At 48.1% G+C, this 48,445-nt stretch carries 34 protein-coding genes (1 of these 34 cut by a window edge); 6 read left to right on the top strand and 28 right to left on the bottom strand.

What is annotated here, in order from left to right; all coding sequences use genetic code 11:
* On the bottom strand, nt 1-2,515 hold a 2,515-nt coding region (locus tag B5F22_RS02820; RefSeq protein WP_143482168.1), incomplete at its 3' end, for a family 20 glycosylhydrolase.
* A 488-nt stretch (nt 2,516-3,003) separates the two neighbouring features.
* On the opposite strand from B5F22_RS02820, the gene B5F22_RS02815 reads away from it, so the two are divergent.
* Complete coding sequence (locus B5F22_RS02815) at nt 3,004-3,381, top strand: TnpV protein (protein WP_087390613.1); 378 nt, start codon at nt 3,004-3,006, stop codon at nt 3,379-3,381.
* A gap of 196 nt (nt 3,382-3,577) precedes the next feature.
* Complete coding sequence (locus tag B5F22_RS02810; protein ID WP_087390610.1) at nt 3,578-4,300, top strand: hypothetical protein; 723 nt, start codon at nt 3,578-3,580, stop codon at nt 4,298-4,300.
* Nucleotides 4,301-4,378: 78 nt separating this feature from the next.
* Here B5F22_RS02810 and B5F22_RS02805 read toward each other — a convergent pair whose 3' ends face one another.
* Nucleotides 4,379-5,227 (bottom strand): hypothetical protein, encoded by an 849-nt coding sequence (locus B5F22_RS02805; RefSeq protein ID WP_343223919.1) that lies wholly within the window; start codon nt 5,225-5,227, stop codon nt 4,379-4,381.
* Between B5F22_RS02805 and B5F22_RS02800 the strand changes: the two genes are divergently transcribed.
* Nucleotides 5,208-5,501, top strand: coding sequence for a carbohydrate-binding domain-containing protein (locus B5F22_RS02800; protein WP_158096595.1), 294 nt, complete (start codon nt 5,208-5,210; stop codon nt 5,499-5,501). The genes B5F22_RS02805 and B5F22_RS02800 overlap by 20 nt on opposite strands.
* Nucleotides 5,502-5,723: 222 nt before the next feature.
* On the opposite strand, the gene B5F22_RS02795 is transcribed toward B5F22_RS02800, so the two are convergent.
* The 11 genes from B5F22_RS02795 to B5F22_RS02750 form a co-directional block, all read right to left on the bottom strand.
* Complete coding sequence (locus tag B5F22_RS02795) at nt 5,724-6,581, bottom strand: immunoglobulin-like domain-containing protein (protein ID WP_087390607.1); 858 nt, start codon at nt 6,579-6,581, stop codon at nt 5,724-5,726.
* An 11-nt stretch (nt 6,582-6,592) separates the two neighbouring features.
* Nucleotides 6,593-8,005, bottom strand: coding sequence for a polysaccharide biosynthesis tyrosine autokinase (locus B5F22_RS02790; protein ID WP_158096594.1), 1,413 nt, complete (start codon nt 8,003-8,005; stop codon nt 6,593-6,595).
* Entirely contained in the window at nt 7,989-9,428 is a 1,440-nt protein-coding gene (locus tag B5F22_RS02785; RefSeq protein ID WP_158096593.1) for a CpsD/CapB family tyrosine-protein kinase, read from the bottom strand. The genes B5F22_RS02790 and B5F22_RS02785 overlap by 17 nt, the downstream gene beginning before the upstream one ends.
* An 11-nt stretch (nt 9,429-9,439) precedes the next feature.
* A complete protein-coding gene (locus tag B5F22_RS02780) occupies nt 9,440-10,225 on the bottom strand; it encodes a hypothetical protein (protein ID WP_087390598.1) in 786 nt (261 codons plus the stop codon).
* Nucleotides 10,226-10,732: 507 nt separating this feature from the next.
* A complete protein-coding gene (locus B5F22_RS02775; RefSeq protein ID WP_087390595.1) occupies nt 10,733-12,475 on the bottom strand; it encodes an ABC transporter ATP-binding protein in 1,743 nt (580 codons plus the stop codon).
* 10 nt (nt 12,476-12,485) lie between these two features.
* The gene (locus B5F22_RS02770) at nt 12,486-13,604 is read right to left on the bottom strand and encodes a radical SAM protein (protein WP_158096592.1); all 1,119 of its coding nucleotides are present in this window, start codon (nt 13,602-13,604) and stop codon (nt 12,486-12,488) included.
* The gene (locus B5F22_RS02765) at nt 13,597-14,487 is read right to left on the bottom strand and encodes a hypothetical protein (protein ID WP_143482167.1); all 891 of its coding nucleotides are present in this window, start codon (nt 14,485-14,487) and stop codon (nt 13,597-13,599) included. Before B5F22_RS02765 ends, B5F22_RS02770 begins: the two co-directional genes overlap by 8 nt.
* Complete coding sequence (locus tag B5F22_RS11950) at nt 14,484-14,732, bottom strand: hypothetical protein (RefSeq protein WP_143482166.1); 249 nt, start codon at nt 14,730-14,732, stop codon at nt 14,484-14,486. The genes B5F22_RS02765 and B5F22_RS11950 overlap by 4 nt, the downstream gene beginning before the upstream one ends.
* Nucleotides 14,733-14,805: 73 nt before the next feature.
* Nucleotides 14,806-15,072, bottom strand: a complete 267-nt coding sequence (locus B5F22_RS02760; RefSeq protein WP_087390586.1) for a PqqD family protein — start codon at nt 15,070-15,072, stop codon at nt 14,806-14,808.
* A gap of 11 nt (nt 15,073-15,083) precedes the next feature.
* Nucleotides 15,084-15,797 carry a hypothetical protein gene (locus tag B5F22_RS02755; RefSeq protein WP_087390583.1) on the bottom strand — a complete coding sequence of 238 codons (714 nt, stop codon included), beginning with the start codon at nt 15,795-15,797 and terminating at the stop codon, nt 15,084-15,086.
* 66 nt (nt 15,798-15,863) lie between these two features.
* Nucleotides 15,864-26,060, bottom strand: a complete 10,197-nt coding sequence (locus tag B5F22_RS02750; RefSeq protein WP_143482165.1) for a MucBP domain-containing protein — start codon at nt 26,058-26,060, stop codon at nt 15,864-15,866.
* Between the two features lie 379 nt (nt 26,061-26,439).
* Here B5F22_RS02750 and B5F22_RS02745 point away from each other — a divergent pair, with 379 nt between their 5' ends.
* From B5F22_RS02745 to galE, 3 genes are read left to right on the top strand one after another with little or no spacing between them, the layout of a single operon-like run.
* Entirely contained in the window at nt 26,440-27,102 is a 663-nt protein-coding gene (locus tag B5F22_RS02745; RefSeq protein WP_087390577.1) for a UDP-N-acetylglucosamine pyrophosphorylase, read from the top strand.
* Between the two features lie 32 nt (nt 27,103-27,134).
* A complete protein-coding gene (glmM, locus tag B5F22_RS02740; RefSeq protein ID WP_087390574.1) occupies nt 27,135-28,499 on the top strand; it encodes a phosphoglucosamine mutase in 1,365 nt (454 codons plus the stop codon).
* Nucleotides 28,500-28,539: 40 nt separating this feature from the next.
* A complete protein-coding gene (gene galE, locus B5F22_RS02735; RefSeq protein WP_087390571.1) occupies nt 28,540-29,559 on the top strand; it encodes a UDP-glucose 4-epimerase GalE in 1,020 nt (339 codons plus the stop codon).
* A gap of 88 nt (nt 29,560-29,647) precedes the next feature.
* Here the strand turns inward: galE and B5F22_RS02730 are convergent, their stop codons facing one another.
* The 15 genes from B5F22_RS02730 to B5F22_RS02660 all read right to left on the bottom strand — a co-directional run.
* The gene (locus B5F22_RS02730) at nt 29,648-33,577 is read right to left on the bottom strand and encodes a LamG-like jellyroll fold domain-containing protein (RefSeq protein ID WP_087390569.1); all 3,930 of its coding nucleotides are present in this window, start codon (nt 33,575-33,577) and stop codon (nt 29,648-29,650) included.
* Nucleotides 33,578-33,752: 175 nt separating this feature from the next.
* Nucleotides 33,753-34,253: a VanZ family protein gene (locus B5F22_RS02725; RefSeq protein WP_087390564.1), complete on the bottom strand. Its 501-nt coding sequence runs from the start codon at nt 34,251-34,253 to the stop codon at nt 33,753-33,755.
* Nucleotides 34,228-35,940: a nucleoside-diphosphate sugar epimerase/dehydratase gene (locus tag B5F22_RS02720; protein WP_343223918.1), complete on the bottom strand. Its 1,713-nt coding sequence runs from the start codon at nt 35,938-35,940 to the stop codon at nt 34,228-34,230. Before B5F22_RS02720 ends, B5F22_RS02725 begins: the two co-directional genes overlap by 26 nt.
* A 315-nt stretch (nt 35,941-36,255) precedes the next feature.
* Complete coding sequence (locus tag B5F22_RS02715; protein ID WP_143482164.1) at nt 36,256-37,347, bottom strand: hypothetical protein; 1,092 nt, start codon at nt 37,345-37,347, stop codon at nt 36,256-36,258.
* A gap of 52 nt (nt 37,348-37,399) precedes the next feature.
* Complete coding sequence (locus B5F22_RS02710; protein ID WP_087390558.1) at nt 37,400-38,101, bottom strand: CpsD/CapB family tyrosine-protein kinase; 702 nt, start codon at nt 38,099-38,101, stop codon at nt 37,400-37,402.
* Between the two features lie 12 nt (nt 38,102-38,113).
* Nucleotides 38,114-38,869: a Wzz/FepE/Etk N-terminal domain-containing protein gene (locus tag B5F22_RS02705; RefSeq protein ID WP_087390554.1), complete on the bottom strand. Its 756-nt coding sequence runs from the start codon at nt 38,867-38,869 to the stop codon at nt 38,114-38,116.
* Nucleotides 38,870-38,884: 15 nt separating this feature from the next.
* Nucleotides 38,885-39,889: an LCP family protein gene (locus B5F22_RS02700; RefSeq protein ID WP_087390551.1), complete on the bottom strand. Its 1,005-nt coding sequence runs from the start codon at nt 39,887-39,889 to the stop codon at nt 38,885-38,887.
* A 17-nt stretch (nt 39,890-39,906) separates the two neighbouring features.
* On the bottom strand, nt 39,907-40,647 hold the full coding sequence (locus B5F22_RS02695; protein WP_087390548.1) for a CpsB/CapC family capsule biosynthesis tyrosine phosphatase: 741 nt from the start codon (nt 40,645-40,647) through the stop codon (nt 39,907-39,909).
* A 627-nt stretch (nt 40,648-41,274) separates the two neighbouring features.
* A complete protein-coding gene (locus tag B5F22_RS02690) occupies nt 41,275-42,762 on the bottom strand; it encodes a sugar translocase (RefSeq protein WP_204210498.1) in 1,488 nt (495 codons plus the stop codon).
* A gap of 266 nt (nt 42,763-43,028) precedes the next feature.
* On the bottom strand, nt 43,029-44,072 hold the full coding sequence (locus tag B5F22_RS02685) for a polysaccharide pyruvyl transferase family protein (RefSeq protein ID WP_087390540.1): 1,044 nt from the start codon (nt 44,070-44,072) through the stop codon (nt 43,029-43,031).
* The gene (locus B5F22_RS02680; RefSeq protein ID WP_087390537.1) at nt 44,073-45,101 is read right to left on the bottom strand and encodes a glycosyltransferase; all 1,029 of its coding nucleotides are present in this window, start codon (nt 45,099-45,101) and stop codon (nt 44,073-44,075) included.
* 82 nt (nt 45,102-45,183) lie between these two features.
* Nucleotides 45,184-46,293, bottom strand: a complete 1,110-nt coding sequence (locus B5F22_RS02675) for a glycosyltransferase (protein ID WP_087390533.1) — start codon at nt 46,291-46,293, stop codon at nt 45,184-45,186.
* A 2-nt stretch (nt 46,294-46,295) separates the two neighbouring features.
* Nucleotides 46,296-47,489, bottom strand: a complete 1,194-nt coding sequence (locus tag B5F22_RS02670; protein ID WP_087390530.1) for an EpsG family protein — start codon at nt 47,487-47,489, stop codon at nt 46,296-46,298.
* Nucleotides 47,444-48,337 carry a glycosyltransferase family 2 protein gene (locus B5F22_RS02665; protein WP_087390527.1) on the bottom strand — a complete coding sequence of 298 codons (894 nt, stop codon included), beginning with the start codon at nt 48,335-48,337 and terminating at the stop codon, nt 47,444-47,446. Before B5F22_RS02665 ends, B5F22_RS02670 begins: the two co-directional genes overlap by 46 nt.
* On the bottom strand, nt 48,334-48,445 hold the final stretch of the coding sequence (locus B5F22_RS02660; protein WP_242955041.1) for a glycosyltransferase family 1 protein. It continues 956 nt past the right edge of the window; 112 of the gene's 1,068 nt are visible here — the last part of the coding sequence; the start codon falls outside the window, past its right edge — the gene reads right to left on this strand; the stop codon is at nt 48,334-48,336. The genes B5F22_RS02665 and B5F22_RS02660 overlap by 4 nt, the downstream gene beginning before the upstream one ends.

The following is a 48,445-nucleotide window of genomic DNA, read 5'->3' as shown; positions in this document are numbered from 1 at the left end:
TCATGGCATCGCTGAGGGCAGCCACAGCGGCATCCACGGTAGCCTGATCGTCCTCGGAGAGGCTGTTGTCAGCCATCACAGCCTGGGCATTGGCCAGGGCGGTGCGGAAGGCAGCCACGGACTCGGCAGTGTAGCCGTCCAGGTTGATGCCCTCGGCCTGGTTAATGAGGTCCTCCAGGATGGACTTATCGGCCTTGAAGCGCTGGGCCAGAATGGCGTCCAGCAGGGCGGCGGCGGCTTCGTCTACCTTGGCCTGGTCATCCTCGGAAAGAGTCTGATCAGCCATGATTGCCTGAGCCCACGTCAGAGCGTCCAACAGCTCCTGCCAGTGAGTCTCCACATACTTATCGGCATTCTCAACCATCTGGGTGGCACGGTTGACGAGTTCTTCCAGGACGGATTTGTCCGCCTTGAAGCGCTGGGCCAGGATGGCATTGAGCAGGGCCTGAGCCACAGGCTGGATGTCCTCGTCCATGGCGTCGCCGTCAGCGGCAACTTCCTTGGCCTTGGCCAGGGCGTCCACCAGCTCCTGCCAGTAGGTCTCCACATACTTGTCGACGTTGTCCATCATCTCGTCGGCCCTGGCAATCAGCTCTTCCAGCGCGGTCTTGTCGCCCTGGGTCAGGCCCAGGCCCCAGATGCCAGTGAGCAGGTTATCCCAAGCGGCGTTGACCTCGTCCTGGGTGGCGTTGTCGTCAGCAAGAACGGCCTCGGCGTTGGCCAGAGCCTTCTCAAAGGCGGCCTTGGCGGAGTCGGTGACGCCCTCGGTGGACAGGGTCACGGCATAGTCATAGGTCTCTTGCAGCAGGGTCTTGTCCACCTTAGAGGGGGCGGCGGGAGTTACAGCAGAAGCCTCGGGCAACACGGTAGCGTCCATATCGCCAGTGGAAACGGAAATTCCAGCAGGGGCATCCAGCAGAGTAGCCTCCCAATCAGACAGACTGGCAGTGGCACCGTCCTGATTCCAGGTGCGCTCAGCCACGGCATAGATCTTCTGTCTCACGGAGTAATCAGAACGCTGATAGGCACAGCTGGTGCCCTTGATGACGTCGGCGCCGGTCTTACCATAATTGTAGCCGTAGTCAGACCAAATGGCGAAGTTTCCGCCCAGCACCTTACCGACGCTGTCGGGATATGCATATCCATTGTCCCCCAGCTCAGCATTTGCGCTGTCGCCGAAGATACCGGGATTCCAACCATATACCTTGCTCAGGTCTGCATTCCAATAGCTAGAAGCGCCGTATGCATAGTAGACATAGGTATAGACGAAGTTCACCACATCGTAGCCAGCAGCCAGCAGGGCCTGAGCATTGGGAGAAGCGGGCACCCAGTACAGAATGATGATATCCTTGCTGACACCGGAATCCACGCTCTTGACGGCATCGTTGAACATCCGAGTGGTCATACCCTTGCTGACGATGTAGTCGTTGAGGTCATTGACATAGTTGACAAACCGAGGGTCGGTGCTGTTCATGTGGGTACCATCTGCATAAGAGGCCTCGTCTGCGGCAATGTTGAAGCTGGTGCAGCCCTTGGAAGCAAAGTAGTCCACATACTTGGCCACCAGTGCCTGACCAAAGGCATAGGCGTCCTCGTTGGACAGGTCCAGAGTGATCTTACCAACCTTGGCATCATAGTCGGTGGCACTGGCACGATAGAACCAGCTATTATTGATGCTATACACGCCACCGATGTGTCCGGGGCTGTCCAGAGTAGGAATGACCTGAACGCCGTACTGCTCAGCCTCGGCCAGGATTTCATTCATATCCGCCTCAGTCCAATAGCCATTGTCAGGCTTGCAGGTGGAAACATCATAGTCGGTGCCAGCCACAGTCACGTTCATGTCGTCCAGGAAGAAGCGAGTGGCGTTGTTGTTGGAGAAATCCAGGTACAGCACATTCATCTTATTCCAAGACAGAGTGTGGATGAAGGACTTCATCATGTCAACGCTGTAAAATACGCGTCCAGCATCCAGGTACAAAGAGCGCTCGGGAACGTCAGGATAGTCGCTGACGGTGCCAGCCATCACAGTGGTGCCGTTGGCAATCATGCTCTGAAGCACGGTATGCAGTCCGTACAGCACACCGATGGCAGAATTGGCAGTCACGGTGATGTTGTCAGAGGTGATGTCCAGCGTATAACTCTGGCTGTCCGTCACAGCATTCCCATCCACCTTTACGACGATATCGCCGCTCTTGGCCATGGACTCATCGCCATAGACGATGGGCAGCACGGAATCACCAGGAATGCCCCGAGCGGCAAACTCAGAGTTGGCCGTCTGAACATAGGTAGCCAAATCCGTCCCAGTGGGATCGCTGTCTGCAACGATGAAGAAGCGAGCCTCACTGGTCAGAGTAAAGCTGCCTTCTCCAGCCGTTGCGGACTGCACAGTAGGAACACTGGCGATGCCAGGCGCACTGTCCGTATCAGCAGCCGAACCATGGAGCGGCGAAATGCCTACCACCATAGCGGCTGTCAGAACCAGTGCAAGGCCTTTTTTGATCCAATTTCTCATAATAAAGTACCTCCCTGCAATAAGTTGTTTGCTAATATATACACATGTCCTTGGACATGAGAAAGCACAGTCCACGCAGCTGTGATGCGTCTACAAGCGCCCCTGAGCGTATCCCGACGCCCTCTTTCCAGATCCCATGACATTCCAGTTCGAGTTTATCTTACGACCACACCCTGTTTGTGTCAACACTTTTGTGCAATATCCTCAATTTTTTCAATTCAAATTTCAATTTGAATATCAGTAAATTATGACCTTTCAACAGAGGTTACAGTGTTTTAATAAAATCCTCCAAAAGCCTTGAAAATAAAGGATTTATCGCAATGTGTTCGCCTTATCGCTTTATATGGTTACACACAAGTTTACTCTTTCCCTCCTTGCTCATAAGGGCAAATGCAAGGGCAAGAAAATCTCATAACAAGATATAACAAAATGTGGCAATCGGAGAACTGTGATGTATGTGCGAATATATTATAACGGAGGATTTTTCAATGGACAAGTATATTTACGATGATAAAAATGGTCTGTGGTATGAACTGCAAGGAGATTATTATATTCCTTGTCTTATCTTACCAACCGAAAAAGAACAACCTATCGGTTTGTGGGGACAGCGACACTTACGGTATCTGAAAGAATATCGCAGAAGCACCTACACAACGCTACTTACAAGCGGCAGACTGCACACTTACCTTGCCGATATAGATAAACAGGCACAGGAGCGTATGGAAAGGCTTACAGAGCAAATGAAACGGGCGCAGGGTATCACGGAGCAGTTAAAGGCGGAAAATGCTTTGGAATGGACACAGCGAATGAATAACATACGGGCGTGTGCGAAGGAGATTGTAGAAAAGGAAATCATCTACGCATAAGTAGAGAGCGGTGGGGAGAAATCCCTGCCGCTGATATTATCTATTGCGTCTATTTTTGATTTAGATGAAAAATCCAATATTTTCTGATGTTCAGATAAATGTCTGCGATCACTAAGATTGAATATGGTTAGGTTTTATCGTATAATAACAATAGGTAAACCGTACCGAAGTTCCATGATTTGAGGGGGGATATGTTTTGAAAAAAATAGGAATGATTTTGATGATCCTATTATTATGTACGGCTTTTTCCGGCTGTTCTGAAATAGGTAAATTAGTGCGGGATGTTAATAATCCTGATAATCCTTTAAGCGGAAAAAATACAGATGAACGCATTATAATGTGTCTCGAGGAAGAATATCCAGAACATGATTTTGTGATTGTGGAATCGTATAATAAAGAAAATGATTCAGGAAAATTTCAAGACGAAAATGGAATAGAATTTACAGTACATGGTCTGGTCTATGATAATACATATCATTTTGGATGTAGAAATGACTATTTAAAAGTTCTGTTGGAAAGCCAGGATTATCTAAAAGAGGTAAGTGATATTGCTGAAGAATATGGGTTTAGTGTTGATTATTCAGAGGAAACCATAGGGATTGAAGGCAATGAAAACGAGGATAACTCTGATTCAATAGATAGAATTTTTGAAATGGTACAAAAAATTCTAAACAGCGTTGATACTCCGCAAATTATGTACCCTAAAGAGGCTGGAAGTTTCTCTACTGGTAAAATCAACTACTACAGCATCCCATGTTGGGGACAATTAACTTGTCTATATCATATACAAGGTCATGCAGCGGTAATGACATTTCGTTTTGGAGATGAAAACATAAATGAAGAAACAATTAGAAAAAACATCACAGACGCATTGAAACAAGTTGAAAGCAATATAGAAAATGATAAATCGGATGAATAAAAAACTTAGTAGCAACATTCTTTCAAAAGTGTTTATATGTACGACACCGCCAGCAGTCACACGCTGACGGTGTTTCCTTTATCGGCTGTCTCTGTCAAAGGATTTCTTTCTCTGTCTCGGCTGGTTTCTCTGCTTGCCCTCTATCTGAAGCTGGCGCAGGCGTTTCAATACGCTCTCCCGTTCAGGCGGCTTTGCCTGCTCTTTTTGGGCGGGTTTCTGTTTTTCCCTGACCTGCCGCTCCCATGCGGCAAGGTCACGATTGTACTGCTCCACGACAGCCTCCGCCTTGCGGTAGGTTGCCATGAACGCCTGCACATCGGGATAACCGTCCTCTTTCAGAACATCGGGCAGTTTATCCAGCTTTTCAGCGATTTCCTTTTCTGTCCGCTGTATCTGCTCTGTGAGCGCCTTGCGCTCCTTACCCTTGAAAATCCCTTTTGTGTCGGCAAGTTGCTGTTTCAGTTTCGGAAGTACCGTATCCTGCAAATGCCGGATTTCTTTCGCCTTATCCTGCGCCTTTATCATCAGCTTTTGCATGGTACGGAACTCTGCCATATCTATTTCAAGGACAGGCTTCGGCGGCATATCGTGTTCACGGATTAAGTTTTGCAGAAAGTCCTTTGCCTTGCTGACGATACTGCGGAACAGACCCGGCAGCCAGCCCTTGCTTTTGATAGACTGGCTCGCCTTTTCGTGTATCTCTGTCTGCTTGACTTCTAAAATCTTTGCTTCGGAGATACCTGATAATAACGCCATATCCGCTGTACTGTTCCATTCCTGCCTTGCGGCATTGTCGGCGTTGATTTCGTCCTCTTTGGGATTGTTCTTGCCGATTTTCTTGGTCGGCAGATAGACGCTGTTTTTATCAAATACCCTTAAGTGCTGCTCAGGATCAGAGATATGGCGGTTGATAAGTTCCGTATACATTGCCAACGGTACCTTCACCCTCCAAACCGGGAAGGACGGCATTCAAAGCGACAATGAGGAAGACGCCGAAAAGGGCTTTGTCTATCTGGGCGATGGAAATTACACCATCACCGCCGACGGAGATGGTGTAAGTGCCAGCAGTTGGATGCAGATAGATGATGGAACCTACACCATCACCACTGGCGGCGGCAGCGCCAACGGGGAAGCTCACACCGACAACATGCAGCCCGGCCAGATGGGGGGCATGGGTGGCATGGGCGGACGCCGTCCGTAAGGCAGTATAAGTATCATATATTTGCATATAAAAAGGCATGGTTTGCAAATCTCTGGTCGAATGAAGTTGTAACACATCATTCGAAAAGGGATAGCAAACCATGCCTGATAAGCTTGTACGGTTTAATGAGTCTGCGTCAAAAGGTAAATCCGAAAATTGGTACATGGTAGTATCGAGGATATGCTCAACAAACTGCTGACGCCACTCTTGGGTATTCTGGCCTTATGCGCTCTCGTTGACCTTTACGCTTAGGTTTCTTGTTGCACATTGTCTTCCGTCCAAGGATGTTAACCGGTATGTAATCGTATAGTTCCCCGGTACAGAAGAATTGACCGTTCCTTCCACCTCTACTCCATCGATCAGGTTTTCTCCATTGGCATCTTCCGCTTCAAGGACCCAGTCAAGGGGTACAAACGGTTCATTCTGAGAAATGGATATTTGTTCCTGTCGCAAGGTTAGCACAATATCATCTTTCACACCATCTATATATGCTCTGCACTGTGCAGTTGCTACATCGCCAAATTCATTTGACACCGTGAAAAAAATACTATACTCTCCCTCTGCAGTTTTCTCCCGATACCATGATACTTGACCCGTTATCTCCTTACCGTATCCATTATCCGCTTCCAGCTGCTTCCGCTCAGCCAACACCCCTGGTAAATTCCCCAATTGAGTTACTGTCAACTGTACTTCCGAATCCACCTGTATGGTTGGACCAGTGTAGTTTTCCAAAAGCAGCATCCGTCCCTGGTCTGTTAATTTCTCGCTATATCCGTTCAATGAGTAATAAATCATTTTTTGGTTCAGCTGCTCTGTGTTCTGGAGTACTGCACGGGCATCAGAGGTACGATCATTTCCGTCCTCATCTGTAACAAGCACTCCTTGCATTAAATCTAGCTCACTCGTTCCATCGTACACCAGTATCTCCGGACTCCACTGGATCTGGCATTTCTGTGTTTTCTGGGACAGAGCTGAATTTACTTGCTCCGGCCGCTGCTGTACGGCATACATCAGTAGGACTCCCAGTAGGATGGCAGCTAAAACTCCCAGCGCATGCAGAAAAAACAGTTTCCTTTTCATGCTTTCTCTCCTCACCTATTTCCATATCTACCGTAGCTATAGCCGTATTTGCCATATCCATACCCATATCCGTAACCATACCGGCTATGTGAGTGAGGCTGACCGTTATATACAAAGCCAAGGATTTTAGTGTGTACTTCCGCTAGCTGATCCAAGGTTTCCATGATTTGATTTCTTCGTATCCAATCATGTCTTACTACATAGAGTACTCCATCGGCATACCCAGACAATACAGCTGCATCTTCAAACAGTTGCATGGGCGGGCTATCAATTATTATATAATCCATAGTCCCCCTTAACGTCTCAAGCCACTCGCTCAATTTACCTGAGTTCAAAATTTCAGCAACGGCGGGGACAGGAGCATTTCCTCCCACAAAGGAGATCCCGGATTTCTCACACACCTCCAACGTTCTCTGTTGACCTTCTTGCTCTAACACTACATCCATCAGGCCGTATTTACCACTTCCTCCTACCTTTGTCCACATATCCTGCTTACGCAAGTCTCCATCAATCAGAGTAACCCGTTTCCCTTGTTTGGCCAATGCATAAGCCAGATTTTCTGCAACCATGGATTTTCCTTCTGTAGCCACTGTGCTGGTTACAACTACGACCTTTCCCTGTATCTCATCCAACTCTCTCCGCACTGATAACGTAAGGCTGTCTATTTCATCTACAAATCCTAAGCTCATCTCTTCTTCCAAAATAGAAGGATGGCGCCACTTTCTCTTTCTGAGTGCGGATATTTTACCCAGACACACAATGTTGCTCACAGGTTTGAGTTCATCGGGACTATGGATTCTCTTATGGAGCAATGCGACCAAAAATAGAACAGCTACTCCCACCACTGCCCCCAAGACAGCTCCTTGCACCACCGCTTTGGGATAGTTAGGAAAATTACATGGCTCATTGGGCACAGCTGGCGTATCAATCAGATGGAACTCGATATCGCCTATTACCACACGAGCTACGTTAGGATATACTCGTAACAGCGCCTGTAAAATTCTTTCTGCCTCCACAGGATTGGGGCTAGTCACAGACATGGTCAACATATTGGAGCCTTCCACCAGGGAAACCGCCAAGTTCCCCTGAATCACCTCCGAACCTAGTTCTGCCTTCAACTCATCAAGTAAAATAGGACTACTCAAAATATAAGGGAAGGTGTTTGCCAACTGATTGGCTGCACTACTATCATAATAAAACCCATAGCTATCTCCCCGTGGATTGGTTGCCACCATAACAGTTGCAGAAACCTTGCTGCAGTACATGGGAACATAGGTTTTATATGTATAGCCATAATTGAAAGCACCAAAAACCAAGGCAAGCACCACAGGACACCACCAGTGTCGCCACAGGAGTTTTACCAAGCTTTCTATCAGAAACAATAGATCAATTTCATGTTCTGAACGCTCAATTTTCTCGCTCATGTTCTGCCTCCAGTTTCTTTTTCCCGCGCGTTCTTCGACCGTATCCGTAATACCGATCCCGACTTCTGCTACCAAACCCAAATGGATGCACTGCATTGAGCACGATACCTTGGATTCGCACATTATTTTGCCGAAGAATCTCGAGCTTATCGTTAATGGCATCCACCCCGCACCAATCCTGTCGCACAACAAACAACACGCTTTCCACTGCTTGTAGCAGATATTCCGTATCACTTGTCACAGCCATCGGTGCCGAATCTACAATTATGTAGTCCATCGTTTCTGATAGAGCTTGGATTAGTTGGCATATCTTTGTTGCATTCCCCCGTACTCCATCATTCACACGCTGATCACCGGATTGGACTACGTGTAGACCGCTGTCTTCATCATAATAGACAGTATTCGTTCCCTCGCACCGATCGTTGAGATAGTCATTTATGCACACAGCATCCTCTTTGGGCAATTGTAGCACCTTATGAATGGCAGGCTTTCGCAGGTCACCATCCAATAGCAGAACCCTCCGCCCCTTTTCCTTCAACGCCAGGGCAATGTTGGTTGCCACCGATGATTTGCCCTCATTCTCTCCTACACTTGTCACCAACAGAATCTTGTGCCCACTGTGTTTCATCCGAAGCTCCAGGCGAGTTGCAATTTTTCTGATGGATGCAGAAAATCCCATACTAACCCCTGGGTCATTCAACAGAATGGATTTCTTTCTTCGGCGTATGATGTCTTTTGTACTTTTCCACTTCCGCTCAAACGGTACATCACCCAAGACACTTCCATTTAGATTCCGCTGTGCCCCTTGCATGGTCTGAACGGTTGGACGTAACGCAGTAAACAACACACATCCTGCCGCCACCAAGATTGCCGCTCCAACACTTGCTATTTTCTGAATGTGTCGGATGTTTGGGGTATTTGAAGGTGTTTTGGGTACGGACGGTGGTTGAAGCATCATTAAATCAGCATTGGTAAACAAATAGTTTGAAACTTCGTCATAATGATTTATAGCTGACCACAAACCTTGATGGGCCTGCTTGGCAGTAGGTGCCGTGACCTGAACTGTGAGCATATTGGTCTCTGGTATTACCTCTGCTTTAATTTCCCCATCAAACTCTGTTACGGCTAACTCCTCAACAACTTTCTCGCGTAGAACATTGCTGGCAAACACCTCTCCAATCACCTCTGCCATTTGAGTTGTGGCTGTGAGGTTGGAGTAAATGCTAATATCGCTTCCCTTTGCGGTAACCGCCATTATGGCATAGGACGTATACGCCGGAACATATCGAAGCTGTACAACACTGTCTACTCCCATCCACACCGTCAAACCAGCCAAAACCACAACCCATAGATTGATAACCAGATCACGGAGTACCGAATACCAGCTCAACTCATCCCAATGAAACAATTCTCTTTCTTCCATCATTTCTCACCCTATTCGTATACTACAACCGTCATCCATGTGTGTTGTTTTCCAGCCCAGTAGTGCACCTGATACACTCCGGGGGTTGATGCATCCACCCCATCCTCTATCTGGAGCTTCTCTTCTCCCTGTCCCGAAATGGCCCACACATAGTCGTAGGCATTCCACGACTCGCCGCAGGCCAAATACAACAAAGGGCATTGATTCTCCAAGGCCACTTCCCCCTGCTCGAGCACATGTACTGGCAAACTCAGTTCCGACAAATCTCCCATCGAGTTGGCAACCTGAACTTGAATCATGTATTCCCCTGGTTGCCCCATGTCCAGATCATTCTCTAGCGAAGTTATCGAATCTGTAATCTCTCCCTCCAGCATATCAAACGCTCGTATGTAAGATATCGGATCTTCTTTTCCACCCTGTTCAAACACCAATGCAGAGATCAGCTGAAATTGAGGGGAGTGATAATCTTCCATCACAACTTTTCGTCGTAGGGTTGCGGAATGATTCGCTCGATCAAATACAGTATAGCTTACATAACAACTTCCATCACTACTCAGCGACGAGAGTCCTCCCAAAATGACTTGCTCTGTCAAGTCTCCTTCCTCTTCATCCCAGGCTTGCACGCCTTCCATCAGACCGGTTTTCATCTCATCCACCGACAAATTTAGCACCTCGGGCTGTGCTGTGATGATCGGTGCATGAACATCTTGTCGTTTCCATTCCTGATATCTCACCAACGTCCATAATCCAAGAGACAGCACAAACAGCCCCACCACAAGCCAACGAATTACTCTCATACACTCCCACCTCATCCTTTCCTACCGGCTACAAGTACACTCAATCGCCGAGCACCACCAAACCAATATCTACGGATGGGAAATGCCCAACGCCATAAAACACCGAATATAAATCCTTTCCTTCTCCAAAGCGCAACCCATTTCCCTCGTCGATACACATGCGAAACCCATCCCACTACCTGCGAGATATGGATAGGGCCTTCTAGTATGCACTGTCCGTCCCCAGCCAAAAAGACGCTTTCATTTTTACACTTGATAATTCTGTGCAGAACATATGCTCCACTCTCACGCCTAAAAAGTACAATCATTCCTGGACGACACCGCACAGTATCCATGGGCCTCAATCCAACATAGTCACAATTGGGGGTTAAAAACGGGTACATACTTATTCCAGATACCGGAATAGATGCCGAATGGTTCTCATGAAGCATCTTTTCTATCTCTTGCAGATATATCCTGGTTTGGACCGTGCAACATGTTTCACCCGATCTCTTCCAACATTTGCCTTCACTGTTGTGCATATGACCGTGTATCCTCCGTCAAATGTCCATTTCTCATGTAAAAAAAGCGATTGCAGACCTCCAGCACAGAAGTACGATGGGTGACAATCAGACAGGTACAATATGTCATATGTTGCTTAATATTGCGCAAAATCTGACACCCCGTCTCTTGGTCTAGTGCCGACGTAGCCTCATCAAACAGTATCACGGGCGCTTTTTTTAGTACCGCTCTTGCAATCGCAATACGTTGAGCTTGTCCCTCAGACAGACCAATTCCTTTTTCTCCTACTATGCCCTGTAGGCCTCCTGGCAGTTTGCTAACAAATTCCCACGCACATGCCACCTGGAGTGCCTCTATCATTTCTTGCTCCGTGGCTGTTGGAACCACCACTCGCAAATTTTCCGCAATCGATCCGGAAAAAATGGTATTTCCCTGAGGAACATAGGCAATCCACTCTCGTGTCCCTGCCCCCAATGGCTCAGAGACCCCGTCCACTGCCGCGACGGCAGCCTTTCCTTCATCTGGCTGAATCATCCCCAATACCATACGAAGCAAAGTAGTCTTCCCACAGCCAGATCGTCCCATTATTGCAGCGTAATCACCAGGATTCAGCTCTAAGCTACACCTTTTCAACACAACCTCTCCCCGCTTGTAAGAGAAGCTAACCTCCTGCAACCGGATGGACAAACCATACTGTTTCTGATCTTCAATGTGCTGAATGTTGACTGAATTTCCCACAGTCTCTTTGGGCAATTCAGTGACTTCTATGATTCGCCCGGCCGAAGTAAGCGCTGAGATAGCGCTGGGTACCATTCGAATTATACCAGATAAGTCTCTGCTCAAGGAGCGCGCCAGCTGCAAGAACAACGTCATCGTACCATAGGTGATATATCCGTTCCACAGTCGAAATACTCCCCAGGCCATACATAACACGGATACCATCAAACTCAGCACAGACATAAAGGAGGCGGCTTGTACTGAAAATTGGTTGTACTCTTCCGCCTCTGTCATATATTTATTTTGCACTGCTTTGAGTCTATTTTCAAATATATCCGTAAGGTGCAGCGCTTTGATGGTGTGTACATGTTGAAATGACTCGTCTGTAAAGCCCATCAGCTCACTGCCCACCTGTCGCATCTTCTTGTTGTGATCCCTCATGCGTACCAACAATACCCGAGATAGCAACAACGAAACAGGTGCACTGAGCAACGCAATCACGGTCATGGTCTTGTCATAATACAGCATAATCGCCAAACTGCCCAAACCATGCACACCAGTGGTAACAAATGAAGGAAACCAGCTCAGCACATTGGCAGATACTGTGTTGACATCGCTATTCAAACGACTGAGCAAATCACCACTATGGTATTTACTCATACTCTGCCAGCGAGTACAAAAAATATCATGATAAACCTGTGCCAACAACTCATTTTGCACCTTTAAGCTTACCCTTCGCAGATAAATCCCGCTCCACGCATCTAACCCAACTTTAGCTAGGCCAGTCAAAATCAGCAACAAGAGCATTGCAAGCAGCAAATTCAAATTCTGAAACATGACTCCGTCAATCAGATACTTGGAACTAATACTGCCTGCCAATCCTAGCAGTGTTCCCAACACTCCTATAACCAAGTAGAATAATATGCTGCCCCAATACTTTCTCATGCGCTGGAAGATCCACTGTCCTTCCCGTTTCATTTCCTGAAGGGCACCCTCTGCAATCTTGCGTCTGATACGCTTCCAGTCAAACATGACTATTCCATCACTCCATATTCTTCAGTTGTCTGGCATACTCTGTCTTCATGCCCTCCACCATCCGACATACGTACTCTGGTCTTTTGTCAAATGCCCCGGTCTCTGCTAAGGTCATGGCAGCACAGTTGTGGCAAAGCACTCGGTCAGGACAATTGGCACAGGCACGTGGTAACCGAATTTGAAGAGTTTTCTCATGAATTTCTTTCCAGGCCTTCGTAAAGCCAACCTCTCGCACATCCATTTCAATTCGGTCAAACAGGCCACAGGGACGCATCTTTCCGTCCCAGGTCAACCAAAAAGAGGCTCGCCCCGCCAAACACTGCATGGGGAGTCCCTCAGACGACGATTGGTTGAAGGCAGCTGACTGTTGCACCGCCCACTGGGCCCGTTTCAAAAACTCCTCATCGTCACTTAACAGCCGCTCTCGTCGTACAAGGTAAGCCCCAGCCTCCTCCGCCGCTAAGCGTCCAGGATTATTCCCACAGGTCTGTTCATCCAACCGAATCGGCGGGAAGAGATAGGAGGACATGGCACACAGCGCTCCTGCATCCCGTGCAGTCTGGTGCACCTGCTCCATATCCCCGCAATTATAAGTGGTCAGCATCATGGTGACCCGAACCGATATCCCCATCTCCCGCAGACGATAGATGGACGTTTTCACCGACTCGTAGGCTGGCACGCCACACAAGGAGCGATAGGTCTCATCGGAAGCCCCGTAGAGGGAGATGTTGATCCGAGCAGGAGGGCGCTTAGAAAAGCACTCTACGATTTCTGGGGTAAGCATGGAGCCGTTGGAGTTGATGACCACCCGAAATCCCATGTCACACAGCGGTTCATACAGCTCGATAAAGTCCCGGCGCAGCATGGCCTCCCCACCCGTGAGCAACAAAAACAGCATTCCGGCTTCTTTTGCCTGGCGGGCAATGTCCAGCCACTCTTGCGTTGTCAGCTCCTGCTGTTCCAACTGCTCCATGTTTTCCATGCCGTGCACATAGCACATTTTACAGCTAAAATTGCATCGACTGGTCAGTTCAAAGGTACCATGCAACGGAATGCCCCGCACAGCTGCCTTTCGAGACAGCATTTGACTGATGGGCACATCCTGACTCCACCATGGCTCATTCATCTGGTTTCCCTCCTTCATAGATTACATGATACAAATGCTCCACTGCCGAGGCATCCGGAAGACAGTGATACAGATAAATGGGACACTGCTCTACTACCTGCGTCACAGTGTCCATCACACGTTGCGTGGCAATCCGATCCCATAACGGAACCATGCATTCCGAGAGCAGAATTGTGGCAGCCTGAGCGCCCACAAGGCGCACCAGATGGTTTTTCTTCCCTTGACGCAAGACCACGATGGCTTTCAACGGGCAAGATATGTTGTGGGAGATTCCAGAGGACCCACAGAACGGAAAGCCATGTGCCATCGTTCGTTCATCCTCTACACTGAACACCGCCCGGTCTCCGTTGACAATGCGAGTCCCTGGCCGATGCTGGCGCCACAGTTCCGCCTGAGTAGACTTTCCAGTGCCAGAGGGGGCTGTAAAGAGAACGGCCTGTCCAAGACACTGGATATAGGCAGCGTGGAGCAAAACCTTCCCCTGTAGGGCTAAGAGATAGTCCAAACCCAGCGCCGATAGAAGGTCTCCCTCCTGTATGCACTTCTCCTCTTGTCGAAGATACACCTCCACGTCTCCTGGTCTGCTTGGACTAACTACCTGACAGCTCTTCCAGTTCTCCGGAGCCATATCTAAAAGTGCCCCTTGATATCGGTAGAATTTACCATCGTCAAAATAAACCCGGTTTCTGCTGTCGGCAAAAACCGGGTCTATATCGTGCTTGCTCAATTCGCCGACATTGCATATATGTATAATATCAGCTTCTTCAGATTCACCAATAAAACCAAAGCACATTTTATCTGGAACTATTTCAATTTTTCTCTCGACAAAACAGATTTTTAGGTGAACACCACATATTGAATATTGCCTTATTTGATTCATCATGACAACCCCTGCACTCCGGCAGAGATATGGTAGCATTCCCATTCGTACTCACATACAACTCCATTTTCATCAAATAGTTTATCCGGGGGACATGTTGAAAATGCAAATGGCGTACATGATGCACCTACAGACTCTCTTGCCTGGCAATCACTTACAAGCACCGCATTGCACTGGCTGATAGCAATTGCAGAGTCAAATTGCATGTTTTCAAAGTAAACCATTGGTTTTACATATGTTTTTTTCATTGTACTTCTCCTACTCCATCTCCTGGAATCTGCACTCTAGCAAATTATTTCTTTTATTTACGATCACAATGAGTCACTCTAAAATTTCTCGCTCCTTTAGAGCTTTTACAAATTCCTCTACATCCTGCCGGGCGACTTTCTCCTCAACTTGGTACATCTCACACACCAAGTTTGTTAGCTGTTGTTCCGTACATGCTTGATTCTGAAGAGTTTCCCACAGGAAAGCCCCTACTTCATTGACTGTAATTAATCCCATAAATCGAAATACGGCCTGTCCCGTTGGGACCACAATGTACTCTCCTGCAATTTCCCGCAACATAAATTCCTTGGAAATTTTCATTGAAACGCTCCTCACTGATAGGTCAAATACATAATCTCACATGTATCTGGGTCAAAATGCTGGGTCTGCTCTTCCCGGCTCTCTCCGGCCTCCAGACCTCCGGCAAATTTCACCCGATAGGTGATTCCTCCTTGTAATACATTGTCCTCGATTCTTTTATAGTAAATATAAATGTCGTTTTCGATGTTCTCGCTGCTGTTGTTCTCCAATCGAATCCACTGGTCCGCCACGGACAGGGTAAATTTATCCGTATGCAGCGAGCGTTCCTGCTTCAAATAGGCCAAATTTTCTATGGAATAAGTACAAGACTGGGCATTTCCAGGCATCTGCACAGCAGACGCCTCCAACACCTGGACAGTACTTCCTGCAATCAACGTTGTTATTTCAAATTCTCCCAAGGAGCTCCCATTCTCGTCCTTGGCCACGATTTTCAAATACTGTATATCCTGGTCTGACGTATTGAGCACCGTCAACTGCCATACGTCTTCTACGGCACGGTCTGTGCCATCCTCCCAAAAGGGTCCGTCATAAGCTTCCACACGTTCAATGGATATGCCGCTTTTTAAATATACGGGCATATTTTGTTTCTGTTCTTGGTCTTTCCCCCACATACTCCACGCAAAAAGGCCGCCCACACACACGGCTACCATAATTGCCAGAGCCACGCCTTTCCACACCAGTGTGTTTCTACGTTTTTTCCTTGTCTGTCCTTTGGAACTATCCATCTTTTCCTCCAGTGCCCCGGTGGCTTCCCCTTTTCAGGGGAAGCCACCGGCCATATCAGGTATTTGTCACTGCTCTTCTTCTTTTCGAGTCTTGATTTTCATACCCATGCCAATTCCAGCCGCAGCACAGACAAACAGAGTTGTCAGCCAGATGGTCAAACCAGACTCATCTCCCGTCTGGGGAACCTGGGCCTCCGACTCCGGAGTCGCCTGGGGCTCATCCGTTGTCTGTGGAGCGTTGGTAGCTTCGGGCTGCTGGCTTACCTCAGGCGCATCGGTCGTCTGGGGGGCATCTGTGGCTTCCGGCTCTTCCGGCTCCGTTTCAGCCGTCAGCCCCTCCATGGCCGCAGCAAGCGCCTCGGTCGCTGCATCCACCGTTTGCTGCTCTTCCTCACTCAGGCTATCGTCATCCATCACAGCCTGCGCTGCATCCAGCGCCGCCTGGAATTTTGCTACGCTTTCCACCGTGTAGCCGGAGAGGTCCATGTCCTTGGCTTGCTCCAAAATCGCCTCCAAGTTCTCCTTATTCGCTTGGAAACGCTGGGCCATAATCGCCTCAAGCAGCGCACTGGCTGTGTCGTCCACTTGGTCTTGAGTCACATGCTCCACGCTCAAGAGCTGCTCCGCCGCTGCCAGTGCATCCAGCAGAGCTTCCCACTGGGTTTTGACGTACTTGTGGGCACAGTCCACCATGGTATTGGCACGGTCTATCAGCTGCTGTAGAGTTTCCATTCTCAGCTTCTGATAAATCACAACAATCTCCACATCGCCTGTGGCCACACCAGTTGCCTCTCCCTGAACCCGCTGGAACTGATATCCTTTGATGGCTTGTTCCAGAAGTTTCGTGGCATCATATTCTGCGCCATCGTAAACCTGGAGCACTTGGTCCTCTGCCAAAGAATTTCCGCTCTCATCCTGATACTTCACGGTCACGGTGTACTGCTGCACAGGATTGAGCAAGTAATAGGCGGCCTCTACATTTTCCCAACTGCTTGTCACCAGCAAGTCTTGCTGTTCAGTACGGTTCTCCTCGCTCTGGACTGTGGCAGTTCCATCACCTTCTTGCTTGATTTCCTCACTTCCCGTCCACTTCAGATTGGTCAGGGACAGCAGGTTTCCAACCTTGTCGTCCAGATTTGCGTTGGGATCATCCGTGGGAACCACATCCGCCCCCTCCGTTGTCGAACTGCTGGAATTTCGGATAACAATGGGGAACTTGGTTTTGTAGGAGACAATTTCCCCTTTTTCATTCTTTTGAGCCTCCCACACACATTGTTCACCAAATTCGTAATACAAATCATACGCTGTCTCGATCGTGTACGTCTTTGCCCGGAACGAGACCCACTGTTGATTTTTATCAGGAACCGCCAGTTCGATGGTCATCTGCGTGGAACTTCCACTTTCTAGCTTTGCAGACAACTGCAGCTTATCAGGAAGATCCTTTGATGTCGTCTCCAGATTGAACGATATCGCCTGCCCCGGGGCCAAGTAGACCTCATTTTTAGGTCCATACGCCTCATAGTCTTCGATGTCAGTCAAGGCTCCATTGCCATCCACGAAAACCGCGCCAATCTCAGTGACCGCAGATGTATTCTTTGCATTGAGAAGAATATCACGGATTTCCTTGAATTCAGGTCTATTTTCCCCATCTTTCTCATAGACCTCTTCGATTTCCTTGTAATGCTCTCCATCAGGTTTTGCCGGATCATATATGCGAATGGCATCCAAATAGAATCTGTAAGAATTATATTCTCCTTCCTGATATTGATCGTCATAAGCCTTATGGTACGTTGGAATTATCTCTGCTTTATATGTCCCCCAGGGCAAATCCTCTACCTTCAAAACAGGGACCTGATACAATGCATTGCTTGCGTCCGCCGATTCATCCACAACCCATTCACCATCAACAAAGTTGTATCCATAGTAGGTGTCAATGATGTAGCCTTTCACCTTTTTATTCCCTTGATTGACATCGTAAACATTGACCTTAATCGTTCCAGTCTCACCACTTGTAACGCTAATGACATCAAAGCCAGTACCCGTGAAAGTAAATTCTGCGCTGGGGAAGGTCTTTGTGTCTTCGCCTACCTCAACATACCATGCGGTCCCGTTGCTGTAAGTTGCATCTTTCTCGTAGTGGGTATCATTTCCGTACAAATCATCCCACAGCTTGCCCAATTCTGCACTGCCTGGACGATCGGTATCCTGCTGTGTATCAGAGCCCTCTCCGGTCAGAGGCGTCCATACTATCTTTGTATCGTCCTTTGTATAACCCGGATTAGGCTTTATCGCACCAAAATTATCTTCATAGAAGATTTCGGTTGCCGGAATGATTGAGAGCGCACCCGTGATGTAGTTTTGGTCATTTTTTACATGCTCAGAATCCAACTTCACCACATACAACATTTTTTCCAGGGAGTCCATTTGCATGGTATCGGGTACATAGTATACGTCTCGCTTGGAACCGCCGTCAGTCTCTGTGGTCTCAGCCACGACTCCCTTAGGTGCATCGATGGTCGCCTTGCCATAGGAAAGTTGCTGCTCATGCTGAGTCAATGCCGTTGTCTGGTCAAATGTCTTGTGCAGTTTCTCAGCGTCATACTGAGCAACGCCCGCCAATTCGCCCGCAATCTGATAGGACCCCAGTGCATCATTGTCCAAAACATCCACTGCCACGGGCAAACCGTAATCGATGACCACAGTATCGTCTGCCATCAGCATAGAAATCTGGAAGTTCAAGATGTAAATGGTGTAGTCGTCTGGCTTGCAATAGAAGGTAACATAGCCATCAATTGTTTCCTCCGAGACATCGTAGGTATACAGTTGACCAAGTTCCCCGTTCTCCCCCTGTTCCGCACGCACCGGTACATAGAACTGGGTGGTCCAAATATCGGGGTCCGCACCTACCATGTCGCTATTCATCTGGAAAGGATTCTCCTTCAAGACATTATCCACAACAGACGCACCGGTTTCTCCTGACTGATACTGATCTTCCACAGGAACCTGATACGGCTTCATAGTGGGCTCTTCCCCCTCCTTCGAGGGCTTGAAGCCTTGAAGCAGCGTCACATTGATTTCCTCGGGTCTCTTAATACTCCCATCATCAAACCAAATTTTCTGTACGGTCAGCAGCATCTCGGTTCCACAGGGGTCTTGCATATCACCAGCACCAGGAATCGTCCGGTCCTCATTCTGTTCGGTGGCCACCCCCAGCATCAAGTTGGCCTGTGCCGATGTGATATAGACGTTCACCGGGAATTTGGCATTGGTCAAAGTGGAACTGCTCATCTGTGCATCCTGCCATGTGGCTGCAAAGCCATTCAAAGCATCAACCTCTTCACAACTCGGCCACATAGCTACATGACGATGATGGACGGTATAGATGTAGTATAACTCATCCGTGTCATCGTAGAGAATCTCTCCCTTTTGATTGGGATCGCCATTGAGAAGGTACTGATCATCCTGCAACAAAATGTCCAGCTTATCCTGGTAAGTTTTGCTGCGATAGACCGAGTAGGAGTTACCCTGCCCCTCAATCACGTCCAAGTTGTTGATCTGATCATATCCCGTCTTCAGCTTCGTGTGCCCAGAAAACGGACCTACCTTATCCGCCGTGCCACGAATGGTATCAGCATAAAGCATGGTGTTGTTCTCCAGCAAGCCCTCATTGTTGAAGCCTACAAAGCCGCCAGCGTAACCAAATTCGTTGCTTCCATCCACATCATTGGTTGCTCCACCACCGAACACGTCATAACCGTTGGTGACGCCAGTAATGGTACAGTTGGCAACTTTGGTGCGGTTGGCCTTGATGAGACCGATTTTCAGATTGTCTGCAGTAATACCGTCCTCCGAACATGGTATCTCCACATAGGAGTCTCCGATATGGATTTGAGCCATATCCTTAGTCCCATCTCCGTTGTCTTTCACCAGAGCAACGGAAATTTTCAAGCCAAGGAGCGTTACAGAAAGTACATCGCCATCACTCAGTACCTTCAGCTCCAACGCCTTCTCCAAGCCAGGGATTTTTACCTGAATCGCACCGATATCTTCCAACTTCCCGACATACAGAGCATCAAGCAACTCATTAATCACATACAACAGAGGATTGAGCAACACTGGGGAAGTGCCATCGACCTTGGCAAGATAGGCATAGCTGGTACGTCCCACAAAGCCACCGGCTTGGGCATCGCTGTACACTTGCTTCAGCTGGTCTACTTTGCAGTTGTTGACCCGTGAGAGATCGCCATATCCGATGAAACCGCCGGCAATGCAATCCTTCCCGCCCTTACTGGCCAGGGTGTAACCCACCTGATTGGCCATACCGGTGACGGAGCTGTCATCCATGTGGGAGCCGAAAATGTCCATCAGGCCCGCAGCGGCAATCAACACATTTTCCAGCACTTCTGCCTTATCCAGGTCCAAGACGCCACTCTTACCACTAAGGCCCACAAAGCCGCCCACATAATTGAGGCCGTTGACCAGCTTCAAATTTCTCACATGACTACGCAGTACGGTTGCATTGAGCAAGCTTCCGCCGAATCCTCCGGCATTTCCGTTGTGATAGACTTGGTTTGCATCACTGCCACTTGTAATATCGCCTCCATCACTGGAGTCCGTTCGCGCATAGACCGACATTCCCTCAGCAGAACCAAACACATAACAATCGTAGAAGTAGGTGCGGAAGGCATTGAGAACGTCCACATTATTGAGCACCAGAAGGTTGAGGATGCCAGTGCCTTCCTCAGCGATTTGAGCCACGCCGCCCATTTCTGCCAGGCCGAAGAAACCGCCAGCATGTTCACCTCCGGCCACCGCGCGCACACCAGAAATCACCAATGCAGTGTCAGGGATTTCCTCTGTCATCTTTGTGGTAGCATTTCGCTTACCAAACACAGCGCCGCAAGCCATACCCACAAAACCACCAGCTGCTTGGTCGGCATCCAAAACTGCAAAGTCCATGGTGGCTTCCAAATCATCTCTGGTGATGGACGCCTTGGCATTCTTTTTCACGCTAGTATTCACCCATGCACTCTCCACTGTGGGTATTGTGGCATCCAGCACAGACAGCAAATTGGAAACATCTCCCGTGACCGCTTGAATGAGATGCTCCAGAATCTGGTCCAGCACACCGGAGTCCGCCCCGACCTCAACGTTCGTTGCACTTGCGGAGTCAATTCGGCCTGCAAAACCGCCAGCATACTGAGAGCCGTAAACATACTTTAGATTCTGAACTTCAGCGGCCTGCTCCGTCACCCGCACAAAGTCCAAATCTTCATCTTTTGGAATTTCTCGCCACAGTTGAGCGCCATAAGCTACGCCCACAAAACCGCCGGCATTTCCAATGGCACTGTTTTCAGTATCACTGGTTGTTTTGATCGTCATGCCAGATTGATATCCGTCTACACGCGAGGCATAGACCACCGGTACAAAGGATTTTACAATCGGCAGGTTTCCTGTGACATCTATCTCAGCAATCTTTATGCTTCCAACATTAGCAACAGAACCTGTCTCCATTTCACCGGCAAAACCACCGGCGCTACGGAATGCAGTGACGGCTTTGACATCCTGCGCATAGGCGTTGGTAATGACTCCGGCCTCCATGCGTCCCACATAGCCGCCAGCGGCGCCGCCGTCAACCAAACTGCTTCCTTCATCTTCTGCTTTTGCGGTTACCGTGTAGCCATAGATGTACTGCGCCAGATCACCATAGGAAGCCTGAACAAGTTCCTCTCCATACACACCGCTGGAACCCACTGCAGTGACCCACGCGTTCCAAGTTTCCTTATTCAATCCACGCAGCGGTCCCGTGGTCTGGGTGTTGGTCTCAGTGGGGTAGACAACCTGCAGCGCCGATACAGGCACTGAAAGTGCAGCAACCGCCCCACCCTCTTCAGTTGGCAGTAGTTTCAAACTTCCACTATCCACCAAATTGGCGGACTCCATGAGTCCGGTGAAACCACCAGCAAACTCTACGCCGACAACTTCACGTACCCGGTGGGTCGTCGCCGTTTTTTGGTCCTTCAAAACGGCTGGTTGTTTCGATACATCAGCAGGGTCCGTCTTAACATTACCCCAGATACGGCCGCCCTGATTGTAACCTACGTAGCCACCAGCCATGCCCTTCAGCTGCTCATCGACAGAAGTCCCAGTGGCCTCGATATAGCCACCACAAGGCACAGCAGCCGTCGAGCTGTTGTAAATGCGAGGAATAAACGTCTTCAATGCACTGAGCAGACCACTTGCATTCACAATTTCGAGGATGTTCGTCTGCCCTTCCAGCAAGCTGACCATATCTCCAGGCTGGACCGTGCCTGCATATCCGCCAGCACTGACCACACCCTCGATATACTCATAATTGCCTGCGTCACATCCATTGAGCCAGGCTCCGTTGATTTCACCTGCAAAGCCGCCGGCCGAGCCTACGGTGGCACTCGTTACAGTCTTTTCCTCTGTAACGTTGGATGCCTTTACATTGAAGCCACCGCTTTTCCCAGTTACGTCACACTGCTCCAGACGTGACTCCACCACACTCAGTGCCGAAAGTATGCCATCCAAGCCAACAATGTCTAGGAGCGACACGCTATCACCCACCGTAGCCAGGGAGCCCAAGTCGATTTTACCCGCATATCCTCCGGCGTAGGCGGGTGCTTTCACCGCCCAATCGCTGTTGGAAACTTCTTCACTTTTAAAGCTTCCTCGGGTTGCCAGGGCGTTCACATCACTGTAGGAAATCTGAGCGCCACGAACCAGGCCCGCATATCCACCTGCGGCACCGGAATCTTTGTCTGCAACGGTTGTGTTGTCCTCCCGCATGGTTTGCTTTAATGCCTGTACCTTCAGCCCAGTTTCTGCAGACGACACATCCGCCGAGGTGACTTTGGGCACATAGCCCTGCAAAACACCAGTCAAACCTGTGACATCTACTTTTAATCCTGCAAGCTCGATCCCGCCGCTAGCATCTGCCAGATTGCCAGAACAAATCTTCCCGGCAAAGCCGCCAGCGTAATACGTACCTTGGACATTAGAAAGATTTCGTACTGCGCCTCGATTGTCTGTCATGTCAGAATTATTGACACTGCCACCGTACATCTCACCCACAAAGCCACCCGCACTGGCGGCACTCACCTGGGGTGTGGCATTGCCAGTAAAGCTCACATAACAGTTGGTGCAGTCGGTGAGCAGATAGTTGACGACCTTGAGTAGATTGCTAACTTTCAGGATATCCAGGTTGAGCAGGTTCAACCCGCCTGCGTTTACCAATCCGCTGGCATTATTGCTTCCCAAAAATCCGCCAGCAATACCTTTCTCAGCATTTGCTGCAACTTTCTGCAAGTTGGACACTGTCACATTTTGAATTTGTCCACCTACCGTTACACCAATTGCTCCGCCAGCGTAGTTTTCATTCGCTGTGACTGCAAATTCTCCATCAGCCCCCCACACATCGACATTAGAAACAACAGGCTCTCGTATTGCGGCAAATCCCAACACCTTGTTAAGGGCTCCACCAGCATTTGTGGGTATCAACTGGCCTGCAAAACCACCAGAGTAGTTTTTGGTACTGGTGATAGATGCCACATTTTTCAGAGTGGTAGTTCCACCCTCCTGATTGATCTGCACACCGTCACCCTGACCGATAAACCCACCAGCATAGTTCCCGGCTTGAACGGACAGTGTGGAGTCTAGAATCTTGCAGTTATTGAAACGTGATGGTGCAGCTCCGAACAGTTCCAGAACTGCTCCTTCCATGCCAGTCAAATCTCCAGTTAATTTTCCTATTTGACCCAGCAAGGTATTTTCATCTTCACCCAAAGACAGTGCACCAGAGCCCACTGTAGCTCGTCCCACGAAGCCAGCAGCATAGTCACCAGATGCAGTGACTGCCCCCAGGTTCTTGACGGTAGAATTGACAATATTGCTATTCGCCGTCATACCCGTGTATCCACCAACATAGTTGGTACCGGTAATCGTCCACAAAGTGGCTTCCGTCTCGGATTGTTCATCTTCCGAACTGTTTACTACTGATTGCACGGTACAGTTGGTATTTTCCGTAGACGGAGAATAAGAAATATTTCCGCCCAATTTTGTCAGCAAGCCCCGAATCAACGCATCCATCGTCGCCCCGGCAAATCCGCCGGCATAATCATTAGCTGTTACGCTTTTCAGGCCGGATACGGTGCAAGTGTCCATAACAGTGCCTACTTGCTTGCCTACAAAACCGCCCACATAGCTGGATGTTGCATTACCGAGACTTCCCGCACCATTTTTTAGGGAAACCGTGCAGTTTTCAATATGAGGTCTGTAGTATCCGGTGGGAATTAAGTGCCCAATCGCCAGTCCATTTCTCAATAAAATGGTAATAAGGTCTCCTAACCCTATTCCGGGAATAATATTGAGCAAATTAGTTAATAACCTTTCAATATCTCCTAACGCCTCTGACAAGCCATCATATTTAGTGGTACCTATGGAATAACCGGCAAATCCTCCAGTAAAGTCATTGATATTCTTTACATCCGCACCAATCACATCACAATTGTATACTTTTACGTCGCCTTCAATACGTCCAGCAAAAGCGCCAGTAGCAAATCGGGTCGGATCCTTTGCTCGAGCGTTTAGCAGCCCTCCCAACACCTTGTTTAAGTTCAAGTTCAACTTACCAAAAGTAAGGATATTTAGGAGATTATCAAGTAGTTCCCCCAGAATTCCGCCTACGCCCGATGTAATTGCATTCAGCAAACTCTGGGAGTCTTTTGTCTTATTGGTCAATGTCTGAACGGACACATCATCTAAAATCAGATTAGATACGATCACTTGACCTGAACTCACGCCAACATTTTTTTCATTCATTTCGCTGGAAATCGTCGAAAAAAATCCAACCCCTAATTGTTTATCCACTTCCAATTGCTCGTTTTCATCCATAGTTACTATAATGCGACTAATTTCTGGGCGTTTGGAAGCAACAATCCCTGTGTCATCCCAAATTTTCGATGTACCATCAGTTTTTGCGCCTATCATGGTGCCATGAAAAGCAAGCGGAGTCCATTCCTCATAGTTTAAATTTATATCTCTGAATATAATATAATTTGCATTAGTACTATAGGTTGGCTCATCTTTCCCATTTCGTTCAATATTCACATGATATTTCGTTGCACTTTCATCACAAACGACTTGTCCATTTACAAGTTTGCTCCCATAATATTTCTGACCGATGGTGTGATAGAAGTCATCATTCCCCCACAGTTTTTGATCACTAGAAAGGTCAGCATCTCCTGGATAAACCTGTTTCCATTCTCTTCCATCTTTCTCCCACAGAGGTTCAGTTACCTTAATTGCAACATTTACATACTGGACAAGAAATCCCACCATTTGCCATTCTCGTTCCGTCTTTCCAATCGCCTGTAACTGTTGCTTATTTCCAATTAATATATATTGTAGACCTGTGGCAGAATCATTGTAGACCACCTGGCCCAGATAATCACGCCCATCCAAACCCGGGGTGGCATCCTGGGTCGTCTCCGACAGAATCTCCTCCGCCTTCAGCTCCGGCATCTGGGCGGTGAAGCTCTGGGCCACCACATAGTTGTGGTCCTGGGTATACTCCAGCTGCTGGTCCCCGGCGTACACCACCTGGCCCAGGCCGAAGGTCTCCGCCACGTTATCCCCAGACAGGACCGTCTTCAGTTCATCCTCGGCAGCCCGTGTCAGAAGCTGATAGTTGTTGTAGATGTAGATAGTATCCGTATCCTCATCGTACAACGGCGCTTCTGTGCTCTCCCCTTCCGACACAAAGGTACCCGAGAACCCACTGGGCAGAGCCCATGTAGCTCCCTCTGGCAGCTCAATGTCGTTCATCAGCTGATAGCTGCCATCCGAATCATAGAGCAGGACCTGACCATTCTCATCGGTGAGCACCGTACCTGTGCCAAAGGTCTCCGCCTGTGCATCTCCGCTGTGCACCACCGCATTGCTGCCAATGGCATACAGCTGGAGGGCATGATAAATGCGCACCGCCCCGTCTTGAAACAGTGCGGCGCTGGTCTGGGTCTCCACGTTCTCCGGGGAGTCGGTGGTGACCGCCGATTGTGTAGTAGAAAACAGCTGGTCAACCTCCAAGTACTCTGCTGCTTCCTTCACCTCCGATGCAGCCAATGCCATCGCTTGCGGCGGGCACACGGTCTGCACCATCACCACAGACATAACCGCGGCAATCAACCGTTCCCATCGTTTTTTCATCGTTCTTCCCTCACTCCAGATAAAATTTTCCAAAATGTGCCTTAACCTTTTATATTTTACCACATATTGCTTCTAAATTCAATTATTTTCCCCCCCCCCCGTTTGTGACATCTCACAATTTTTCCACTCTGGCTTTATGCATTTCTCACAGTTTCTCAAGCACTAGATATCTCCCCGTCCTCCTTGTCAACGCTCCTCGTTTACTCCCAGCTCACGCCCTTTTCGCAGGCATCGGATACTCCTCAGGTTTCGGTTTTCTTCTCTCCCTGTGCCCTCTTGGTATGGCATCCGGCAATTCGACAGTTTCACACGTTATGTTTGGAAAGAAATTCAATAGAATCAGTGATTGAAAACTTCATGGATTTCCTCTATATTAATAAGATGTAAAGAAGTAAAATTGGAGGTACATTTCATGGATGTGAAAATTCAAGACCTTTTTGACCTCTCGCATACCGTTGCCGCCGATTATCTGCGGCAATTCGAATATCCCTGGGAGGCACTGGAGGGAATCTCCCAGCTGATCCTCTCCCTGGGCAGCACGCTGTCCCCGGAGGAGTATGACCAGCCTCAGCCCCAGGTATGGGTACACCGCACCGCCAAGGTGATGCCTTCCGCCTACCTGGGCTCCCCCTGCATCATCGGCCCCAACACTGAGGTGCGCCACGGCGCTTTCATCCGTGGCTCCGCTCTGGTTGGCGAAGGCTGCGTGGTGGGCAACTCTGTGGAACTGAAAAACGTCATTCTCTTTGACAGCGTTCAGGTGCCCCACTACAACTACGTGGGCGACTCCATTCTGGGCTATAAGAGCCACATGGGCGCTGGCTCCATCACCTCCAACGTGAAGTCCGACAAGACCCCAGTGGTCATCAAGGGAGATGAGCTGCTGGAGACTGGCCGAAAAAAGGTAGGCGCCATGCTGGGCGACTATGTGGAAGTGGGCTGCAACTCTGTGCTCAATCCCGGCACCATTCTGGGCCGCCACACCAGCGTCTACCCCACCAGCTGCGTCCGGGGCGTCATCCCCCAGGGCAGTATCTATAAGGACAAGGACCACATCACCCATCGTCAGGGTTGATGCATTCCAATAAAGAAAGCGAGGATAATCTCATGGGAAGATATTTTGGAACCGACGGTTTCCGCGGTAAGGCCGGCGTAGGCCTCACTGCCGACCACGCCTATCAGATTGGCCGTTTCCTGGGCTACTACTATGGTCGGGGCCATCGTGCCACCATCGTGGTGGGAAAAGACACCCGCCGCTCCAGCTATGTGCTGGAGTACGCCATCAGCGCTGGTATGGCCGCCTCCGGGGCAGATGTCCACCTGCTGCACGTCACCACCACCCCCTCCGTGTCCTACATGGCTCGCAACGGCGCTTACGACTGCGGCGTGATGATCAGCGCCTCCCACAACCCCTTCTATGACAACGGCATCAAGCTCATCAATGGAGACGGCGAGAAGATGGACGAGGGTGTCATCTCTCTGGTGGAGGACTATCTGGACGGCAAGTTGATGCTGGACGGTGAGATCCTGGAGCAGCTACCCATGGCCAGCGGCGATGCCATCGGCTGCATCATTGACGATGTGGCTGGCCGAGAGCAGTACGCCCAGCACCTCATCTCTCTGGTCCAGCACTCCTTCCAGGGCAAGCGCGTGGCTCTGGACTGCGCCAACGGCAGCGCCTGGAAGCTGGGTCCCCAGATTTTTGAGGCTCTGGGCGCTGAGGTACACACCATCCACGCCAATCCCGATGGACTGAACATCAATATGGATGCAGGCTCCACCCATATCGGCGCACTCCAGCGCTATGTGGTGGAAAACCACATGGATGTGGGCTTCGCCTTTGACGGCGATGCTGACCGCTGCCTGGCCGTGGATGAGAACGGCAATGTGGTCACCGGTGACCACATTATGTACCTCTATGGCTGCTACCTCAAGAGCCTGGGACAGTTGGCCAATAACACCGTCGTCACCACCGTCATGTCCAACTTTGGTCTGTACAAAGCCCTGGACGAGGTGGGCATCTCCTATGAGAAGACCGCCGTGGGTGACAAGTATGTCTATGAGAATATGGTCAAAAACGGCCACTGCCTGGGCGGCGAGCAATCCGGCCACATCATCTTTAGCCAGCACGCCCGCACTGGCGACGGCATTCTCACCGCTCTGATGATCATGGAGGCCATGCTGGCCCAGGGCAAAACTCTGACCCAATTGGCCGCTCCGGTTACCATCTATCCCCAGGTACTGATCAATGTCCGGGTCCACGATAAAAAAACCGCCCAGGATGACGCCGATGTACAGGCTGCGGTGGATGCTGTGGCCAATACCTTGGGCGATACCGGTCGCATTCTGGTGCGCGAGTCCGGCACCGAGCCTCTCATTCGGGTCATGGTGGAAGCCCCCGACCACGACCAGTGCCAGGCTCTGGCCCAGCAAGTGGTGGATGTGGTCATTGCCAAGGGCCACGCAGTGTAAGTTTTCGTTTTCACCAATATTCAAAGGAGGGCATACAATCATGTCAATTCTCGTCAGCGGCGGCGCCGGGTATATCGGCAGCCATACTTGTGTGGAGCTCATTCAGGCCGGCCACGACATTGTCGTCGTGGACAATTTCGTCAACTCCTGCCCCGAGGCCATTCATCGCGTGGAGCAGATCACTGGCACCACCATTCCCTTTGTGGAGGCAGACCTGTGCGATGCAGCCGCCGTGGAGCAGATCTTCAACCAGTACCCCGACATTGATTCGGTCATCCACTTCGCCGGTCTCAAGGCCGTGGGTGAGAGCGTTGCCAAGCCCCTGGAATACTACACCAACAACCTCACCAGCACCCTGGTGCTGCTCAACGCCATGCGGGCCCACAACGTGAAGAACTTTGTATTCTCCTCCTCCGCCACCGTGTACGGCGATCCCGCCACGGTGCCCATCCGTGAGGACTTCCCCACCGGCGGCACCACCAATCCCTATGGTACCACCAAGCTGTTCATCGAGAAGATTCTCATGGACTACTGCAAGGCCGATCCCACCCTGAACGTGGCTCTGTTGCGCTACTTCAACCCCATCGGCGCCCACGAAAGTGGTCTCATCGGCGAGGACCCCAACGGCATCCCCAACAACCTGGTGCCCTATATCGCCCAGGTAGCCGTGGGCAAGCTGGAAAAGCTCCACGTCTTTGGTGGAGACTACCCCACCCCCGATGGCACCGGCGTCCGGGATTACATCCATGTGGTGGATTTGGCCCGGGGCCATGTGGCCGCCATTGAGAAGGTGTCCCAGAACTGCGGCCTCTTTGTGTGCAACCTGGGTACCGGCAAGGGCTACAGCGTGCTGGACATTCTCCACGCCTATGAGAAGGCCTGCGGCAAGGAACTGCCCTACGTCATGGACCCCCGTCGCCCCGGCGACATTGCCGCCTGCTACGCAGACCCCCAGAAGGCCTGGGACGAGATGGGCTGGAAAGCCCAGTACGGCATTGAAGAGATGTGCGCTTCCTCCTGGAAGTGGCAGTCCCAAAACCCCAACGGATATAAGGCTTAATTCCACTTGTAAATCACATAAATCACAACCGGAGAGGCCAGCCCCAATGGGCTGGCCTCTCCGGTTGTTTCTATTATTTTCTGTATGTTCAGTTTCTACGCTTGCGCACGGCCACAGCGCCCCCTGCCAGCAAGCTCACAGCGGTGGCCAAAGCGGCCACATACCACATCAGGTGAACAGAATCACCGGTCTGGGGTATGCTGCTGGGCTTCTCTGTGACCTGGGGCTTCTGGGTGGCCTCAGGTTGGTTGGTAGCTTCCGGCTTATCACTGGGCTCCGACGCTCCCTGGGCCGTGAGCCCGTCCATGGCATCGCTGAGCTGGACTACCGCCTGCTCCACCACGCTCTGATCGTCCTCACTGAGGCTCTGATCTGCCATCACTGCCTGGGCATTGGCCAGAGCCGTGCGGAAGGTGGCCACAGACTCGGCGGTATAACCCTCCAGGTTGATTCCCTCAGCCTTGGTGATGAGGTCTTCCAGAATGGCCTTGTCGGCCTTGAAGCGCTGGGCCAGAATGGCATTCAGCAGGGCCTCTGCGGCGGGCTGGACATCTTCATCCATGGCGTCACCGTCAGCCATCACGTCCTTGGCGGTAGCCAGAGCGCCCACCAACTGCTTCCAGTTGGCCTCCACGTATTTGTCGACATCGGCCATCATAGCATCGGCCTTGGTGATGAGCTGCTCCAGCAGGGTCTTGTCGCCCTGGGTGAGGCCCAGAACCCAAATGCCCTCCAGCAAGTTGTCCCAAGCGGCATTCACCTGCTCCTGGGTGGCATTGGTGTCGGCCATCACGGTCTTGGCCTCGGCCAGCGCCTTCTGGAAAGCAACCACAGCGGAGTCGGTGACACCGGTGGTGTCCAGCGTCTCAGCGTAGGCGATGGTCTTCTCCAACAGAGTCTTGTCCACATCGCCGGGCTGGCTATCCTGGGCAAACACAGCAGTCACGATCACCGCCTGCTCCGGCATCAGGAAGGCGTTGTCGGAAACGGTGACATCGTCACTCTTCCACTCCACAAAGTGCCAACCTTGGGCGGCCTGAGCCGTCAGGGTGATGGTGGTACCAGCCGTGGCAGTCTCCACAGAGGCAGAGGCGGTGCCTTGGCCCTGGGTGTTTACAGTCACGGTGTAGGTCTCAGGCTGAGGTGCCATCACCTTCATCACCACAAAGGAGTGCTTGGGAAGCTCCACCACAGGGTTGTCCCCCATGACCATCTGAGTCGTCTCGATGGATACGTTGTCGGGATTCTCCAGGGTATTCTCTTCAGCAATGCCCTCAGAGGCCAGGGTCTGAATCTCTACGGCGCGGCCAGACAGATCCATGCCGGGGATGTTCAGCTGCACGCTGTAGTCCTTCTCACGGTCCACATTGACCACTGCGATGTACACGTTTCCAGCCTCGTCCTTGCTGGCCAGGGTGGAAATGGCCGTCACACCGTTGGACAGCGTAGGAGCATTCGCCACCTGGGCCTCCACCACCTGATCACCGAAGCCAGCGTTGAGCATCTCAAACACATGGGCAGACGGAGTAGAGAAGAAACGGAACTCACCTTCACCTGTGGAGGTGTCAGCCCCCTCTTGGGCTACCACCTGAATCACCGCCTGCTGGGTGGGTCCCAGGGAGTCTGCCCCAGAGCTATACCAGTCTGCCAGGCAGTGCTTCTGGATATAGGGGCTGCCCAGCTTCACATACTCCATCATCACCTTGGCAATGTACAGGGCGTGGGTCTGGGATCGCACCTGAGCTTCCGTGTTCCGGAAGATGCCAAACTCGCTGATCACAGGCACCTTTCCCTCCGGCAGCATGTCCACATAGTCCTGCACGTGCTGGATACCCACATTCTCTGCCTTCTTCATGGCGTTGTCATAGAAGGCATTCGCATCGCTGCCACCGGACACGGTGCCGGAATAGGGGTGGATAGTCATGCCATCGTACCACTCGTTGGCACCCAGACTGTTCATGCGATTGATAAAGCCCTTGGATTCAAAGCTGGTATACACGTTGGCCTGGTAGTCCGTGCCCTCCGCCTCATTGATCTTCCGGGTGGTCTCTTTGATGGCCTTGGACACATCGAGGAATCCCTCTCGGTCCACGCTGTAGGTGGCATAGATGTTCTGGCCCTTGGAGGGAATCTTGCCGTGAACGCCATCACCGAACAGGATGGAGCCGTTGGCGTAGTTCACTACACAGTGGGTGTCCTCAGGCCCGGAGTTCTCCAAGCTGTCCACCACAGTCCATTCCGTCAGGTTTCCATCGGTCCCCACATAGACCCGTACCCCATCATTCATGGCCCGGAAGCTGGGGTCGTCTACAATCTCCCCATTTTCATCCAGCATACCGGGGTTGAGGTTGGCATACCGCAAAAAGCGTACCAGATTGGCGCTTCCATCGGACTGAGAGGCCACCTTGTTCCAATTCTCCTCATCCACCGTATATCTCTGGGTGAATGTGGCGGTTCCGCCCTCCGTGTAGGCCTTCTCTGCTCCACCGGACACATAGTCGGTCCAATAGCCCTGGGAAGAAGTGCCATCAGCAGCCTGGCCATAGGCCTGCTGCATCTCGTTACCAATCTCAAAATAGCGCACATGGTAGGGCTCCGGGTGTCCGTTATCCGCGCGCACCTGGGCCCAGTCAATGCCTCCGTTGGGATTGGTGCCTACTTCTGCATTCAGGTACTCCACCAGGTCGGCTGCATCCTGCGCATTGCCGCGGCCCAAGCTGTACACATAGACAATCTCAGAGTCCACCTGGTCGGCAAAGTCTGCAATCTCTGCAATGCCAAAGTTGGGCTCAATACCTCCCTGCCCCGGATTATTATAGAAGCCGTGGATCTGATCCTTGCGGTCTTCTTTCGGTCCCAGGGTAGTTTTCCAGTTGAACAGATTGGAAATGGTTCCACCGGGATAACGGATGGAGCCAAAACCCGCATTCATGTACAGCTGGGTAAACTTCTCTTTCATCTGCATCGTCTCAGAATCAAAGGTACCATAACCGTTGAACGCATAGCGGTGATTAATACCAAAAATGGAATCTGCATCAATGACCCAGTTCACCTGGTCCAGGTTGACCGTCAGGTTCAGCGGGACAGCCGCCTGGTATGCGGCCACGGCATTTTGCAGCGTCTCGTAAGCCTGCTTCATCTGTTCCAGGGTTGTGGCCTCCGCCACCGCTGCAATGGCCTGAGCCAGCTCCACGGCACATTCGTGGTCATCGGGCAGAGCATGGCTGTCATAGAGGGCCTGGGCCTCCTCCACAGCAGTCTGTAACTCCGCCCGGTACAGCTCCACCGCCTTATCTTCGTACACTGCCAGGGCCTCAGCATCGGTAAGCACCTTTTCGTATACATAAAACTCGTCTACATCTCCCCGCATAGGATGAGGATCCGTGTTGCCTGCGTTTTTATGGGCGCCCAGACGAAGCGTCAGCAGCTGGTCCACGGTGCTGTCACCCAGCGCCTGCTCACTGTCCAAAACACCGTTGATATAGAACTTTACCTTCTTACTCTCTTGGTCAAAGGTGACCGTGATGTGCTGCCACTCTCCCTTAGACACGGACTTCTGGGAAAGTACATCTTTTCCATTGATGTACGTGTGGTACTGGCCATTGGAGCGCAGGGTCAACAGGGAACGCCCACTCCCCTCGTGCTGAAGCAGCACGGTAGATGCAGACTCCTTATCCCCTGTAATGGTCTTATCGTACCGATACCACATTGAAAAGGAAACTTGTCCCTTTCCCGTGTTAATGTAATCTTGCAGCTTCAGATAGTTGTCGGTACCCGCTCCAAATCGAAGCACATTCCCAAACACCGGATTTCCGCTGTCCACAACACTCACGCCGTCACCTTCCAGTGTGGCCGTTGTGTGTTCTCCTGCATCACTGGTCAGAGAATCAAAGCTCCAGTGGTCCTTGAGTTGACTCTCTGGCGCAGCGGCCATGGTACGCACGCCCATCGCATAGGGCATGAGCATACTACATGCCAGCACAGAAGATAAAACGATCTTCCACCCCTTTTGTTTCATAGACCTCTCTCCCTTTCATATAAATGCATAGTGATAGTATCATGCTATGTCCAACACTGTCAACAAACATATTGTGGTATGATGTTCCTCCCTTTGTCAAAATGACAGTAGTCACAGACAAATGAAAAGCAAAATACCGCTCCACTGCCTCTATTGGCAGTAGAGCGGTATTTTCTCACATATTCTTATTTCTATTTCGGAATTTCATTGCGATACATACAAGACACGTTGTGATCACAATACCCGTCCATGCACCCGCTGTGTCAATCCACACGTCTCGAATTTCTCCGCTTCGTCCTGGCACAAACAGTTGAATGGTCTCATCCAAAAAGGCCGTGAGCATACAAAAGCTCAGACGCTGCATCGTACCCCTTCTCTTTTCACTGTGAGGACCCAGCCACAGCTCAATCGTCCACAGAACACCCAGCAGGCCGTACTCAGAGAAGTGGGCCAGCTTGCGTAGAATGGTGTGGAATCCCTCCGGCTGAATCCCCAGAGCTGTCAACCATGGCGTCAAGAACGCCAGAAGTGAGCCGCTCTGTTGGGCAGACTGGGTGGAGGTGCGCATGGAGTTTCCCCATATCAAGAGTGTCATCACACCAAGGGCCATGCACACTCCCAGCCACATCTTGGGGTGCCGGATATTGAGGTTATGCACGGACAGCCTGCTTCTCATGAGCACCTTCCAGACGCTCCACTGCCTCCCGATTTACCTCGTCGGGGTCCCGGAAGGTAGGAACCAAGTAGCGCATCAGAGCAATCAGCTCGTCCTTGGGCCGCTGGGCAGACACGAAGTTATCCAGGGAAATCAGTCCGCACATGATATCCCGCTGGGCAATCACCTGCTGCTCTTCCACAAAGATTTTCTCATTCTCAGTGGTCAACAAGTGCTCGCTCTGCATCAGCAGCTCCTCGTACAGCTTTTCTCCGGGGCGCAGCCCAATCTCCTTGATCTCAATGTCCTTATACGGCTCCAGTCCAGACAGACGAATAAGATTTTCTGCCAGTGTGAGAATCTTCACCGGTTGCCCCATGTCCAGCACAAAAATCTGGCTCTGCTTGGCCATGGCGCCAGCTTCCAACACCAACATGGCAGCTTCCGGAATAGTCATAAAATAGCGGATGATTCGCTTATCCGTGATGGTCACCGGGCCGCCGTTGGCAATCTGCCGCTTAAAAAGCGGAATCACAGAACCATTGGAGCCCAGAACGTTGCCAAAGCGTACCGCACAGAACTCGGTACTGCTGCCTCGGCGGCTCTGCAAAATCATCTCACAGAACCGCTTGGTAGCCCCCATCAAATTGGTGGGGTTCACGGCTTTATCCGTGGAAATCATGACAAATTTCTTCACGCCATACTTCTCAGCAGCGCGCACCACATGATAAGTACCAAAGATATTATTCTTGATGGCCTCGTCCGGACAATCCTCCATCAGGGGCACGTGTTTATGGGCTGCCGCATGGAACACTACATCCGGGCGATAGTGCTCAAAAATCTGATAGACACGCTTCTTATCTCGTATGGAACAAATCTCTACATACAGGTCCAATTTAGGCCCATAGGTCCGCTTCAACTCCTGCTGGATGTCGTAGGCATTATTTTCATAGATGTCCAGGATAATAAGCCGGCGAGGATGACAGGTGGCAATCTGTCGGCACAACTCACTACCGATGGAGCCGCCGCCGCCAGTAACCATAACCACCTTTTCCTCCAGGAAGTCGGACACCACTGCCTTGTTCAACTGCACCGGAGAGCGTCCCAGCAGATCTTCCACCTGAACATCCTTCACAGCCGAAAGGCTGACCTCTCCATTGAGCAACTGATAGAGACCAGGAAGCACCCGGAGACGGCAGCCGGTCATCTTACAAATGTTCAGAATAGCCGCTTTCTCTTCCTGCTGGATGGTAGGAATGGCAAAGAGAATCTGTGTGATATTGTACCGCTTGGCCGCATTCTCAATCTGATCTCGACCGCCCACAATACGTACACCATCCAAATACTTTCCATGCAACTGAGGGTTATCATCAATCACGCAACACAACCGTCCCTGTACCTGGGCACTTGTCCGTAATTCACGCGAGAGCATACGGCCAGACTCTCCTGCCCCGATGAGCATAATTCGCTCCTCGCCCCTATGTCTTTTCCCATAGGAGTGGTGCACCACAGTCCAGAGGCGCAACACACATCGCACTCCAACCAACCCGCACAGCTGAAACACAAAAATCATCACCCAGACACTTTTGGGCAGCGATAAGTTCAAAAACATACAGCACAGGTTGGACAACGCAAACGCCAGTATAACCGACACACACATACGAATGACATCATAGGCATTTACCGTGCGCCAAATGTAATGGTACATCCTTCGCCAGAAAAATACGATTGCAGTGACAATCAACTGTACGACCAAACAAGGCACCCAACTGCGCACATACGTCATCGGTATCTGTGACCATTGAAAATCAAACCGTATTAACAGCGCCAAGGCATAGCTGCTCACCATGATCAGTGTATCCACCAACATAATCATGAGAATCTTCCATGACATCTTTAATCTCAAGAGTTACACTCCTCTCTTTGGAATTCTCCGCCCTGATTTTCTATTGACAATATGTTCTGTACATGACTGTCCCCGGTTTCACATACCAGGAAACCGGGGACAGGACGTATCCGTTCATCACTTCTCTACAGGGGTCTTCTTCTTGGTCTTTGCCACAACGAAGAGAATTACAGCAATGACAACCACAGCTCCACCAATCACCCAAGGCAGAATGTTTCCACTCTCCTCAGGCTGAGGCTTCTCTTCCGGCTGTTGAGTCGCCTGCGGCTCCTGACTGGGTTGAGCCCCTTCCTCTGTCTCCACGCGGGTCATCAACATCACTGGAGAGAAGGAGGACAAGGTGATGGTAGCCTTGCCATCCTCAGTGGCCACATCCAGTACCTCCACCTGGAAATCCAGTGTGGCATTGACAAAGTCGTTGTTCACCATATCCATAGCAGCGTCACAGTCTTCAATATTGCCCATAAAGTGCAGAGCAATAAGATCGCTGTTCTCATTGACACCGTTGACCTCGAAGGTGACGTCCACAGTGTCTTCCTCATTCATCTGCTCCAGCAGAGCAGCACTGGCAGACACATCAAAGACCGCCAGAGGAGAATAGTTGTTCACGCTGGCATAGTCAGGGTTCTCCAAACCTGCCAACTGCTTTTCGATAGCAGCCACAGCCTCCTCGTCCCCATTGGCTTCTGCCTCAGCCTTCTGCTGTTCCAGCTCAGCGCGCTTGGCCTCGATTTTCTGGGCAATCAAAGCTTCCATGGCTCCCTTCACGTCTCCTGGGAACTTGGACAAAAACTCTGTGGTATCCTGAGCATTCACCACAGTCTGATACACGAGGTTTGTCTTGGCATTGGCTGCATAGGTCAGGCCACTCTCAGTTTCCAGACCAGCCTTATCTTTGTAGGCCAATCCTTCTCCCACACCTTGGTTACCCAGTTGAGTCAAAGACAGAGGCGTAATCAAAACCACAGGATCAGAGACCTGAGAGAGAATCAAATTTCCGCTCGAAGTGACAGGATATCCCTCGGGAACTTTTCCGCCACCCACAATCGTAGTAATGGTGGTTTGATTCCCACCGATGTTGGCAACACCGCTGGCAGAAATGATCTCCTGCTGAGTCTTGCTGGGAGCCCAAGCTGCAAAGGCCGAAGAAGCTACACTGGCCGCCATGAAAACCCCCAAAGCGGCCCCCATTATTCTGTTCTTACGCATGTAAGTTCCTCCTTACTTTATGTACCATGGTTCATTACTGCTTTGGGGGATTTTACTTGCCCCCGTAATAACCATACTTGTTATAATAGCGTTTGTAATAATAGCGATACGCCTTCCGGTTGGTGTTCACACGATTCAACACCGTTCCCAGCAGCGGTGTTGAGGTCTTTTGCAGCATCTGAATGGAGTTTTCCACCAAACGGCGAGAGGTCACTCCGCTGCGCACGACCAGAACAGTGCCATCGCAATGCGTTGCAATATTTAAGCTGTCCGCCACATTCATGATAGGCGGGGTGTCCACAACGATATAGTCAAAGTTATCCCAGCAATAGGCCATCAGCTTTTCAAAGCGCTCCCCCTCCAGAAGCAAGGAGGGGTTTGCTATATGGGTCGCCACTGGAATGATAAATCCTCCAGACACGTCTGTCTGATAGATAACATCCTCCAACTCTACCTGTCCAGCAAGGTAGTGCACTAACCCCAAAACCTTATCATCGCCACCGATGCCATAGCGGGTGCGCATCTCTGAATTACGCAAGTCACAGTCAATGAGCAGCGTTCGATTTCCTACATGCGCCATCTGCTGCCATAGATTCACAGAGACAAAACTTTTTCCCTCATCCGGAGTACTGCTGGTAATCATGATGGCTTTGATTTCTTTTCCGCAAAATCCGAGATTCACACGGAGTTGATTGACAGACTCTGCCACATCAAAGGGAAGCTGTGGCAGCTGATTGATGGTAAGCTGTTTCACGCAATTCCCTCCTTACTTCTTTTGCTTCAACCGCTTGTTGAAGGCACCTAAATCGGCCTCAGGAATGGATGCTAGCGGCTGAATTCCAAATCGACGTGCCAAGTCATCGGCTGTAACAAATGTGTCGTTACTCAGGAATCGAATCAGAATGACTACACAGCAAATCACAAGTCCCGCAACCACGCCTAAAAACACATTGCGGGCATAATTAGGGCTAGATGCTCCACCTGGAACCACAGCTCGTTCCACCACATTGGGCTCATCGCATTCCATGACCCGGGGTAAGTAGACGACCGCTTGGTCCACCAACTCATTTGCAATATCACAACTCAGTTTGGGATCGCTGCTGGTGACCGTCACGCTCAGGATTCGGGTATCTGTTGGATTGCTCACAGAAATCATTCCCTTGAGCGTACCATAACCCATATTTAAATCCAAGGAGTCAATCACATCTTCCAATAGCGGGCGACTAACCATCAACTGCTGGTAGTCTGAGGTCAACTGGCTGCCCAATTGTAGATCTGAAATGCTAATCATAGATCCCGCAGAAGCGGACACCATATACAACTTCGCTTCCGCCTGGTATAGCGGGGTCACTAAAAACCGGGTATAACCAAACGCCAATAAGCCACCTAAGATGGCACACAGTATGATTTGAATGGCATGTCCCCAAAACAGGTAGAAAATTTCCACCAGATCAATTTCGCCCCCATCATCCACCGCAGACTGATTTAGCTGTGGTGCATGCAAGGTTTCATTATGCTCCATGTCTACACTCCTTTTCTATTCGTCTACTTTGGACATCGGTTCATAAAACAGCTGTATCATCACCTGTTTTAGACTGTCCTCATCGAGCTGATATGCCGTAGAGCCTTGCTCATCCAAATAACTCTCTCCGTCAATGGCAAGTGGTTCTAATTTTTCATATTCTTCTAAGCGGTCCATCAATTTCAACCATTGGTCATTCATATCTGTGACCATATAATCGTCCACTGCCTGGAACGTTTTTACGGCAATATCTGTACTGAGCCCTGCCAACTTCGAATACAATGCGTTTAGGTATTGTTCCTGCCGAGCCATACGAGATAGATTGGTCTCGTCTCCTACACCTTGACGTCCTCGTATATATGTTAAAGCCTGGGTTCCAGTTAAGGTCACGGTCTGCCCCTCTACGAGGGATGGGTCCAACTGGGAACAGTCATCTAATACCGTGACTTCTACCCCACCCACCTGATCATTGATAATCGAAATGGCATCCATATTCAATGCCACATATCCTTGAATGGTCTGGTTTTGAAGCATTCTAGACACTGCGGTCACATTGTTCTCGCAACTTGTCTCCAAACCATCTCCGTAGGAGTGAGCCAAGGCAATTTGCTGGTATTCTGTACCCACCTCTTTCCCGTTCACGCCTAGGACAGGTACCTCGACCATGCTATCTCGGTTGATTTGCAGCACCTGCCATGTGCGGTTGAAGCGGTCAACCACAAGCAGCAACTGTACATCTGCCTGTCCGCCGCCAATGTAGCTTTTGCTGCCCTTGGCTGGCCCCTCCACGTCAATGCCCATGAACAGGTACGATTCAATTCCCTCTCGTGCTACATAAGTAGTTCCCTGATACTCCAGAACCTTACGGTTGCTCTCACCTGCCGGTATTGTTTGCATCTGCTGATACTCTTGCCACCTCTGTAATGCCAATATTCCCAAACCGATTACAGCAAACAAAACCACTACAACAATGCCAGCTCGTAATTTATCTTTCCGCGAAATTCTTTGGCGTGTCTTCATATCTCAGCCTCCTAGCTTTATCCTCCAGTTGGTTGTGTGAAACGAAGCGCCGTTTCGTCTATACGAGTCAGAATGTCTGCTCCAAGCTTTTTTCTTACTACAAGGCGGGCTTTCTCCAATCTAGGCGGGCGCGAAGTCAAGTTATGGCAGTCACTGGCCACGAGAGGGCTCTGCGCGTGACTCAGCAAACTCAGCGCCAATTTACGGCTGCTCCAGTGGATCAGGGAATCTGCATTGATTTGGAGTGCAAGGGGCAAAGACATCAGTCGCTCCATATCATTCCAGTAACTGCGCATATGAGAAAAACGCTCTGGATGGGCCAGAATCACCTGATAGCCTCGATCCAAACTGAGGCTGGCCACTTCCTCCACTTGCTGCGGGGTCCATTGAGTATATGAGAGTTCCAACAGCAGCGTACGAGTACCGCCCAAGCACAGCTGTTCCAACTCCGGACACTGAGAAATGCCTGGAAAATAGGCTACCTCAGCCCCTAAGCGGATAGAGGGATACTCCTCCACCCCCGCTTCTTCCAGTGCATCGCCCAGCGCAAATACCGCTTGGCGCCTGCGCTGGAGAAATTGCTCCATGCACTCCTGATGAGCATAATAGTGAGAGGTGGCACATACCCATTTTATCCCCTGATCCTGCAACCGTTTCAGCATCTGCACTGACATGGCCGCACTTTGGCTTCCATCATCCATTTGGGGTAAAATATGGGTATGCAGGTCTATGACAATTTCATTTTTCATGTTCTCCATAGACTCATCACCTGCGCAAATCCTGCTCTTTTACATATTTTGATGCAACCTCCACGAACTAAAAGTGTATCATAGTTCGTGGCTAGTTTCAATTCAAAAAATATACCTATTCCTTCTAATTTCTACCACCTATTTTGTACAAACATCGCAGTTTTTCCTTTTTCTTCCACATTCTCTATGTAGACAAAACCTCAAGTGCAGTCACAAAACGAACTTCACTAGCTAAATATGCAATGCATTCCAATATGTTTCACACCGATTGAAGACCAATATGACAAATTAAGTAACACTGAAATACACTTAAAAGTGAATTTTTGTACGGAACTTTCGCACTAAGCATCTAATTCTCATTCTCACAAAAGCATTAGGTAATAGGGTAATATAAATCTACGTCTAACATATATCACGAACTGCTTCAATCATAAAAAAACTTTACACAGAACAAGGCACCTCTTACAATTACTTACAATATCCCATCCAAGCACAAGTGCTTTCATCGTCTACGCGGTATTAACTTCAATTTCACCTACCCAACAATTCTACATTTATATACTCCATCCCATATCAAACTACAAATCAATGTGCTCTACCGCAAACACGTCTTGCAAATAACATAATATGGAATACTCATTTAACTCTATAAAAAACCATATTTTTTATAATATCGATGAAATATCTTAGATGTTCATTTCTCCAAAACAAAACAACTACTGCTACTCCAAAAACCATTGACGAAAACAACGCACTGACTACTAACCTAATCATGCCATACAGCGGTAATGCGCAGATCATGCCATTCAACGCAAAAACCAATATGCAACATAGAATAAGATATCCTAACCATTGAATATAATATCTGCTTGCCGATTTTTTTAGGCCATATCTGTAAACCACATATGGATCAAACCAGACATTCGTTGTTACTCTAGTAATGGTTGTTCCTAGTAATACTCCAAGTAAACCCATCTTTTGCGCTAGAAGTATTGAGACCACAACGTTTATTGCAGCAGAAACAAGGGGACGCCACCTTCCATACACAAATAACCCCATTGTGGTGCGAAATGTCCAAATAGAATTCATCATCCCATAAATATACATATTTAAACAAAAAACAAAAACTACAGAAAACCCAAGCGTATAACTTGTCCCCGCCCAAACCTGCACAAAAGGCGTTAGGCAAGAAGTCAGTATTACAAATGCCCCTCCGTAAATAATAAAGTTCAAAAATGTTAGTCTTTTTAGCAACATTTCGTGTTTATCATTTGATTCCTGTGCCACATAATTTCCTACACTACTAGTCAATGATGTGGTTATCTGAGACAAGAGGAGCTGAACAGAACCTGTAACTAGTGAATAGTTGGACAATAACCCTACACTAATTACACCATCAAAAGCAGAGATAATAATATTATCTGTTCCATCAAGAGCTGTACTTCCCACCTTATAGATGAACAGGGCTTTAACATTTTCAACAATACTTTTTGTTTGTTTTTTATCTAGTTTACTACTCTGATATTTTTTCAGAAACGGGTATTCTCGATCTGCATAAATGGACACTGCAACATTTTCAAGCACTGTGCACAAAATTTGAACTCCTAAATACGCAATAAAGTTTTTTGTAAGCATCAAAATAATGATTTGTAATACCGATCTTACAATATAAAAAATAAGCCGAAAAATATGTAGCACTCGTTCCCTCTGATCTGCACTAAATATCGACCGTTTATATGCAAAAAAATACGAGAACACTGTATTAGCTAAATACAACAAATAAATTTCAGTAATATTTGGAATATCTGGCTGTCCCTTTATGATAACACCCAAAAAAGGAGTAATTAAAAGCCCACATGTTCCCACTACACACCCAATTATAAAATATGCTTGTCGATAAAAATTCATCAACTTGGCAATCTGAATTTCATCGCCCTCCGCAATGGGCTTATACATATCATAAATAATTGCAGAGCCTATTCCCATTTCAGCTAGAGAAAGCATTGTGAGTATATTGGTAAAAAGTCCATTTACCCCTAGATACACCTGGCTGAGGAAATAAATAAAAAAAGTTCTAACCAATAAACCCAGCAAAACATTGGCACCTTGGACAATCATTCCCAAAACAGAGTTCCTGACAGAATTTTCTATTCTACTTTTTCTGTTCACGCCATATCTCCCCACCTGTTTCAATTATGGATTGGCAATCCAATTGATACTGACTTCTAGTCTGTCTTGTCCAGATAAACGCCATATCCATAAGCATGCAATTTTCCAAATATTTTGCTCACCAAATCAATTGCTTGGATAGCGGCATAATAATCTACTTTTGCGCTATTATGTTGTAAAACTTGATCTCACGTTTTTAAATAACTTCTATTGAGTGCAATCTATTTGTCTTCCAAAATCACCTGATGAATTACATCAAACTTATCAGATAAGCTGATATATTCTTTGTCATCACACTTCATGCTAGACAATTCTCTGACACATCGCAATATTTCGTTTAAATTTTCTTGGCTTATGTCTGCTTCAATTAAATGAACATAATTTGTCTTAGAAATCCATTTATAACAGCCAGAAATTTTCTTATTTCCCCCTCCAAAAACTACACACGGGGTGTGGGTTATATAGCTTAGGATCATTCCGTGCAGTCGATCCGTAATCACTACCTGAGAACTCTGAAATACCTTAATCAAACAATGAAGTTCAGCATACAATTTTTGCAAATCATTCTGATTACCAACATGTGTATCTCTTATCTGCACTTTGTAGTCCCTTTTGATTTCAGAAACCAGCTTCTCCTTCATGTGCATGTCTACACCATTTTCTTTATCGTTTCGGAAACACACAGTGATCCCCTGTCGCTCTAACCCAGAAGGCTCTGCATAATCCATACTCATAACAATGTCTGGTGCCTTCTTCAAATTCTTGAAAACAGAGCAATATTCCTTGTAAGAAAATTCCTCCCTCACAAAGATTGTTAAATTTTTATGTCTATTGTATATAAACCTAGCCCATAAAAGGCGCAATCTCCCTAGTAAGGTTTTAGAAAATGAGATCGTCTGCGGGAATGTTATGATTCTATTTTTAGGAAAGTTGTGAATAATAAATTGACGTGAAAACTCAATATCATCATACAGATCACCAAAATTTCCTCCACCAACAACTGTGATAATATCTTCATCACGAATATATTGTTTCAAAGATTTCATACCACGAAATGTATTGGTAATTTCAAACTCTACCACTTCATATTCTGGAAAGTTTTTTTTTAAAAATTCTTTCTGCGCATATGTTATTGCAACATCCCCAAGGTTCCCATAGTTTGCAGCTAGTGCAATTACAATTTTTCTATTAGGATTCTCTAATTGTGGAATATCTCCCCTTTTGGAGAATAAGTATGTGGCCAACAACTTCAGTCTTAGAATCATTTATTTCACACTCCTTATTTTCATGAGTTTTTTAAATAAATATGAAGCAAAATACATCCTATATTTAAAGAAATGATAGCAAATCTTTTCTCCAAAAGTTGCATCTTCTAACACTTCACTTAGAGGAAGTCTTCTCAAGTCATAATCCTGATACACCAACTTAACTTCGCTTTTAAAGTCCGTGTACGAGTTGCACATAGCTGCATTATTTATACACTCCCAAATAAGTCTGAGATTAGCAAGATACAATCTTCTTTCATCACTTATTCCATACTGCTTCAAAATCTGCTCCATCCTACGAATACGGTTTTTTTCCATCTGATACTTATTTTCTCGATGTCTATGTGTCAGGGACGATGCGTTCATACAATAATGATAGAGCGGAGCATCTACAAAAGAAACTTTATTGCACTGCAAATACGCTTCAGAATTAAAAAATAAATCCTCTGTGTACACTTCACGTTCCGAGACAAAGCACCTATCGGAAATGACCTTTCGAGTAAATAACCTTAACCACACAAAATTTGGTATTCTTGTTTCATCTCCGCTCAAAGGATAAATGCTAGGCTGGATGAGTTCTTTTGCATATTCTTCACTTTTCAAGCACGTTTTCAAATGCTTAATCTGTTTCGACAGCCGTTCCCCTTTATAATCTAAATAATAGCCGCAAATTGCAATATCACTTTGGTTTTCTATCAAAGATGTGAAAAGGCTTTCAACATACGTGTTTTCTAGATAGTCATCGCCATCCAAAAAAGCAATATAATCCCCACGTGCCTTTCCAAATCCCACCTTACGAGCACTAGTCAGTCCACCATTTTCTTTATTTATCACTTCGATACGGCTATCTATTCTCGCATATTTGTTGCAGATTTGTTTAGAATTATCGGTAGATCCATCATTTACTAGTAAAATTTCTAAATTAGAGTATGTCTGTTGTAAAATACTTTCAATGCATCGAGGCAAATATTCTCCTACATTGTAGACTGCTACAATGAGCGATATTAAGTTCTTCTTGTTTATATTCATAGCCAGTATCCCTATAATAACACTCTTTCTCTGTTGGTGTATCCAAGCATACGCGTATTATTCACACTGATCTTATAGCAAATCATAAATTCTCCAGCATATTCTCCACAGCAGCCACTGTCTTCTCTCGACTAAAGTACGTTCCACGAATTTGAGCCTGTTTTCTGTAGTAGACCATTAGCCCTGGCTCCCCCAGCATCCGTTTCATTCCCTGATAGATTCCTTCTGTACTGTTTTCGACCACGATTCCGAATTCATCATGCTCTCCTAGTAACTCTCTAGCTCCAGAGCAATCCGTACTTACAACAGGAGTTCCCACGATAAGTGCTTCGGTGACAGCCGTGGAAAATCCTTCTCGTCGAGAAGAGCATACATATAAGTCAGAATTTGCAACGTATTTGTATGGATTGTCTCGGAAACCAATCAAAACAAAGCTTTCAGACACTCCATATGCCTTGGCCTTTTCCCTCAACTTATCCATCTGCGCTCCAATTCCAATGAGAATAATCCTATGCAAGTATCCATCATCAATCAATCTTTTGTGAGCCTCTAAAAGACGATCATATCCTTTGGAATCTTCAATCTTTGCAACAGAACAGATTGTCAATGTACCACCAAACGTCATGTCTTCCACTTGTCCCTTACTCAGCTTCCTGATTTTTTCCGTTTCATTGGTATTGTACAAGACCTCTACATTCTTCGAAATACCAGATATGCTTTCAAAGCATTTCTTTACTGTATTTGAGACACAGATGATCTTATGAAACTTGCGATAGTTTTTCTTAGCCTCCGAAGCACTCTTAAATCCTTCTGAAAATGCCTTGTTGGTCAAGAGTTCAATATGAATCCAAGACAACAATTTTGTATTTCTATTTTTGCAGCCACTGATAATTTTTGCTGGCGGTCCCTCCAAATATGCTATCTCGTAATCATATGAACCTTTAATAAACAATTTATGCAGTATGGCAGAGGGCAAAGCAGCTGTAATATATTTAATTCCGTGGAAACTTTTCCTAAATACAGTTTTGTAGTGAATGCTTGGGGAAAGATACTGCCGATTAATACCTTCATCAAAAATCGTCTGCACCGTTACGTCAAACTTCTCTTTGTCAAGATTATTGGCAAGATTAACAAGGACTCGCTCTGCACCTCCATGAGCAAGATTCGTAATAAGAAATAAGACTTTTTTCATAATCACCAACCAATTCCTAACACCTGGCTTGTGTAAATTTGCCCACCGTATCCTACATACATTTGATACCAAAAATACGCTAAAAATACCGTATAATACAGAATCCTAGCCATTTTTTTCGAGTTGCTTGCAAAGCAATATTTCAGAACCCATACGTACACGATTAGCATAAATGGTTCAAAATAAATGCAAAGCCTAGCATAAATCCAGTTGGTCACTGCAAGCATCATGAACAGCATATCTAAGACAGCACAATTTATAATAATGTCATAGTAAGGTTCACTTTTCATCTTATTACGAAATCTAAATGCAAGTAAAACAGGAAGTATATATACTAGAATTCGTATAACATTTGCACCATAACCAGACGACACTACCTGATCACTATATTGAGAAAAATTATCAGACTCTGCAAGTAATATAGAGATATATCTTCCAGTTATCGGATAAGATACAATTAGAATAAGGGTGCAAAGAATCATCCCTTTCATCGCCGCACCCCACGCTTTATTGTTTATCACAAAATACAGCACTAAAAATATAAGTGAACTACTATGAATGGTAGATACCAATAAGACGATAATAAAATAAGGCACCCATCTTTTCTTTTTGATCAATGGAAATGCTAAGAACAGTATACTACTAGCAAGCCATTGTCTTACCCCATTCATTGTAGATATATACATTCCACATGTGATAAACAAAAAGAACAATGTCTCTTTATCCGTTAAATCAAGTTTATAGTATCGATAGAATAGACACCCCATTGTGATCAACGAGCATATGAAGAATAGAGCCTGATTGTTTGCACAGAACACACCACGGAAGAAAGACATTAGAGCATAAAATCCCCAATCTCCTTCAAAATTTGATGATTCAATAAAAGAAGTGATGTTGCTTTGAACGATTGTATTGAATAAGCGGTCATAAACTCGCGTATCTCCAATCGACATCATTCCAGCGCCCGATGTAGACCTAAGTCCCGCAAAGAATATCATGATTCCAACCGCAAACCAATATGGTGCTTTAGAACCTTTTTGCATAACAACCCCATTTAATCTATAATATATTCCTCTTGTATCTATGCATATACCAAGTAATAGGGTTAATGCGATAATAACCCACCAAGTAACCACAACTCCACCTTCCTTTATTGCACCTTTGCCTTTCTTCTTATAAACAGTGTTAGTGCCCATCCAAGAGGGACACACACACACGTCAATACAGGTCTAGGGCTCTCTCTAATAAAGTGCTTGATATGTCCAATCTGGCAGCTAGAACAATAATGAACACAGTCCATGAGCATGCGCTTCTTGCCTTCAGGATTCTGCATGCATACTTTTCTCCAAAACGCAAAACCACGTGGGTTTCGTATATATTGACGATACATATTCATGGAGGAACCGTCCTGCTGATATTCGACATTACATAGCACTTCGTTCAGAACTGCCAATTTATATTCTTGGTCAATCAAGCGATATTTATAGGCCAATGCTACATATTTTTCTCCCTCAAACACAGGATAAGGTGGATATTGCATGATTACATCCGTACGATAAACCAATTTTTTATCTCCCAGCCCTCCGGCAGCATAAAATCCCGTCAGAGTTGTGTCGGCCTTCCCCACACCGAAATCTGTGCCAATAATTTTACCAGTGTTCATATCTGCATCCAGACCCACAATACCTGCGTATCCCTGGCTTTTGACCTCATTCCATTTTTTCAGAATTTTTCTCACTGCGCCATCTGCCAACTCATCATCCGAGTCAATACAAGTATTTAATTCAGTATCAATATTTTCATAAGCGGTATTATGTGCAGTATGCATGCCACCATTTTCTTTGTACACATAGCGGATTTCAAACCCATTGTCCACTTTTTGCCACTCTTTTACCAGTGCTGCAGTATTGTCCGAGGACCCATCATCCACAATTAACCAAATAAAATCTTTGCAGTCCTGTCTTTGCAACGATGCATATGTGCGGGGCAATGTGTGAGCTCGATTATATGCTGGCGTAAAAACGGTTAGTATCGGCTTCTTCATTTTGTCTCCTCCACTGTGGCACGCTCGTAAAAGCACTGTAATTTTCGGGCATTTTCGATAATATCATATCCGCCGGCTTTAATTTCTTTATAGGTATCTCTACGCTGT

The organism is Pseudoflavonifractor sp. An187 (assembly GCF_002160275.1).
In the GTDB taxonomy this organism is placed as follows: Bacteria; Bacillota; Clostridia; order Oscillospirales; family Oscillospiraceae; genus Enterenecus; species Enterenecus faecium.
The sequence above is the reverse complement of the archived record's forward strand: the minus strand, read 5'-3'. Positions and strand labels throughout refer to the sequence as shown.

Excerpts from the sequence above, each read along its gene's own strand:
- B5F22_RS02815 (WP_087390613.1), top strand. The coding sequence starts at position 3,004 with ATGGACAAGTATATTTACGATGATAAAAATGGTCTGTGGTATGAACTG.
- B5F22_RS02680 (WP_087390537.1), bottom strand. The coding sequence starts at position 45,101 with ATGAATATAAACAAGAAGAACTTAATATCGCTCATTGTAGCAGTCTAC.
- B5F22_RS02725 (WP_087390564.1), bottom strand. The coding sequence starts at position 34,253 with ATGAGAAGCAGGCTGTCCGTGCATAACCTCAATATCCGGCACCCCAAG.
- B5F22_RS02805 (WP_343223919.1), bottom strand. The coding sequence starts at position 5,227 with ATGTATACGGAACTTATCAACCGCCATATCTCTGATCCTGAGCAGCAC.
- B5F22_RS02720 (WP_343223918.1), bottom strand. The coding sequence starts at position 35,940 with ATGTACCATTACATTTGGCGCACGGTAAATGCCTATGATGTCATTCGT.
- B5F22_RS02695 (WP_087390548.1), bottom strand. The coding sequence starts at position 40,647 with ATGGAGAACATGAAAAATGAAATTGTCATAGACCTGCATACCCATATT.
- B5F22_RS11950 (WP_143482166.1), bottom strand. The coding sequence starts at position 14,732 with ATGAAAAAAACATATGTAAAACCAATGGTTTACTTTGAAAACATGCAA.
- B5F22_RS02675 (WP_087390533.1), bottom strand. The coding sequence starts at position 46,293 with ATGAAAAAAGTCTTATTTCTTATTACGAATCTTGCTCATGGAGGTGCA.
- B5F22_RS02785 (WP_158096593.1), bottom strand. The coding sequence starts at position 9,428 with ATGGAAGAAAGAGAATTGTTTCATTGGGATGAGTTGAGCTGGTATTCG.
- B5F22_RS02765 (WP_143482167.1), bottom strand. The coding sequence starts at position 14,487 with ATGATGAATCAAATAAGGCAATATTCAATATGTGGTGTTCACCTAAAA.
- B5F22_RS02670 (WP_087390530.1), bottom strand. The coding sequence starts at position 47,489 with ATGGGCACTAACACTGTTTATAAGAAGAAAGGCAAAGGTGCAATAAAG.
- B5F22_RS02755 (WP_087390583.1), bottom strand. The coding sequence starts at position 15,797 with ATGGATAGTTCCAAAGGACAGACAAGGAAAAAACGTAGAAACACACTG.
- B5F22_RS02665 (WP_087390527.1), bottom strand. The coding sequence starts at position 48,337 with ATGAAGAAGCCGATACTAACCGTTTTTACGCCAGCATATAATCGAGCT.
- B5F22_RS02780 (WP_087390598.1), bottom strand. The coding sequence starts at position 10,225 with ATGAGAGTAATTCGTTGGCTTGTGGTGGGGCTGTTTGTGCTGTCTCTT.
- B5F22_RS02775 (WP_087390595.1), bottom strand. The coding sequence starts at position 12,475 with ATGTTTGACTGGAAGCGTATCAGACGCAAGATTGCAGAGGGTGCCCTT.
- galE (WP_087390571.1), top strand. The coding sequence starts at position 28,540 with ATGTCAATTCTCGTCAGCGGCGGCGCCGGGTATATCGGCAGCCATACT.
- B5F22_RS02790 (WP_158096594.1), bottom strand. The coding sequence starts at position 8,005 with ATGAGCGAGAAAATTGAGCGTTCAGAACATGAAATTGATCTATTGTTT.
- B5F22_RS02745 (WP_087390577.1), top strand. The coding sequence starts at position 26,440 with ATGGATGTGAAAATTCAAGACCTTTTTGACCTCTCGCATACCGTTGCC.
- B5F22_RS02700 (WP_087390551.1), bottom strand. The coding sequence starts at position 39,889 with ATGAAGACACGCCAAAGAATTTCGCGGAAAGATAAATTACGAGCTGGC.
- B5F22_RS02685 (WP_087390540.1), bottom strand. The coding sequence starts at position 44,072 with ATGATTCTAAGACTGAAGTTGTTGGCCACATACTTATTCTCCAAAAGG.
- B5F22_RS02730 (WP_087390569.1), bottom strand. The coding sequence starts at position 33,577 with ATGAAACAAAAGGGGTGGAAGATCGTTTTATCTTCTGTGCTGGCATGT.
- B5F22_RS02760 (WP_087390586.1), bottom strand. The coding sequence starts at position 15,072 with ATGAAAATTTCCAAGGAATTTATGTTGCGGGAAATTGCAGGAGAGTAC.
- glmM (WP_087390574.1), top strand. The coding sequence starts at position 27,135 with ATGGGAAGATATTTTGGAACCGACGGTTTCCGCGGTAAGGCCGGCGTA.
- B5F22_RS02705 (WP_087390554.1), bottom strand. The coding sequence starts at position 38,869 with ATGGAGCATAATGAAACCTTGCATGCACCACAGCTAAATCAGTCTGCG.
- B5F22_RS02715 (WP_143482164.1), bottom strand. The coding sequence starts at position 37,347 with ATGCGTAAGAACAGAATAATGGGGGCCGCTTTGGGGGTTTTCATGGCG.
- B5F22_RS02795 (WP_087390607.1), bottom strand. The coding sequence starts at position 6,581 with ATGAAAAGGAAACTGTTTTTTCTGCATGCGCTGGGAGTTTTAGCTGCC.
- B5F22_RS02770 (WP_158096592.1), bottom strand. The coding sequence starts at position 13,604 with ATGAATGAGCCATGGTGGAGTCAGGATGTGCCCATCAGTCAAATGCTG.